Here is a 57289-nt window from a genome sequence, read left to right as displayed (position 1 = left end):
CCCGAAGGGTGCGCATCATACCCTGCCGGGAGCAGAAACAGAAGCCTCCCGTGCAAAGTTCATCACATCAGGCTCGCTTCGCGGATCTGGCGGATCTGGTCGCGGACCTGGGCGGCCTGCTCGAACTCCAGGTCGCGGGCGTGCTGGTACATCTGCTGTTCCAGCGCCTTGAGCCGCGCCGCCAGCTTCGCCGGCTCCAGCGCCGCGTAGTTCTCCGTAGGCTCGGCGACGCGGCGGCCCTTGCCCTTGCCGACCTTGACCAGCTCGGGCGCGTCGCGGGCGCCTTCCATGACGTCCATGATCTCGCGGACGACCGATTGCGGCGTGATGCCGTGCTCGGCGTTGTACTCGACCTGCTTCTGCCGGCGGCGGTCGGTCTCGTCGATCGCCGCCTGCATCGAGCGGGTGATGCGGTCGGCATACAGGATCGCCTTGCCGCGGACGTTGCGCGCAGCGCGACCGATGGTCTGGATCAGCGAGCCGGTCGAGCGCAGGAAGCCCTCCTTGTCGGCATCCAGGATCGCGACCAGCGACACCTCCGGCATGTCCAGACCTTCGCGCAGCAGGTTGATGCCGACCAGCACGTCAAACTTGCCCAGCCGCAGGTCGCGGATGATTTCCACGCGCTCGACGGTCTCGATATCCGAATGCAGGTAGCGCACGCGGATGTCGTGGTCGCCGAGGTACTCGGTCAGGTTCTCCGACATGCGCTTGGTCAGCGTGGTCACCAGCACGCGATCGCCCATCGCCACGCGCGCGTGGATCTCGCTCAGCAGGTCGTCGACCTGGGTGCCGACCGGACGGATCTCGACCGTCGGATCGATCAGCCCGGTTGGCCGGACCACGAGCTCGGTGACCTGCCCTTCCGATTTCTCCAGCTCGTACTTGCCCGGCGTCGCCGACACGAAGATCGTTCGCGGCGAACGGCCTTCCCACTCGTCGAACTTCAACGGGCGGTTGTCCAACGCGGACGGCAGCCGGAACCCGAACTCCACCAGGGTCTCCTTGCGCGAGCGATCGCCCTTGTACATCGCGCCGATCTGCGGAACGGTGACGTGGGACTCGTCGATGACCAGCAGCGCATCCGGCGGCAGGTAGTCGAACAGGCACGGCGGCGCCTCGTTGGGCATGCGCCCTGTCAGGTGCCGCGAGTAGTTCTCGATGCCGTTGCAGTAGCCGACCTCGGCCATCATCTCCAGGTCGAACTGCGTGCGCTGCTGCAGCCGCTGCGCCTCGACCAGCTTGTTGGCCGCGTAAAACTGCTCGAGGCGCTCGGGCAGTTCGGTCTTGATCGCTTCGATGGCGTCCAGCGTCGTGCGCCGCGTGGTCACGTAATGCGACTTCGGATAGATCGTGTAGCGACCAAGGGTTCGCTGGGTCTCACCGGTCAGTGGGTCGAACAGCACCAGCCGCTCGATCTCGCCGTCGAACAGCTCGATCCGCAGCGCCTCGGCATCGGACTCGGCCGGATGCACGTCGATAACTTCGCCGCGCACGCGGTAGGTACCGCGACGCAGCTCGGTATCGTTGCGGGTGTACTGCATCTCGGTCAAGCGGCGGATCAGCTCGCGCTGGTCGATGCGCTCGCCGCGGACCATGTGCAGCACCATCTTGAAGTATTCGTTGGGATCGCCGAGGCCGTAGATCGCCGACACCGTACAGACGATGATGGTGTCGCGACGCTCCAGCAGCGCCTTGGTCGCCGACAGGCGCATCTGCTCGATGTGTTCGTTGACCGAACTGTCCTTGTCGATGAACGTATCCGACGACGGGATATAGGCCTCGGGCTGGTAGTAGTCGTAATAGCTGACGAAGTACTCGACCGCGTTGTGCGGGAAGAACGACTTGAACTCGCCATACAGCTGCGCCGCCAGCGTCTTGTTGGGCGCCATGACCAGGGTCGGCTTCTGCACCTGCTGGATCACGTTGGCGATCGTGTAGGTCTTGCCCGAGCCGGTCACGCCCAGCAGCGTCTGCCGCGCCAGCCCGGACTCGAAACCGTCGATCAGGGCCGCGATCGCCTGCGGCTGCTCGCCCGCCGGCTCGTACGGGGCGGCAAGCTGGAATCCGGCGGATGGCGTGGTGTCGTCGCTGCTCATGGGGGTTTGGCTATCCGGAAGGGTGTACGCGCCAGCGCCGTGGCGGCGCTGTGGCAGGGCTCGCCGCGACGCGACCAGGCAGTGTAGCGGCAAGCCTTGGATGGGGACTGCAACGGGATTTTCCTACCCCCCTGCATGACATCGGCCGATGCCTGCCGGGGTATCCGCGATCACAGACTACCCCCTCGATACCCGGCCATGGAGGGCAGGGAATGACTCGCAGCAGCGCAGGATTCACGCTCATCGAAGCGATCGTGGTGGTCGCCATCCTGGCGATCGTCGCCTCGGTCGGAATCCCTGCGTTCAGCCAGATGCTGGAGCGGCATCGGGTAGTCGCCAGCTCGCATCGGCTGGGCCACGACCTTGCGCTTGCGCGGGCGTCCGCGCTGATGCGTCGACAGCCGGTCATGCTCTGCCCGCTGGGCCCGGAGGGCCGCTGCCAACCGGGGACGGACTGGAGCGGCGGCTGGATCGTGTTCATGGATCGGGATGGTAACGGCCGCCCCGATGATGATGCCGACGTCCTCTGGGTACAGCGTCATCCGGCAGGGCGCAGGTACGTCCCGGTCATTGTCGCGAATCGCCGTTTCCTCCGGTTCCGACATGACGGCACAAGCCCCGGGACCAACCTCACCATCAGCGTGTGCATCCATGCCCGGGTGGCCACGCAACAGATCGTCAGCAATACCGGGCGTGCCCGGCGTTTCGATCCGCCAGATCGCCTTCCCTGCCCTTCATGAGCCCGGAAATGGCGGCGACATCCCAAAGAAAAAGCCTGCATCTTCCGATGCAGGCTTTCCGGTGTCTGGCGCCCGAAGTTGGACTCGAACCAACGACCCCCTGATTAACAGTCAAGTGCTCTAACCGGCTGAGCTATTCGGGCGGGGACCGGTATTCTAATGCTTGCGCCAGCGAGGTCAAGCACCCGGGAGGCCGGAAAGAAGTCTCCCGGCCGCGTCCCGGTTCACCAGCAGGTCATCGGATTGGCTCCGGTCGCACTGACCGCCCGCACGCCCCGCTGGTTGATGGACAGGGTCGCGCAGGCGGTGTCCCGATCGGCCTGCTGCCCCTGCGGGACAGCCTGCAACGTATAGGTATTGGCAGCAGGATCCGCAAGAAACGAGATCTGATAGAACGCCTGCACCTCCTGGCATTGCGCGGGATTGGGCGCACCCACATACGTCAGGTTCGTCGTGTAGTACCGCTCCATGAACTGGGCACGCTCCAACAGGCACGCCGCCGCAGTCGCCCGACGGGTCCTGGTGACATGGTCGTTGTAACTCGGCAGGGCAATCGCAGCCAGGACCGCGATGATCAGCACTACGATCATGATTTCGATCAGCGTGAATCCTCGCTGGACAATCAACGCCCGGACTGCGGGCACTGGCATCTGCTTCATCTGCACCCGCTTCATCAGGACTGGCTTCATCTGGGTTGGCTCCGTCTGCATCAGGCTCACTCCACAACCACTTCGCGCCAGGACACACGACCGGACGTCCTGTTGTCGCGGGTCCGGATCTGCCCCCGGCCGCCGGACGACCCACCAGCCACGGCAAGGTCGCGCAACAGGTTCGGCAAGGTCGGCATGCCCACACCCAGATCCACCGAACCGATCAGCAAAGATTCGTCGCCCGAGGTCAACTTGTCGTTGGTAAAGCTGCCATCGCCGTCGACGTCAAAGTATCCCTCTGACAGACTCGTCCCGGTGAATGCATCCAATGCGTTGATGTAACCACGTCCGTCGGATTGACAGGCATCAGCGGTCGGAATGATGCTCGCGGCCACCAGAACACGGTTGATGACCTGGGCTTCGGTGACGATGCGTTCGCCAATCGCGCTCTGGTTCGGCGGCTCCAGCAGGTCGATATACCAGCCACGTACGAGTTCGTTGGCTGTCGTTCTCAAGGGCAATGGCGCATGACCCTGGAAAGAACGCACCGGCCGCGAACTGAAGTTGCCGGCCACCACCGTCTGACGTTGGATCAGGCTGCTCCGCTGCACAACGACGCCATCATCGCGGATTCCATACAGACCCTGCGTCGTCCGGTTGGCGACGTCGTCAGTGGTAACGAACCGACCAGTACCGAAGAACACCCACGTCGTGAAATTCGAGGGATGCAGAGCTACCGTCAAGCGCCCACTGATCGGTTGGCGGATGCCCGCGCTATCGGTCGCCACGAACATCGGATTGCCGCTGTTTGCGACAGCCCAACTACTGGGCGCACCCGCGGTGTTGAACTTCCAGACATTGCCGAGGGTATCGCCAGCATAGATGTATTCGACGACGCCATCGCCATTGGCATCCCAACCCACGGGCGCCGAAAGACCATTGGGAGACGTCGCCGACCCAGCACCTGTACTGATCTCGCGAACCAGATCGCCCGAGACGAGGTCGTAGACCAGCAGCACGGAACGATTGTTGGTGCTGTTGACGCCATTACCGACGATCAATGCATTGAACGTACCGCCCGTGGCGGTCGGCAATTTGGCGATGATGGGCTCACCCTGCACCAACCCCATGTTGCCACCGGGCGTTTCATTGCGCTCCCAGAGCACATTGTCGACACCGAACGTGGCCGGATTGGTGACATCCAACGCGTACAAGCCCTTGCCGCCCTTGCCCAATGTTCCGACCAGTATGTTGCGATCGGTCGTCTGCTTGCGCGTCGAGACCACCACTGGCCCATCGACGAAATAGCGATGCGAGTAATCCGGACGGCTCAATGTCTCCAATGCCCCCCAGTTGACGATATTCGGGATGTAGGCGAACAGTTCCCTGCCATTGGTCGCATTGACCGCGTGCAGCATGCCGTCGTTGGCGCCGACATAGACGGTCCCAGTGTCCTCCACATAAGCAGGCGACGACGACACGATGTCTCCGAGCAGAGAATTCCTGTTCCTCAAGGTTCCGCCAGTCTGGCTCATCTCCAGATTGCGCGCACCCGCAATATAGGCCGCATTGTTGACTCCGGTGACTGCCGGCGACGAAATCCTGGTCAACGCCGCCAACTGTGTCGTTGTGGCCTGTGATGGAAACAGGCGACCCACGGTGCCGTTATAGGTAATCACCTTCCGGCCCGTCGCCGGAATACCCGTCGAGGCGCGCCAACTGGGCTCTCCGGCAATCACGTTCTCTACCACGCGCGGCGACGTGGAAACGACGCGTTCCACGAACGGATAGGACGCCAGTTCACCAGACCACACGCTGGACACGTAATTCGCCTGGAAGATGCGCGTCCCCGTATCAAGCGACGTGGAGTTTGCGGCGACGTTCGAGAAAGAACCGGTGCGTTCCACGATCGTCGAAAGCGCCGCTTTCAGACCTGTCGAGAACTCCGATGGATTGGATGCCGACAGGAACGTTCCTCGCGAGTTGACAGCCGCATGCAGCAGATCGTCGATGCGATCGGCGTCTTCGGCATTGGTCGGATCCGGCCATTGCGAATAGTTGGCCGGCACGTCATCAACACTGGTAAAACCCGTGTTTCCACTCAATCCGATCGAAATCCCAAACGTCACCATGTGCTGCCAGAACGCGGGATTCTTGGTCGTCGTCGGGACGATATTGCTCAAGCCACTCGTGCCCGCGCGCAGGTCCGTCTTCCAGTAATACATCGCGACGTCCGCGAGCGTATTGGAAAAGTTGTCGCGATAAGGAGCAGACGCAGAGTACTGATAGGTACTGCCAGTCGTTCCGTGTGTGATAGTAACGCCGCTGGCGTTATCCGTATTTCCGATGTTGAAGTTATCGTCGCTGTTCCAGTAACCATCCGTGGTCAAGATCGTGAAATTCTGGCGGCATGCGAGTTGACCGACCCCTGATTGCGGCCCATAAGGTCCATCGGAAGCACTACTGCTGAAATAATCACCGGCACTTTGGAGCGCGCTACGCAAAGGCGTTCCGTTATAGCCGATGGTACTTTGCAGTCGCGTGTACCACTTCGTCCGGTTGTCATAGGTATTTGAGCCATCGACGACGTCGGAGAACAGGCCATTGTTGTACTGCACCGGAATCGGGACGGCCTGTCTGGGCCAGTTGCCGGTGACCGTCGCGCCATTGCGCTGCCAGATTGTCCGGTAGCCCACCCGGACATCGCTACCCAACTCGCTGAAGGCTTCACTGGCACCGGCTTTCGCAGACTTCATGCGCGTGCGATGGTACGAGAACCAGGTCGCAAAGTTCTGCCGCTCATCTGCAGCGCTGCGCCCGGTTGGCGTCGTCGCCTGGCAGTTTCGCCACCCACTGCCACTGAACGTCGTGGCGCAGCCCAGCGCGCCGTCGACGGTTTCGTAAGACATCGACACGGTCACAGCACCAGTGAAAGCAGTCTGCGCGTACAGCCTTGCATACCAGGTTCCGGCCGATGGCGACGGGACGGAGATCTCTTCGGCATTGCCATTGTTCTGCGATCGGTGGGTGTAGCTGCCGGTAGTCACTGTCGCGTTGTTGTAACGTACGAACAGGTCCGCACCACGATTCGTTCCGCTGACTGAACCGCCCGAGCTGGTGATCACCAGATTCCGCGCATTCGCCGGCACTGTGAACGACCATGCCGTCAGCGCAGGACGGTAACTGTTCGAGGAAATGGATCCGGTTCCCGAATTGCCAAGCGTTTCCGTGTAGCTGCTACTCGGCGAGCTACCTGCACTGTATGTCAACCACTCACTACGGATCACCCGACCATCTGCCAGGATCTGATAGCGATAGAAATTCGCCTGATCGGCCAGATAGGCCGCATTCGTATTGGCCCGGTCCTTGGGCACATAGAAGGTCTGCACACCTCCGCAGACCTGGGTTCCGCCTACCAACATCTCTCCTGACGTAGCATTATTGTTCTTGTTGTAACTCCGACAACTGCTACTGTCGGCCAGATCGATCGTGCCGCCACTCGCAAGGTTGAAATCGCCGTAGACGGCACCGTAAGAAGTACCGCCTGTCATCGGCGAACCGTTGGCCGCGATCCATGGCTGATAGTTGGTTGCCGGATTGTAGTAGACCGCATTGTGCACGTAACTGCGATTGTCCCACTCTGTACCAATGCTACTGTCCGGCATGGCGTCGAACGCCATCGAACCCGAGTCATCGAGGATGAAGAGGATGTTGGGCGGAACACGCGCACCCGTCGTCAACGGATCGGTGGGAATGTCGATGGCCGCGGTTGCGGGCAATGCCAGCAACACGGATAGCAACGACAGGCAGAACGCGAGCATACGTTCGCGAAGCTTGCGTTGCGGCGGAATGGACCTGGACCTGGTGGACATGACGTGACTCCGTCAGCGCATGACGTAGTTGGATTGCAGGATCACCGGCGCGCGGTCGGCTTGGACGCTGCGTGCGGTAATGCGATACGACGGCCGCATGCACAGATTGGGAACCGGGACCATCCGGTCGCATCCCGGCCACGACGGTGCGAGCCCCATGAACTCGACGATGAAAGACGAGGCCGGCAGCAAGGCGGCCTGCGCTTCGGTGGACCGAGTCCCGGCCCGCCACCCGGTAACGAAGGCGGTATCCAGCCAGCGCTCCGTGCTGCCGGCTGCAGGCGTCGCGCAGACGCCATTGGCACAACCACTGGCGGGTGGCGTGGGGCCCGTCGCAGCCACCAGCTCTCCTTCGCGCAATGCCGATTCGGCCGACTGGAAGCTGAGGCTGCGATCGTAGAGATTCGCCGTCATGCGCTCTTCCAGCAGGGTCGTGCGCAGCACCGCGACGCCCAGCAGGGTCATCACCAGCAGCAGTACCAGCACGACCAGCAGCGAGACACCCTGCTCGTTCCTGCGCGCAGAGGACAGATTCATGCGTTCCGACTCCTCAGGCTGACGGTATGCACCAAGGTGCGCGACAGGGGATTGCCATTGGTTCCACGCGCGTTCTCTGCATTGACCGTCACCGTGACCCGGACGGCGACCACATCACCCCAGCGACCCCCGACGCCGGCCTGATTGACATAGTTGGAATCGCCTGTCCGCAGATACTGGAAGCTCAGCCCGGTCACGCCGTCCACCATTTCCTGGTTGGTCATGCCCTGCCCATTGGCATTCGTCCTGGACAGATACAGCGAACTACCGCCGCGCCCGTTCAGGCCCACAAACCAGCGTGAGGCGTTCAACCTGGAGATCATCGAATTCGGCGTGTAGGAGAATGCCTGCGCCCCGCAACCGGCAGGCAACCCGAGGTTGCCGGTGCAGTTGCCGGGCGTCCCCGTAACCGGGTGTGTCACCAACGTGCCCGCCACCGTGCCCTGGAAGGCCGAAGCCTGCCTTGCATTGCAGACCAGCAACAGGTTCCCGCTCTGCAGGCCATGCGCGGCGGTATTGAGCACGAAGGTCGTCCCGTTGTGCGATGTCACCGTCGCCACGGAGGTATCGGCCGACAGCAACTGGATCGCCTCAGTGCCTGCAAGCCGGCTACCGGCAGCCGTGCCTTCGTCGGTCGCGAGCGGGGCGACCCCCAGCAATGTGTTCCACCAGGGATTGGTCAGCTCGCCAGCAGCATCCTCGGCAGAATTCAGATTGGTCCACCAGCGCGTGGCGGACCCGTTGATGACATTGGACAGCGGCACATGGTGGCCACAGGGATTTCCGCCTGCTTCACGCAGGTCGTGCGCCATCAGCTCAAACGCAAAGCGCATGTTTTCCTGGATGCGCCCAACGCCTTCGGTGGTCGTGAAAGTCTGCCGGTTCGACGAAAAGATGCCGATGGCCGCCACCATGACCATGGTACCGAGCAGCAGCGAGATCATCAGTTCGACAAGGCTGAAGCCGCCGACACGCCGGAATGAAGCCTTCATAGCCTTGCCCTCGTCACCAACTGGCTCTGCGCGGCACCGGCCGCCACCGCACCGCCATCTGCGGCGGTCTCCGACGCGCGACTGTCATCCCAGCGGATCGTGACCTGGCACTCGGCAGCCCCTGCCGCGCATTCGATTCTTCCGCAGGCGTCCGGACCGAGCGCGTTCTTCAGGTCCGTGATCCACCGATTGATATCGTTGGTCGCCAGGTTCCCGCCAGCTGCTCCCGTAGGCAAGGTGCATTCGAGTGCTGCCATGTTGTAACCGCCGGCCAATGCCTGCGTCCGATTTCCCCGCATCGCATCCAGCGCTGCGTAGCTCTGGATGACCGCCTGACTTCGGCCCAGCGAACTGCCGCTGTTGCGCAATGCTGTCGCCTGCATCGCAGCGATCCCCAGCAGGCCGATAGCCAGCACCAGGACGGACACCATCACCTCGATCAGGCTGGTTCCGCGCTGCATCTGCTTGTCATCAAGCGCCTGGCGACGCCCGCGATTACGATTCAAATGACTGGTCATGGCCCTCATCCCGCGTTGCACTGGCCATTGCCGTTGCGGCGCGCGACCGCCGCCCTGCCCCCCACCAGCAGACTGACGACACGCTGGTTCTCGACGGGAAGCGTGGTGGCAATGCACAGGGTGAAATTGGCATCGGCATCGGCCATGCCATTGGCCAGGAACCTGACCGTGTTCGTGCTGCCGAACAACACCACCGGCTGCTTGATCGCAAAGCTCCGCACCACAGCGCCATTGGCGATGACGACCCATTGCATCTGGCCCGCCGGCGCAGCGCCACAGGTCGCACCATCCGCCGTCTGACACAGCGTCACGGCCTGGCTGCGACGCAAGGCTTCGCTCCTGGCGAATTGCAGGCTGGAGACGAGCTCCTCGGTCTGCGAGCCGAGCCGGTTGCCATTGACGACCGAGGTGAAGCTGGGCGTGGCAATCGCGAGTACGACGGCCATCACCGCCACCGTCACCATCAACTCGATCAACGTGTAGCCACGCACAGGCGCTGCCATGCCGCCTCGACCGCGCCAAAGGCAAACCCGCCTCATGATCTGTATCCCCTGCTACCCATGGCCGCACAGTAGAGAGCCGTGCAGGCAGATCCAAGCATGGCCCGATGAGCGGTGCGGTCCCTTGCATGAGTGGCGGCATTGCCGGCCGTGGCAGGCAACGAGCATGATGTGCACATCCTTCCGGCTCAGACTTCGATGCAGGCAAAGCCACCCGCCACCACGCCACTGGACGCGCTCCATCAGCCTTCAGTCCTGATCTGGACGGTCCTGGCGGGCGAGGGCCTGGCCGTCGTGCTGGCGCTGGCGCCGGGCGTTTCCGGCGACCGGCTGATCCATTTCGGCCTGGCCTCGCTCGCGATCCAGTGGGTCATGCTGAGCACCTTGGCCTCGCTGTACCTGATCAGGGCACCGTTGTCGCGGCTGCCGCAGAAGACCGTGCTGTACATCGCACTCCTGCTTCTGTTGCTGATGACCCTGCTGGTGCACGGCCTCGCCGGCTGGTTGATGGCGGGCCCAGCTGACGCGCCCTCATCGCAATGGTCCCAAACCCTGCTGCGGGCGGCAGGCATTGCCCTGACGGTCGGCCTGCTGGGGCTTGCCGCCTTCCAGAACCATCTGCGCGCGCAGCAGTTCGCGGTCCAGGCCAAGCACGCCGAACTGGAATCGCTGAAGGCCAGGACCCACCCGCATTTCCTGTTCAACACGCTCAACACCGGTGCCGCGCTGATCCATGCCAAGCCGGAGGCAGCCGAACACCTGCTGCTGGATCTGGCGGATCTGTTCCGGGCAGCGCTGACCGGGCCGGAGCACATCACGCTGGCCTCGGAGATCGACCTGGTGCAGCGCTATCTGTCGATCGAGCAGCTCAGGCTCGGCGATCGCCTGCGGACCCACTGGGAGCGACCAGACCCGTTACCCGACATCACCGTGCCCGCCCTGTGCGTGCAGCCGCTCGTGGAGAATGCGGTCCGCCATGGTGTCGAGCGCATCGTCGAAGGCGGCGACATCGAGATCCTGATCGCGGTCGACGCCGACAACGTCATGATCACGATCCGCAACGACATGCCGGCGGCCGGATCCCCGAGACAGACGTCCGGGCACGGCATCGGCATGGCCTCGGTGTCACATCGCATTGCCGAGCTGACCGCGGGTGCAGGCTCCCTGACAACGGGACAGCAGGCCGGCCGCCACGTCGCAACGCTGACGATCCCGTTATACCGCTGATGCGCGGCAGGTCCCGGTTTTCCGGTGCCCTGCCGCTGGCTCAGACCACGACGTCGTAGCAGGGCTTGTAGGCGCCCGAAATCTTCATGCGCCGCTGTTCGACGAAGGCCTGCAGCAATGCGTCCAGGGCGCGCATGATGTCGGTATCGCCGCTGATCTGGAACGGGCCGAACTGCTCGATCCTGCGCATGCCGTCTTCCTTGACGTTGCCGGCGACGATGCCGGAGAACGCGCGACGCAGGTCGGCCGCCAGTTCGTGAGGCTTGCGACCATGGTGCAGGTCGAGTGCGGCCATCGCTTCATGCGTCGGCTGGAACGGCTGCTGGAACGACAACGGCACTTCGAGTGCCCAGTTGAAGAAGAACGAATCCTTGTGCGCGATCCGGTGCTCGCGGACCTTGCGGATGCCGGCGGTCATGTGCCGCGCGACCTTGTCGGGCTCGCCGATGATGATCTCGTAGCGCGCGGCCGCAGCTTCGCCCAGGGTCAGGCGGATGAACTGGTCGATCTGCTCGAAATACGCAGCCGACGCGACCGGGCCGGTCAGGATGAACGGGAACGGCAGCTTCGCGTTCTCTTCGCGCAGCAGGATGCCGAGCAGATACAGGATCTCCTCGGCCGTGCCGACGCCACCGGGAAACACGATGATGCCGTGCCCCAGCCGGACGAAGGCCTCGAGGCGCTTCTCGATGTCCGGCATGATCACCAAGTGATTGACGATCGGATTCGGCGACTCCGCGGCGATGATGCCGGGCTCGGTGATGCCGATGTAGCGCGTGCGGCGCTTGCGCTGCTTGGCGTGCGCGATCGTCGCGCCTTTCATCGGTCCCTTCATCGCGCCCGGGCCGCAGCCGGTGCAGATATCGTGACCGCGCAGGCCCAGCTCGTAGCCGACCAGCTTGGTGTATTCGTATTCGTCGCGGCCGATCGAATGTCCGCCCCAGCAGACGACCAGGTTCGGATCCGACGGCTGCAACAGGCGACCGTTACGCAGCAGGCCGAACACCGCATTGGTCAGCCCCGCGGACGACTCCAGGTCTTCGGCATATTCGGGTCCCAGTTCGATCGCGGTATAGGCCAGGTCGCGCACGACGGCGAACAGGAGTTCGGCGACGCCGCGGATGATCTCGCCATCGACAAAGGCCATGGCCGGCGCGTTCGACAGTTCGATCTTGATGCCACGGTCCTGCTGCTGGACCTGGATGTCGAAATCCGGATACAGCTCCTGCGCCGCGCGCGGATCGTCGGAGGCGCTGCCACTGGTCAGCACCGCCAGCGCGCAACGGCGCAGCAGGTCGTGCATGCCGCCACTGGAGGCATCCTTCAGGCGCGCCACTTCGTCGCGCGACAGGATGTCGAGCCCGCCCTTCGGGTAGATCCGGGCGTTCACCACCGGCAGCGCCCTCGCTGCCGTCTTGCCTGTTGTCTCGGTCATGTATCCCTTCCTCTTTGAAGCGCGACTTTAGCGCACCCATGTCCGCAAAAGGAAACGGCCGGGTTTCCCCGGCCGCTTCGCATATTACGTCCGATCACCCGGATCAGAACTTGTAGCGGAAGCCCAACTGCAGCGACCAGCGCGATTCCCAATCCGTCCAGACCGGGGCGGCGACATTGCCGAAGTTGTAGATGTACTGGTTGGTCGCAGCATCCACGCCCTGGAAATTGACCGCGACGCGATCACCATAGGGAGAGTTGTACTGGATACGACCCCAATCCTTGTTGATCAGATTGCCGACGTTCATGACGTCCAGCCAGATTTCCGACTTGTGCCCGCTGAAGAAGCCAGGCAACTCCTGGCTGATGCGCAGATCGAACTGGTTCACCCAAGGATTGCGCATGCCGTTGCGCGGCACCACTGCACCCTTGTACTTGTCCAGTCCGTTGCTATTGACCCAGTCGAAGAAGGCCTGCTCCATTGCGGCGCCGCCGGTGAACAACACCTCGCCCGCGCCACCTGGAATATAGAGCAGGTCGTTGGTGTAACCGTCGCCATTCATGTCGTTGGCGAAGCGCCAGCTGTGCGGGGCGCCCGAGCGGCCCTCGTAGAAGACGGACAGGATCGTCGCGTAATCGCCGAAGAAGGCTTTACGGAATTGCAGGCTACCGGTGAAGCGATCACGAATCTCGTAGTTCGACCTGGCCGCCTCATCCGAATTCGGATCGAAGATCGCCTTGTTGGACCAGTTGGAGATCGCGCGCGAGCTGGTCAGCGGGTTGACCTCGGTCGCATTCGTGTAGGTGTAGTTCAGCGACCAGCCCCAGGTGTCGACAAGCGGCTTGTTCAACCCGAAAGTGAACTGCGCACTGCGGCCATTGTCGGTATTTTTCAGCAGCAGCACACCGTCCCCGGCCCAGCCCGTGACGTTCTCGTAGCCCGGGATCGTATCTGCCAAGGCCGCCACACCGAGACTGCCATTGGCGCGCGCAGGATTAGGCCGAGCGGAAGTATTCGGCGGCGCATAAACATTGGTGGTGTAGAAGGTGCGTCCGTCGTTCTGAGTGTCGACGTAAGTCGGAGTTCCCAGATCGAGACGCTCGAAGTGCAATCCCTTGTTGACCCTGGTGTACAGCAGTTCGGCGGACGCGACGATCCCATGCCATGGCAGCTCGGTATCGAATGCCAGATTGGCCTTCCACACCGACGGCTGCTCGAAATCCTTGTCCATCAGGTTGACCATCATGCCGTAGCCGCTGGCGGGATTCGGCTTGGGCATGTTGTCCACGTCATCCAATACCACCGGCAGCCAGCCATCTGCAGTATTCCGGTCGTTGTAGCCAATCAGGCCGAAACCGGTGTTCTGGTACGAGTTGCCCACCCAGACGTTTGCCGCCGCGCCCTGGAACAGGCCCAGACCGCCACGCAGTTGCGTCGGACGCTCGCTGTCGAAGGTATAGTTGAATCCGAAACGCGGCTGGATCAGTGCGCCCTCCAACTTCTCGCGGTTGTCGTAACCGTAGTACTGCTGCACCAACTGGTTGTGCACCGGCACGTCATCCATGCTCGGCTTGTCGACGCGCAGGCCGAACAGCAGGGTCAGGTTGTAATTCACTGCCCAGCTGTCCTGCACGAATACGCCGGTATTGGCATGCTTGTAGCGCATTGCAACCGAATCCAGGTTGCTGCCCGGGATCGGAGCATTGAGGTCATACACCGAATACTGGCCGTTGCGGAACGCGTCCAGACCGGCGAACACATAGGTTCCCCAGATATTCTGCGCGTACATGTTGTAGACGTCGTTGCGCTCCCAGTCGAAGCCGAACTTCAGTGTGTGGTCACCGACGTACCAGGTGCCGGCAGCGAATACGTTGTCGGTGGTGGTATTGATCTGGTTGCCATGGCGGAATTCGTCCGTACCAAAGTTCAGGTAGGGCGGGGCCACGCCGGTATCGCCGAAGGTGACGACAACCTGCGGCAGACGCGAATACACCGTGCTCAGCGAATCGTAGGTGCGGCGACCGACCTTCAGCTCGGTGGAAAAGTTGTCATTCCAGTCGCTGAACAATTGCACGACCGACGTTTCGACTTTCTTGGTGACATCGTACCAACGGCTGTTCAGACCCAACGCCGGACCGAAGGTCCCGACGTTATGGCTGTTGTAGTTCATGCTGTTACTGGAACCAGAGAGATTGGGCTCGATCTGCTCAAGCTTGGAGAACCGTGCCGACAGACGGTGATCATCAGTGATGTTCCAGTCGATCTTGGCGGCGTATTCCTCGACTTCGTTCTTGATGCTGTCGGGCGACTCCATGCTGCCGATGTCCACGCCATACACGTCACGTGCGATCTGCTGAGCCTCCGTGATCTGCGCGGGCGAAATATTGACGATCGTGTTGGCACCAGAACCGATCGGCCCATACGACGCAGCAGCACGGTCGCGAGTGAACTTCTCGTAGTTGACGAAGAAGAACAGCTTGTCCTTGATCAGCGGGCCGCCAAAGGTGGCGCCATAGGTCTGCTCGCTCTTGAAGCCGGTGAAGTCCGCACCGGATACCGGATGCTCACCCCACCAGTCGCCATCCCGGTAGGCGCCATACAGCGAACCATGGAACTCGTTGGTGCCGGACTTGGTGACCGCATCGATCACGGCACCCGTCGCGCCGGTAATGGTGGTGTCATAGTTGGACACGTCGACGTTGATCGCCTCGATGGCGTCCATCGACACCGGCTGGCGCATGGTCGGGAAGTTGTTCGATTCGAGACCAAAGGTATCGCTGGTGTTGATGCCGTCGATGCGGATGGCGTTGTAGCGCGGATTCTGACCACCGACGCTGATCTCGCCGCGCGCCTTGTCGCTCTGGGCGATTCGCGGGTCCATCCGGACATAGTCCTGGATGTTGCGGTTGGCGGAAGGCAGCGCCTGGATCTGTTGCTGGGAAATATTGGTGCCGGCGCCCATCTTGGTCGAACTGAACACTTCAGACCCCATGACTCCGACCGCAGTCACGGTTTCCAGCGTGGTCATGTCACCGGTCAGCGCGGCATTGACCGTGCTGACCTGGTTCAACGCCAGATACACGTTGTCCTCCGTCCTGGTGCCTTCACCGGCCTTGGTCACGGTGATCGTGTACGGACCGCCGACGCGCAGGCCGCGCGCGTTGTAGCGGCCGCTGGCATCCGTGGTGGCGCGGCTGACCGTGCCCGACTCGGTATGGGTGATCGTGACTTCAGCGCCGACGACCGGCTGGCCGCTGGCTCCAACGACCTGTCCGCCCACGCCGGACGAGGTGCTCTGGGCAAAGGCGGGGGCGATGGCGAGCGCAGCGATCAGTCCAAGCGAGAGCTTGGAGTATCGGACACGGTGGCGATGGATCATGGTGGTAAGCCTCGATGCAGTTTGGGAATGTGCAAGGTGAAACGAAGAACTGAAGGTCTGGACAGCCGATCTCTCGAATCGACAGCGTTGCGCGTGCGCCAATGCTGACGCCCACAGGCGGCTGTCTTCGCCAATGTGGACGTGCTGTGAAATTCCGGGTGGTTAACGACAGATTAACACGGTAACCGGGTCAGATGACAGCCGAGTGACACCCTCGCGACGGTCTGAAACATGCGCCGTGAAGGTGTTTTAAAGCCGGGCTGAGGAACGCTTCGCAAGCCCCTGATTCAAGGACGTCATACCTGTCCGGGGGCCATGCCCTGCAGGTAGGTGGCGATGCCGTCGAGCAGCATCTGCACCGAAATGGCGACCAGCAGCATGCCCATCAGCCGCTCCATCGCAGTCAGTGCGCGGATGCCGAGCAGGCGGTAGAGGTAGGTCGCCGAGAACAGGATCGCGGCGGTGGCGGTCCAGGCCAGCATCAGCGCCAGGCTCCATTCGCCCAGGCGATCGGGTTCGTTGCTGCCCATCAGCATCACCGCGGCCATGCCCGAGGGACCGGCCACCAGCGGGATCGCCATCGGCACGATGAAGGGCTCGCCGTCCGGGATCTCGCCCATCAGGCCTTCCGGCGGCGGGAAGATCATCCGGATGCCGATCAGGAACAGCACGATACCGCCGGCGATCGATACCGACTCCTGGCGCAGGTGCATGACCTCCAGCGCGTACTTGCCGCCCCACAGGAACACCATCAGCACGCCCAGCGCGATCAACAGCTCGCGGGCCAGCACGATGCGCTGGCGTCGCGGTGGCAACCTGCGCAGCATGCTCAGGAAGATCGGGATGTTGCCCAGCGGATCCAGGATCAGGAACAGCAGCAGGGCGGCAGACAGGATCGTCATGACCGGGCCAGGGCCTCGCTCGCGGTCAGCACCCCGCCGCGATGCACGGCGCCCGCCGGCGACAGCAGGTGCACGCAGGCATCGGCATAGCGCACAGGATCCTTGGCGACGCGGTCTTCGGCTTCGACGAAGGCACGCGCGCGCAACGGCGTGCGCATCGGGCCGGGGGCGATGCCGCTGACGCGGACCGGCGCCTCTCCGAGTTCGGCATGCAGCATCGCGACCAGTGCAGCCAATCCGGCCTGGGCGACACCGTAAGCCCCCCAGTAGGCCTGGCCCGCGCGTTCAGCTTCATCGATGGCGAAGACCACGGCACTGTCGTCCGCGCGTCGCAGCAGCGGCAGGCAGGCCTGGGTCAGCCACCAGCGTGCGGTCAGATTGACGTGCAGGCTGCGCGCGAACTCGGCCGGGTCGGTATGTTCGAGCGGCGTGAGCCCACGGAAATGCGCCGCGCAATGCAGCAGCCCGTCGAGCCGGCCGAAGGCGTCGTCGATCCGCTGCGCGAGCTCGGCATGGTCGTCGGCCGACGCGCCCTCGAGATCCATCGGATACAGCAGCGACTCCCCGCCCTCGGTAGAGATCGCATCATGCAGGCGATTGAGCCTGGGTACCTTGCGTCCGAGCAGCACGACGGTCGCACCGGCGCGCGCCACCGCCAGCGACGCGGCGTGGCCGAGGCCCCCGTGTGCACCGGCGACCAGCACCACGCGGCCCGACAACGGCAGCGTCGCAGCGTCTACAGTGTCCGGCCGCGCGCTCACGCCTTCTGGACCTCCGCGATCATCCGTGCGAGCTCGCCGGACTCATGCAGTTCAAGGGTGATGTCGCAGCCGCCGATCAGTTCGCCATGGATGAACAGCTGCGGGAATGTCGGCCAGTTGGAATAGCGCGGCAGGTTGGCGCGGATCTCCGGATCCTCCAGCACGTTGATGCTGTGGAACGCGGTGGCGCCGGCATCCTTCAGGGCCTGCACGGTGCGGCTGGAGAATCCGCACATGGGGAACTGCGGCGTCCCCTTCATGAACAGGACCACGGGGTGGTTCTCCACCTCGGTCTGGATGCGTTCGAGTACGGCCATTCGGAAACTCCGGCAATGCGCTGCCACGCACGATGGCGGCCGGCAGGCGTGGGGATTGGAAGCAGTGTTGTGTATTGTAAGCCGCGCAAATGCCGCCCAACCGCCGGCCGCCCCACCCCCGCAGCCGGCCCGGCCGGCCTGCCGATGGGCCCACACAGGATGTCCCGCCCCATGCCGATCGATTTCCCCGCCCTCCCCTACGACCGCAGCGCCCTGGAGCCCCATCTGTCGGCGGACACGGTCGAGCAGCATCACGACCGCCACCAGAGGGCGCATGTCGACGAGGTCAACGCCCTGATCGCGGACACGCCGTTCGCGGAATCTTCGTTGGAAGAGATCGTCCGCAAGGCCCAGGGGCGCCTGTTCGACCACGCCGCGCAGGCCTGGAACATCCAGTTCTACTGGCAGGGCCTGAAGCCCGCGTCCGGTGGCGGCGGGGGCACGCCGGGCAAACGCCTGACCGAGGTCATCGCGCGCCAGTTCGGCGACAGCAAGGGCCTGCAGCAGCAGTTCAACACCGCGGCCATGCGCCTGTTCGGCGCCGGCTGGGTCTGGCTGGTGCAGCGCCGTGGCGGGGGCCTGGCGATCATCGCCACGGCCAATGCGTCCACGCCGCTGACCGGCGACGACACCCCGCTACTGGCCTGCAGCCTGTGGGAGCACGCCTGGTACCTGGACTATCGGCATGCCCGGGACAAATACCTGGACGCCTTCTGGCATCTGGTCGACTGGGATGCGGTGGCAGGCCGGCTGCGCGGCTGATCGGGTTGCAGGCAGCCGGCGTATCAGCTCAGGCGAGGTAGGCCGGCTGACGCATTCCGGCCGTCGTCAGCGCTTCCGTTGCGATCGGCGAGACGCCCATCGACGCCACGATCGCCCCATCCCTCACATTCCCGACAGCGCGCCGATCACCGGTGCGACCTGGGCCTTGCGATCGAGCGCGTCGCCGACATCCGCCAGGACATCGGCCAGGGCCATCGGCGCGTCGGCACGCAAGGTGGCGTGGCCGACCTTGCGGCCAAGCCGGGGCTGCTTGCCGTAGTCGTGCCAGTGGCCGCCGGCAACGCCCAGCACGGGCGACGGGTCCGGCATCTCGCCAATCCAGTTCAGCATGCAGGCGTGGCCGATCATCCGGGTCGCGCCCAGCGGCAGGCCGAGCACGGCACGCAGGTGGTTTTCGAACTGCGAGGTCTCGGCGCCTTCGATCGTCCAATGCCCGGAGTTGTGCACGCGCGGCGCGAGTTCATTGGCCAGCAGTTGGCCATCGCGGCAAAACAACTCCAGCGCGAACACGCCGACATAGTCCAGCCGTTCGGCCAATGCACGCGCATAACCGTAGGCGGTTTCGGCCAGGTCTGCGTCGACGGTCGCCGGCGCAAGGCTGGCCGACAGCACGCCATCGACGTGCCAGTTCTCGGTCAGCGGCCAGGTCCGGAACTCGCCATCGCGGGCGCGCACCGACACCACGCTGAGCTCGCGCTCGAACGGCACGAAAGCTTCCAGGATCAGGCCGACACTGGCGGCCTGCGCGCCCAGGGCCGACCAGGCGGCATCGGCGTCGCCAAGACTGCGGATGCGGAACTGGCCCTTGCCGTCATAGCCGAGCCTGCGGGTCTTCAGGATGCACGGCACGCCGACCTGGGCAATCGCGGCATCGAGCTCCTCGCGCGTCGACAACGCCGCGAACTTGGGCACCGGAATGCCGAGTTCACGGAACAGGGTCTTCTCGGCCAGGCGATCCTGGCTGACGCCCAGCGCGCGCGGATTCGGAAACACCGGCACGCGCTCGACCAGCCATTCGGCACTCTCGGCCGGCACGTTCTCGAAATCGAAGGTCGCGACATCGACCCGCGACGCGAAATCCGCCAGCGCGTCCTGGTCGCGGTAATCGCCGACCAGCAGCGGCGCGAACTGGCCCGCGCAGGCATCGTCGGCGGTGTCCATGACCAGGAAGCGCAGGCCCAGCGATGCGCCGGACAAGGCGAGCATGCGGGCCAACTGCCCGCCTCCCAGGATTCCAACCGTCGTCATGGCGTGTCGATCACTTGCGGGGGTCGTCGTTGGCGGCCACGTCGTCGGTCTGCCGCTGGCGGAAGGCATCGAGCGCGGCACCGATGTCAGGATGGGTCGGCGCCAGCAGCGATGCGGCGAACAAGGCGGCGTTGGTCGCGCCCGCGTTGCCGATCGCGAACGTGGCGACCGGGATGCCGCCCGGCATCTGCACGATCGACAGCAGGGAATCCATGCCGTTGAGCGCCTTGCTCTGCACCGGCACGCCCAGCACCGGCACCGCGGTCTTGGCGGCCAGCATGCCCGGCAGGTGCGCGGCGCCACCGGCGCCGGCGATGATCGCGCGCAGGCCGCGCCCGGAGGCCGTGGCGGCATAGTCGAACAGCACGTCGGGCGTGCGGTGCGCTGAGACCACGCGGACCTCGTGCGGTACGCCGAGCGCCTCGAGTTTCAGCGCGGCATGCTGCATGGTCTCCCAGTCGGATCGCGATCCCATCACGATACCGACCAGTGGGCCGACCGCTGGGTTGGATGACGCTGCGGACATGGGTGTTCCCCGGCTTAAACACGTATTCTACGCCTTCCGTTACAAACGATCAGCCCCACGCCATGGATCGCAAACTGCTCGACATCCTCGTCTGCCCCGCCAGCCGCCAGCCGCTGCAGCTCCTCAACAAGGCCGGCCTGGCCGCGCTCAATGGCGCCGTGGCCGGTGGCGGGCTGCGGCGCATCGACGACACCCCGCAGACCGCCGCCCTCGGCGCCGCGCTGGTGACCCAGGACCGCAAGACCGTCTACCGCATCGACGATGGCATCCCGGTGCTGCTGGTCGAGGAAGGCATCGCGACCGCCCAGATCGCGGACTTCCCGAAGGCATGAGCGCCAGCGCGGCCCGCACGTTGTCGCTGCGGTTCGATCCGCCGCTGGCCGCGGTCGCGGCGGATGTCCGCGCGGCACTGGCCGAGGACATCGGCAGCGGCGATGTCACCGCGTCGCTGCTGCCCGACAATGCAGATGTCGCCTACCTGCTGTGCAAGCAGGACGCGGTGGTCTGCGGCCGGCCATGGTTCGATGCCTGCCACCTGGCGCTTGATCCCGAGGTCCGGATCGACTGGCAGGTCGACGAGGGCGAGCGCGTCGCCAAGGGCACCGTGCTGGCCACCCTGACCGGCCGCTCGCGCGCACTGGTCAGCGCCGAGCGTGCCTCGCTGAATTTCATGCAGACCCTCAGCGCCACCGCGACCGTCACCGCCGCCCATGTCGATGCGGTCCGGGGCACGCGCGCGCGCATTCTCGATACCCGCAAGACCCTGCCCGGCCTGCGCCAGGCACAGAAGTACGCGGTACGCGTCGGCGGCGGCGACAACCATCGCATGGGCCTGTTCGATGCGGTGATGCTGAAGGAAAACCACATCCGCGCCGCCGGCTCGCTGACGCATGCGGTGCGGACCGCGCGCACGCGCTACCCGCAGCTGCCGCTGATCGTCGAGGTCGAGACGATTGCCCAGCTCGAGGAGGCGCTGCACAGTGGCTGCACGCGCATCCTGATCGACGACTTCGACGCCGCTACGCGTCGCGACGCCGTCCGCATCGCACACGCCGCGCCGTTCGAAGGCCGCATCCCGCTGGAGGTCTCGGGCGGCGTCGACCTGCAGGGCTTGCGGGCGATCGCCGAGGACGGCGTCGACTGCATCTCGATCGGCGGGCTGACCAAGCACGTGCAGGCCATCGACCTGTCGCTGAAGCTCGGCCGGAAGGCCTGATCGCGGCAGGGGCGGCAGGGTTTGCGCCGCCCCACGAAGATCTTGCATCCCGCCAGCATCGCCGCCACATTGCGCGGATGCCTGACTTTCCTACGATGATCTTCGTGATGATTGCCGGTGCGTTCGCATTCGCCTACTGGAATGCAGCGCGCGCGGCGGCCGAACGTGCCCAGCACCTGGGCCGCGATGCCTGCAGTGCGGCCGGGGTCGTCTGGATCGACCAGACCGTGCATGCCAGCGGCCTGCGGGTCCGCCGCAACGAGGACGGGCGACTGGGCTTCGAGCGGACCTTCCGCTTCGAGTATTCCCACGATGGCGCCGATCGCCATACCGGCAGGCTGGTGCTGCGTGGCGAGCGGCTGGTGTCGTTTGTCGGCCCTGTGCGGGCCGCGCCTGTCAGCCTGAACTGAGCCGGCGGCACTGGCCGGGGGACCATAGGTCCATCGGGGCAAAGGGCACTAGGCGTGACGCGACGTCGCGATCTTCGATGACAGACCTGGATGCGGTGCGGGGCCAGGCGCCCGGAGCGTCGCTCGCGGCTTACTTGACCACGCGCAGATGCGCGCCACGCCGCGGTGGCGCACCCGGACCATCGTCCGGCGGTTCGTCCTGCGGCGCGCCATTGAGGGCATCGATGTCGTCGACCGGCGACGACACATCCTCGTCGGCCGAATCGGCGCCCATGTCCTCCGGCAGGGCCATGCCCTGCCCGGTCTCGCGCGCGTAGATCGCCAGCACGGCGGGAATGGGCACGATCACGACCTGACTGACGCCACCGAAACGGGCGGTGAAACTGACGTTGTCGTTGTCGAGTTCAAGCCGGGCGACCGCGCGGTCGGCGATGTTGAGCACCACCCGCCCGTCCTTGACGGTATGCGGCGGCACGCGCACGCCGGGGGATTGCGCATCGACCAGGATGTGCGGGGTCATGCCGTTATCGGCGATCCACTCGTACAGCGCCCGCAACAGGTACGGGCGATGACTGGTCATTCGGCTTGAGGACTCGCTCATGCCGCTAGTTTACGCCAGTGGCGCCGGCCCGCCAGCCGCTGCGGTCGGCACTGGACCGCACGCAGCGCATCGGGGTCGCATCGAGGTCAGTCGGGCAGGACGCGAAGCAGCTTTTCCTGCGGGGTCAGGCTGCGCACGAATCCGGGATTGCGGAAGATGCGGTTGCCATAGTCCTCGATCGCCTTGCCATCCTTGGGCAGCGGGATGTCGAGCGCCTGCAGGCGCCAGATGATCGGCGCCATCGCGCAGTCGGCCAGGCTCATTTCCGGATTCAGGAAGAACTTGCTGGCCTTGAACAGCGGGACGGACGCGGTCAGCAGTTCCTTCAACCGCTTGCGGGCGGCATCGGCCTGGGGCTTGGTGCCCAGCTGGATCGCCTGCACCTGCGGCACCCAGTCGTGCTCGATGCGCAGCATGGCAAGGCGCAGGCGCGCACGCGACAGCGGATCGACCGGCATCAGCGGCGGATGCGGGTAGCGCTCGTCGAGGTATTCGCTGACCACGCTGGCCGCGTACAGCACCAGGTCGCGCTCGACCAGGGTCGGCACAGAGTGGTAGGGGTTCAGATCGATCAAATCCTCGGGAGGATTCTGCGGGTCGACTGCGATGAAGTCGTAGGTGACGCCCTTGGCGGCAAGGACGAGGCGCACACGGTGGCACAGGACATCGTCCACGGAGGAAAACAGTGTCAACGCGTTACGCATACGCACGCTTGTTGCCATCATCTGCAGGTCTCCCACGACCGGTTACCGTCGGTCGCTTCGGCGCCGCCTACCCCTCGCAGGCGGTCGCCACGGTCCTCGCCTTCTTCCCTGTCGATCCCGTGGACCTGTCGACGACAGGTCCCAAGGTACGACAAAGGCAACGCAACCTACGCTCCCCGGCTGGCCGATCGCTGGCCCGGCTTCAGTGCACGTCCTTCCAGTACTCGTTCTTCATCATCCAGGCGAGGAAGGTGAAGAATGACAGGAACAGGATCACCCACACACCGATGCCCTGGCGCTTGGGACCGATCGGCTCGCTGGCATACGCCAGGAAGGCCGACAGGTCGCGGGCGGTCTGGTCGAACTCACGTGCGGACTGGGTCCCGGCATGCGCGATCTGCAGGCCAGTGACGTGCGGCGTACCGGTCTCGTCAGGCTCGCCGTAGATCGGGCTCTGCAGTCCCTGCATTTCCCACAACGGATTGGGCATCGATGCGTTGGGGAAGAACGTGTTGTTCCAGCCCAGCGTCGACTTGTCGTCCAAGTAGAACGACTTCAGGAAGGTGTACACCCAGTCCGGTCCGCCGAGCTTGCTGCGCACGACCAGCGACAGGTCCGGCGGCGGCTTGCCGAACCAGGTCTCCGCGTGCACGGCCGGCATCGTCGAGCCGATCTGCTCGCCGAACTTGGCGCCGGTGAAGTTCAGGTTCTGCATCACCTGCTCTTCGGTCAGGCCGAGGTCGTCGGCCATCCGCGAATAACGCAGGTACTTCAGCGAGTGGCAGCCCGAGCAGTAGTTCATGAACAGCTGCGCGCCACGCTGCAACGACGCCTTGTCGGACAGGTCGATGCCCGACTGCTGCAACGGGGCACCCGGCTCCGCGGCGATGGCGGTAAACGAAAGCAGCAACCCGCTGGCAAACGCAGCGATGCGGGTCTTGAAGGTCTTAGTCATGCGTCGTCACCCGGTCGGGCACAGGCTTGGTCTTGTCGATCTTCGTCCAGACCGGCATGGTCAGGAAGAACAGGAAGTAGTACGCGGTCAGGAAGCGGCCGATGATGGTCTCGACCGGGTCGGTACCCGGGCCGGCGCCGATCTTGCCCAGCCAGATGAAGCAGATGGCGAAGATCGCCAGCAGGAGCTTCGACAGCAGTCCACGGTAACGGTAGGACTTGACCTTGGCGCGGTCCAGCCACGGCACGAAGAACAGGATCACGATCGCACCGCCCATCACCATCACGCCACCGAGCTTGTCGGGGATCACGCGCAACATCGCGTAATACGGCGTGTAGTACCACACCGGCTTGATGTGCTCCGGGGTCACCAGCGGGTTGGCCTCGACGAAGTTGTCGTGCTCGAGGAACCAGCCGCCGAACTCCGGCGCGAAGAAGATGATGAAGGCACCGGCGATCAGCAGGAAGCCGACGTAGAAGGTGTCCTTGACCGTGTAGTACGGGTGGAACGGGATGCCGTCGGACGGCGCCTTCTCGGACCAGCGGTTGCCCTTCGGGCCCTTCTTGATCTCGACGCCATCGGGGTTGTTGGAGCCCACTTCGTGCAGCGCACCCAGGTGCAGCACGACCAGCAGCAACAGCACCAGCGGCAACGCGATGACGTGCAGCGCGAAGAAGCGGTTCAGCGTGGCATCGCCGGGCAGGTAGTCGCCCATGATCCACTCGGTGAGTCCGTTGCCGATCACCGGGATCGCACCGAACAGCGAGATGATCACCTTGGCGCCCCAGAACGACATCTGGCCCCACGGCAGCACGTAGCCCAGGAAGGCCTCGGCCATCAGCACCAGGTAGATCAGCATGCCCAGGATCCACACCAGCTCGCGCGGCTTCTGGTAGCTGCCGTACATCAGTCCACGGAACATGTGGATGTAGACGACGATGAAGAACAGCGATGCACCGGTGGAGTGCATGTAGCGGATCAGCCAGCCCCACTCCACATCGCGCATGATGTATTCGACCGATGCGAAGGCTTCCGCCGCGCTCGGCTTGAAGTGCATCGTCAGGAAGATGCCGGTGACGATCTGGTTGACCAGCACCACCATCGACAGCACACCGAAGATGTACCAGATGTTGAAGTTCTTCGGCGCGTAGTACTCGGTCATGTGCTTGCGGTACATCGGCATCAACGCCGGCGCACGCTCATGGACCCAGTTGTTCACGGTCGTCGCGACACTGGTCGCGGTCCGCACGATTGCATTCGACATGGCTTAAGCCCCTCCCTTGCCGGCCGAGGGATCAACCCCGATCACCAGGGTGTTGTCATCGGCGTAGTAGTGCGGCGGGACCAGCAGGTTGATCGGCGCAGGGACGCCCTGGTAGACGCGGCCGGCCATGTCGAACTTCGACTTGTGGCAGGGGCAGAAGTAGCCGCCCTTCCAGTCAGGATCGAACGGGGCGGGCCGGATCTCGGCCACCATCTCGGGCGAGCAGCCCAGGTGGGTGCACAGGCCGACCAGCACCGAGATGTCGGTCTTCAGTGAGCGCAGCTCCGGATTGGCTTCGCGGACATAGGCCGGCTGCTGGTCCAGGTTTTCGGACATCGGGTCGCGCAGATGGCTGTCCAGCGTCGGCAGCGCTTCCAGGATCGCCTTGGAGCGCTTGACGATCCAGATCGGCTGGCCGCGCCATTCGGCGATCAGGCGCTGGCCTTCCTGCAGGGCGCTGATGTCGACCGTGACCGGTGCACCCGCCAACTGGGCCCGCGCACTGGGATTCCAGGACTTGATGAACGGCACGGCTGCGCCGGCTACGCCCACTGCGCCGACCACCGCGGTGGTCGCGGTCAGGAACCGTCGCCGGCCGGAACTGCTTGGCCCCTCCTCGTGGACGGGGTCGATCACCGCTTCATTGGACATCCGGCACTCCGCAAATCTTTCGGTAGCTAATGGTGTGGCTGCCGCGTACCACTTCCCGCGAGGGGAGCGGCCGCAAAGACGACAAAGTGTAGCGGAACGCTGAATCCGCCGACAATGTCCATGCACGCGGAAGACGCAACCACACCATGAAACAAGGAGTTGCGGCGCGAACGACCGGGATCGCACGGCCGACGCGGGCGCGATGCGCGGATACGCATTCACGTCATTGCGCGCGGGATGGCCTCGCCCCGCGCAGGCCAAGGCGGTCGCCCGGGGGCGGCCTGCGTTCGTCTGCCTTAGTGGTGCCGCCTCGGCTCAGGTGCCCCGACCCGATCAGCGCCAGCGCGCCAAGGCGCTAGTTGGACGCGACGTGGCCGCGATAGCGCTCGGCGAGCACCGCCACGCGCTGCACGTAGCGCTGGGTCTCGCTGTAGGGCGGCACGCCCTTGTGCCGGTCGACCGCGCCTTCGCCCGCGTTGTAGCCCGCGGCCGCCAGGGTCAGGTCGCCCTTGAAGCGCTTCAGCAGCCAGGCCAGGTACTCGACGCCGCCATTGATGTTCTGACCCGGGTCGAAAGCGTTGATGACTCCGAACCGGCGTGCGGTGGCCGGCATCAGCTGCATCAGGCCCTGGGCACCGGCGCGCGATAGCGCGTTGGGATTGTAGGCCGACTCGGCGTGCATGATCGCCCGCACCACGGCCTCTTCGACGCCGTGCCTGCGCGCCGCGTCGCGGATCTCGGTCTGGTAGGCGCTGGTATTGAGGCGGATCGAGCCGAAATTGACCCCCGGCAGGCTGCCGCAGGCGAAGCAGGTCTCGAAGAAGCTGTACTGGATCGTGCGCACCGCGGTCGCGCCGGAGTTCCCCGCCGGCCGCGCGCTGGTGTAGTGGCGCACGCCATCCTTGACGTAGGAGTAGACCTGCCCCTGCTGCAGCCTGCGGGTGCCCTGCTGCGTCGCGGTGGCCGGTCGCGGCATCGCGGCGGCAGGTGCCGGCGCGGCGACCGTGGAGGCCGAGGCGCCCATGAAGGTCGCCGGGGCATTGTTGTTGACGCCCGCAGGGGCACCGGCGTCGCTGCCACGCGCGACGCTGCGGGCCGGTGCCGGCGCAGCGGCCTGCGCCGCCGGACGCCGGCTGGGGGTATAGGTGCTGACCGCCGCGCACTTGGCACCGGGGATCCGCTTGCTGACATAGCTGCGCGCACCGTCATCGCCATCGCAGCGATAGACCGTGCCTGCCCGTGCCGGGCCGGCCACGAGGGCCACCAGCAGGCAGATGCTTCCCAATCCCCCCAACACGCGCTTCATCGCCGCCACTATCCTCTGATCCTGCCGACAGCCCTTGCGGACGGCCAGCCTGTTGATTATCGAACGCAAGCCGGCGCCAAAACCAGACAAGCTCCGCCAACCCGGCCCCATATCCGCGCATTCCGTTCAGCCCCGCCCCTCCCTGTCGGCCTCCATGCCCCGCCCGGCTCGCCCGGGCCAGTGGACCGCTTGCCACTGGGTCACTTGCCACTGGACCGCTTGCCAGCGCGTGGATCGCCCTGCGGTTAAACTGCCGCCCCACTCAGCCATCCGGCCCGGACTCACCGCCGTGCCCCCGGAAACGCCATGATCGAACTCCACGTCCTGACCGGCGGCACGCCGTCCGCGAGCCCGTCCCTGTCTCCCGTCGAGGCCGCGCCGGCCTCCGCCCCCGCGGCGCAGCAGGACACGTCGGCCGTACCGATCCGCGGAAAGCTGTTCATCCAGACCCACGGCTGCCAGATGAACGAGTACGACTCGGCGCGCATGGCCGACGTGCTGGCCGCCAGCGACGGCCTGGAGCTGACGCCGCATGTCGAGGAAGCCGACGTGGTCCTGGTCAACACCTGCTCGATCCGCGAGAAGGCGCAGGAGAAGGTCTTCAGCCAGCTCGGCCGCTGGCGCCTGCTCAAGGAAAGCAGGCTCAAGGCGGGCGGACGTCCGGTCATCATCGGTGTCGGCGGCTGCGTGGCGTCGCAGGAAGGCGAAGCCATCGTCAAGCGCGCGCCGTACGTCGACCTGGTGTTCGGCCCGCAGACCCTGCACCGCCTGCCCGAGCTGATCCGCGCCAAGCGCGAGAGCGGCAAGCCCCAGGTCGACATCAGCTTCCCGGAGATCGAGAAGTTCGACCGCATGCCCGAACCTCGCGCCGAAGGCGCCAGCGCGTTCGTGTCGATCATGGAAGGCTGCAGCAAGTACTGCAGCTTCTGCGTGGTGCCCTATACCCGTGGCGAGGAAGTCAGCCGTCCGTTCGAGGATGTGCTGGTGGAAGTGGCGCAACTGGCCGCGCAGGGCGTACGCGAGGTCAACCTGCTGGGCCAGAACGTCAACGCCTACCGTGGCCCCTATGGCGAAGGCGACGATCTGCAGCATGCCGACCTCGGCCTGCTGATCCGCGCGATCGCGCAGATCGAGGGGATCGGTCGCATCCGCTTCACGACCTCGCATCCGCTGGAATTCAGCGATTCGCTGGTCGAGGCCTATCGCGACGTGCCGCAGCTGGCCAACTACCTGCACCTTCCGGTCCAGGCCGGCAGCGACCGCATCCTTGCGGCGATGAAGCGCGGCTACACCGCGCTCGAATTCAAGCAGAAGATCCGCAAGCTGCGCGCGGTGCGCCCGGACATCTCGATCAGCTCGGATTTCATCGTCGGCTTCCCCGGCGAGACCGATGCCGATTTCGAGAAGACCATGAAGCTGATCGAGGACGTCGGCTTCGACCAGAGCTTCTCGTTCATCTATTCGCGGCGCCCCGGCACGCCGGCCGCCGATCTCGAGGACAACACCAGCGACGCCGACAAGCACGCGCGGCTGTCGCGGCTGCAGGCGCACATCAATGCGCATGCAGCGTCGCTGTCGCAGGCGATGGTCGGCAGCGTGCAGCGCGTGCTGGTCGAAGGCCCGTCGCGCAAGGATCCCAACGAGCTGACCGGCAAGACCGAGAACATGCGCTCGGTGAATTTCGCCGGCCATCCGCGGTTGCGGGGACAGTTCGTCGATGTGCTGATCACCGAGGCGATGAGCAATTCGCTGCGTGGCCGCGTGCTCCTCGACGCTGCGTCCTCGGCGACGGCAGACACATCGCTCCTCACGGCGAACCAGGCGATCGCATGAGCCGGGTCGCATGAGCCGATCGGGCAGCCTGTGGTCGCGACATGCGCTGGCGCTATGGTTCAGCGGCCTGGGCGCGCTCGGCCTGCTGCGGTTCTGGTTGAAGCTGCAGCGCAGCGGCAACGCCGCGCTGACCGTGGACGGCTGGCTGTGGCTCGGCGGCGGCCTGGCCTGCCTGCTGGTCGCGGCGATCGCCGTGCTTCGCAGCGCGCGCAATCCGCGCAGCGCAGGGTACTGACGATCGTCCCATCGCGTACCCGCCGCACGATCCACGTCGCGATGCCGGCCACCGGCATCGACGGGGCGATGTCCGCAACATTTCCTTGCCACTTTCCGCGCTAACCTTCGCCCATGACTGCCATGCCCCATCAGGATTTCATCCTCGAGCCCGCTGACACCGAGCGACTGGCCAACCTCGCCGGCCCGTTCGACGGCCATCTGCGCCAGATCGAACTGCGCCTGGGCGTGGAGATCGCCAATCGCGGCAACGTGTTCCGGGTCAGCGGTCGCGACCGCCGCGTCGTCGAGCAGACCGAGAAGCTGCTGCGTGCGCTGTACGCCGAAGCCGAGACCGAGACTTTCGACAGCCAGGCGATCAATCTGCGCCTGAGCCAGTCCAGCGTGACCCAGGCAGCGGAGTCCGGTGACAGCTACACGCCGCAGGACGTTGCCGTCCGCGTCAAGCGCGGCACGATCCGCGGCCGCGGCGCCAACCAGGCCAAGTACCTGCACCAGATCACCACCCACGACATCAATTTCGGCGTGGGCCCGGCCGGTACCGGCAAGACGTTCCTGGCCGTGGCGATGGCGGTCGAGGCGCTCAACGAATCCAAGGTGCAGCGACTGATCCTGGTGCGCCCCGCTGTCGAGGCCGGCGAGAAGCTCGGCTTCCTGCCCGGCGACCTGACCCAGAAGGTCGACCCCTACCTGCGACCGCTGTACGACGCGCTGTACGAGATGCTGGGCGTCGAGAAGGTGGCCCGGCTGCTGGAGAAGAACGTCATCGAGATCGCGCCGCTGGCCTACATGCGCGGACGCACGCTCAACGATGCCTTCGTGATTCTCGACGAGGCCCAGAACACCACAATCGAACAGATGAAGATGTTCCTGACCCGGCTAGGCTTCGGCAGCACGGCCGTCGTGACGGGCGACCTGACCCAAATCGACCTGCCCAAGCACATGAAGTCCGGCCTGCGCGATGCGCTGGATGTGCTGCATGGCGTGGATGGTGTCAGCTTCACGTTCTTCGAGGCGCGCGACGTGGTCCGCCACCCGCTGGTGGCCCGGATCGTCACCGCCTACGAACGGCGCGACGCCCAGGACGCGGCCAGCGGCCCGGCGTAGGATGACGTCCATGACACAGGGTCCCGTCCGTCTCGATGTCGCCGTCGGTTACGCCATCCCCCGCAAGGGCCTGCCAGCGGCGGTGAGTTTCCGCCGCTGGGTGGACGCGGCGCTGCACAACCGCATCCGCGAAGCCGACCTGGCGATCCGCATCGTCGGCAGCAAGGAAGGCCGCGCCCTGAACCGGCATTACCGCGGCAGGGACTATGCGACCAACGTGCTGAGCTTCCCCGCCGAGGTCCCGGAAGGCCTGCCCGAAGGCGTGCACTTCCCGCTGCTGGGCGACCTGGTGATCTGCGCGCCGGTGGTCGCCCGTGAGGCCAAGGAGCAGAAGAAGGCGCTCAACGCCCACTACGCGCACCTGACCGTGCATGGCGTGCTGCACCTGCTGGGCTGGGATCACGAGGACGACAAGGAAGCCGATGCCATGGAACAGCTCGAACGCGAGATCCTGGCCGGCCTGGGCGTCGGCGACCCCTACGCGGAAGGTTGATGGCGCAGGCGGCACCTGCCCGGTCTCTCGCCGTCGGCCCTGTCTTCAGCCCCCGTCCGATACGGCTTGCAGCCCCCGCCCACAGCCGCGCCCCGCATGCGGGACGCGCAGATCCGTCGCGGTCACGCTAGACTTGCCGCTGCCGCCCCCACGGGCATAGATGAATCAACAACTTACTGCAATGTCCGAGGACGACAGTAGTAGCGGTGCCCCTGAAACCGCTGAAAAACGACGCAGCTGGCTGGAACGCCTGAGCTCTGCGATCTCCGGAGAACCCAGCACCCGCGACGATCTGGTCGAGTTGCTGCGCGACACCCACGCCGACGGCCTGATCGCCGCCGATACGCTGCGGATGATGGAGGGCGCGATCGCGGTCTCCGACATGACCGTGGGCGACGTGATGGTGCCCCGCGCCCAGATGATCGCGCTGTCCGCCGACGCCCGCTTCCTGGACCTGATGAAGCAGGTGGTCGAGTCCGGCCATTCGCGTTTCCCGGTGCATGGCGAGGACAAGGACGAGATCCTGGGCATCCTGCTGGCCAAGGACCTGTTGCGCGGCGTGGTCGCCGACAATGGTCCGGGCTCGATCCATGCGCTGGTGCGGCCGGCGGTGCTGATCCCCGAGTCCAAGAAGCTCAACGTGCTGCTGCGCGAGTTCCGCCAGTCGCGCAACCACATGGCCATCGTCATCGACGAGTACGGCGGCGTGGCCGGGCTGGTGACGATCGAGGACGTGCTGGAAGAGATCGTCGGCGAGATCGACGACGAGCATGATGACGCCGAGGATCCCAACGCGCTGATCGCCGCGCAGGCCGACGGCCAGTACATGGTCGATGCGCTGACGCCGATTGCCGACTTCAACGAGCGCTTCGGCGCCGATTTCGAAGACGACGAGTACGACACCATCGGTGGCCTGCTGACCGCGGCGATCGGGCACCTGCCCGAGATCGGCGACGAGCTGACGCTGGGCCGGTTCTCGTTCCGGGTCACTCGTGCCGATGCCCGCCGCCTGCATGCGCTGCAGGTCAGCGTGCACGCAGACCCCTGATGTCCAGGTGGCTGAGGTCGGGCGCGCCGTCGCGAGGGATCGCAATCAATGCGCTGTGCCGTCGCGCCCACGCCCATGCCGCCCGCCGTACCTGGAGCCTGCCCGCTTGATCCGCACACGCCATGCCCTCGCCCGCACCCTGGTGCTGGCCTGCTTGCTGCTGACGTCCGCACTGGGGTCGGCACTCGCCTGGTCGCAGCCGCGCATCGGCGTGGCGACCATGCAGCCGGGCGAGATCTTCTTCGAGCGTTTCGGCCACAACGCGATCGTCGTCGACGATCCCGGCCAGCCCGAAGCGCTGTCCTACAACTTCGGTTTTTTCGACCCTGAAGCACCCGACTTCATCAGCGGCTTCATCCGCGGCCACATGCAGTACAACCTGGTCGCGCTGCCCCTGTCACAGGACCTGGCCTACTACCGCGAGATGGGTCGCGGCGTATCGATCCAGTGGCTGGACCTCAGCGATGCCGAGGCGCAGTCGCTGGCGGCGGCGCTGGCCGAGAACGCCCGGCCCGAGAACGCGCGCTACCGCTACGACTACTTCACCGACAACTGCTCGACGCGCGTGCGCGACGCGCTCGATACCGCGCTGTCGGGCCTGCTGCGCAGCCAGTTGGAAGGCCGCTCGCGCGGCAACACCTATCGCGGCGACGCCGTGCGCCTGGCCTCACCGGCCGCGTGGATGTGGCTGGGTTTCGATCTCGGTCTCGGACCCAGCGCCGACCAGCCACACTCGTTGTGGCAGGACGCCTTCGTACCGATGCGGCTCGCCGACGCCCTGGCCCACCTGCAACGCGCCGACGGCCGTCCGCTGGTCGCCGAGACCGTCGAGGTGCTGCCACACCGCCTGCCCGCAGAACCGCAGGACACCCCGCGCGCCTGGTGGCCATGGCTGCTCGCCGGCCTGGTCCTGGCCGGCGGCCTGTGGGCCCTCGGGCAACGCCATCGCCACCGCGTCGCCCAGCTCGCACTGCCCTTCTGGTGCGCCTCTGGCCTGCTGGGCCTGTTGATCGGCTTCATCTGGCTGGGCACGGAGCACCGCTTCGGTTGGGCCAACCAGAACCTGCTGCTGCTGAGCCCGCTGTGCCTGCTGCTGCTGCCGGGCGGCTGGCGGATCGCCCGGGGTCGCGACGGTGGACGCTGGTTCCGCGTCGTACTGGCCGCGATCGCCCTCGGCACGGTGGCCGCATGGTTCCTGCACTGGTTGCCGGTGCTGCCCCAGCGCAACGTGCACTGGATCGCGCTGCTGTCGCCGCTGCACGCGATGCTGTGGTGGCTGCTGCGCAAGCCCCGCCCCTAGCCTCGCAACCGGCGCGATGGGCGCACGCAGGCGCCCGTCGCCCGTATGCAAGCCCTGCTCCGCGCCGGTGCGATACGCGCGGCGTTTGCGAGCGACGGCGCCCTCACCCTGTGGGAATTGCGCGCATGCCGCCCGCGAACGCGCGCCGCGCTTGCCGCGCCGCGCTGCCGGGTGCAGGATGCGCGCCATGGATGCCTCCCCACCTCGCGCGGTTCCCGATTGTGTCGTCAACTGCGCCGTCTATCGCCGCAACGGCGTCCGTGAAGACATCTCGCTGGAAGCGATCAGCGACGTGCTCGCCGTCGACGACGGCAGTTTTGTCTGGATCGGCCTGTACGAGCCCGGCGACGATGTGCTCGACATCCTGCAGGCGGAGTTCGGCCTGCACGACCTGGCCATCGAGGACGCCAGCAACGCCCACCAGCGCCCCAAGATCGAACCCTACGGCGATTCGCTGTTCGTCGTGGCCAGCACCGCGCAGGTCGTCGAGGAGCGCATCGCCTATGGCGAGACGCATATCTTCCTGGGCACGCGCTACCTGGTGACCGTACGCCATGGCGCCTCGCTGTCCTATGCCGGCGCGCGCGCACGGGTGGAACGCGAACCAGAACTGCTGGCACTGGGGCCGTCGTACGCGCTGTATGCGGTACTCGACGCCATCGTCGACAACTACCTGCCGATCGTCGACGAGTTCAAGGCCACGCTGAGCGCGCTGGAGAAGGACATCGTCAGCGAGACCTTCGAGCGGCGCACCGTCACCCGGCTGTACGACCTCAAGCGCGAACTGACCTACATGCGCGTCGCAGTGACCCCGATGCAGGACGTGCTGTCGCAACTGGTGCGCAGCAGCAGCCCGCTGATTTCGCCGGACGTGCGCTTCTACTTCCGCGACGTGCTCGATCATTCCTCGCGCATCAACGAATCGATCGACGCGTTGCGCGACATCCTCGGCACCGCGCTCAGCGTCAACCAGTCGCTGGTCACGCTGGCCCAGGGCGAGGTGGTCAAGCGCCTGGCCGGCTGGGCCGCGCTGCTGGCGGCGCCGACCCTGATCACCAGCTGGTACGGCATGAATTTCGAGCACATGCCCGAACTGGCCGGCCCCTACAGTTATGGCGTGCTGATCGGCGGCGTGCTGCTCGTGGTCGGCGGGCTGTATGTTTACCTGAAGAAGATCCGCTGGCTTTGACCGCTTCCGGGGCCACCGCCAGGGCACACGCAACACGGCTACGACCAAAGTCTTAGCCTGAAAACCGCGTAAATCCGGGGCCTCGCATTGACCTCTCCTGGTACAGGCGCGACTCTTCCCATCAGTCACTGGAGGGCGTCAGATGAAAGGTACTTTATCCAAGGTCGCATGGGCCGCGTTGGCCGTGCTCGGCGCTTTCTGTCTGCGCACCGTCGCCCTGCGGCGGGGCGAGCAGATCAATGCATTGTGGATCGTGGTCGCGGCGGTATCGATCTATCTGGTCGCCTATCGTTATTACAGCCTGTACATCGCGAAAAACGTGATGAAGCTGGACCCGACACGGGCCACGCCGGCGCATATCAACAATGACGGCCTGGACTATGTCCCGACCAACAAGAACGTGCTGTTCGGGCACCACTTCGCCGCGATCGCGGGCGCAGGTCCTCTGGTCGGGCCGGTGCTGGCCGCGCAGATGGGCTACCTGCCCGGCATGCTGTGGCTGATCGCCGGCGTGGTCCTGGCCGGTGCGGTGCAGGACTTCATGGTGCTGTTCATTTCCAGCCGTCGCAACGGCCGCTCGCTGGGCGACCTGGTGCGCGAGGAAATGGGCCCCGTGGCCGGCACCATCGCCCTGTTCGGTGCCTTCCTGATCATGGTCATCATCCTCGCGGTGCTGGCGATGATCGTGGTCAAGGCGCTGGCGGAAAGCCCCTGGGGCATGTTCACGGTGATGGCGACGATGCCGCTGGCCATCTTCATGGGCATCTACATGCGCTATATCCGGCCCGGAAAGATCGGCGAAATCTCGGTGGTCGGCATCGTGCTGCTGATCGCGGCCATCTGGTTCGGCGGCAAGGTCGGCGCCCATGAGTACTGGGGTCCCGCATTCACCTTCACCGGCACCCAGATCACCTGGATGCTGATCGGTTACGGCTTCGTCGCCGCCACCCTGCCGGTGTGGCTGCTGCTGGCTCCGCGTGACTACCTGTCGACGTTCCTGAAGATCGGTGTGATCGTCGCGCTGGCGATCGGCATCGTCATCGCCAGCCCCGACGTCACCACGCTGAAGATGCCGGCGCTGACCCAGTTCACCAATGGCGACGGCCCGGTCTGGAAGGGCGGTCTGTTCCCGTTCCTGTTCATCACCATCGCCTGCGGCGCGGTCTCGGGCTTCCATGCCCTGATCTCCTCGGGCACCACACCCAAGCTGCTGGCCAATGAAACCCATGCCCGCTACATCGGTTACGGCGGCATGCTGATGGAGTCGTTCGTGGCGATCATGGCGCTGGTCGCGGCATCGATCATCGAGCCCGGCGTCTACTTCGCGATGAACAGCCCGGCGGCCGTCATCGGCACCGATGCGGTCAATGCCGCGTCGGTGATCAGCCAGTGGGGCTTCCACATCACGCCCGACCAGCTTGAGCAGACGGCCCGGGATATCGGCGAGCACTCCATCCTGTCGCGCGCCGGTGGCGCTCCGACGCTGGCGGTAGGCATCGCGGTGATCCTGCACGATGCCCTGCCCGGCGGCGACGGCATGATGGCGTTCTGGTACCACTTCGCGATCCTGTTCGAAGCGCTGTTCATCCTGACTGCGGTCGATGCAGGCACGCGTGCGGGTCGCTTCATGCTGCAGGACCTGCTCGGCAACTTCATCCCGGTGCTGCGCCGGACGGACTCGTGGACCGCCAATGTCATCGGCACTGCGGGCTGCGTCGCGCTGTGGGGTTACTTCCTGTACCAGGGCGTCGTCGATCCATTGGGCGGCATCAACACCTTGTGGCCGCTGTTCGGCATCGCCAACCAGATGCTGGCCGGCATCGCGCTGCTGCTGTGCACGGTGGTCCTGTTCAAGATGAAGCGTGACCGCTATGCCTGGGTGACCATCGTGCCCACGGTGTGGCTGCTGATCTGCACGACCTATGCCGGACTGATCAAGATCTTCGATCCCAAGCCGGCGATCGGTTTCCTCGCGCAGGCCCGTCACTACCAGACCGCGATCGCCAACGGCGAGCTACTGGGCGCGGCCAAGACGGCCGGACAGATGAAGCAGGTCGTCATCAACGGTTACGTCAATGCCGGACTCACCGCGCTGTTCCTGTTCGTGGTGTTCAGCGTGCTGCTGTATGCGGTCAAGGCCATCCTGAAGGCACGCCGCAGCGCCGAGCGCACCGATCGCGAGACGCCGTACGTGGCGTTGACCGAAGAGCAGCAGAAAGCCTGGCTGTAATGCAGCCAGGCCTGGTCGAGTCGATTTCGAGGGAGATGCACTGATGGGCACTCAACTGGTTCCACTCGAACACTTCGCCACGCACAAGCGTGTGTGGCGGAGGCTGGTGCAGACGGCGAGGCTGTGTTGCGGGGTTCCGGACTACGACAATTACGTCCGGCACATTCTCGAGAAGCACCCGGATCGCGAGCCGATGGACTACAAGACGTTCTTCCGGGAGCGCCAGGAAGCCCGCTTCGGCGGGCGCAGCGGATTCCGCTGCTGCTGAGAGAAAAACGCGCCTCAGGGCGCGTTTTTTTATTCCCCTCCGCATTGGGGAGATCGAAGACCTGCCGGATTTCTCATGCGTGATGGCCGAAGCCGGATCGTCGGTGTTGGATTTGCAGCAGCGTGCCGGGCTGCGGCTGATCTTCCCTCGGTCAGGGCATCCTGCCCTGACTCGGGCGCATGCCATCCATGGCGTGCTTGGCGCAGCCTCCGCCCGACCCGCCACTGCCTCGTGCGTCAGGATTTTGGTGCCGCTACGCTTTTGACGCATGCCCTCGCCGTCGAAGACGCAGGCCCATCCGACACCAGTGCGTCGCCTCGCCGGGGATTACGGAGAGCGGGCCATGGATGGCCCGCGGCGGCGAGTCAGCCATGGGTGAGCAGGGGCTGCTTGCGCGGCACTGCCGCGCAGCCCATGCGAACGCCCGGCGTGCTGCGCCGGGCCGGACCGGGCCGCACAGCGGCACGGGCTGACCGAGCCGAGGAGCAGTTCCCGGACGGGGCGATGCAGCCTCAGAAACCGATGCCGTTTCCGCTTTTGCTGGTGCGTGAGAGGAGGAAAGGCCTCAAAGCCGGATCACTGATGTCGGATCCGCAGCAGCGAGTCAGCCATAGGTGCGCAGCAGCTGCTTGCACGAGTCTGCCGCGCAGCAATTCCCGGCCGGAGCGACGCAGATTCAGGAACGAACGCTGCTCCGCAGAAGACTCAGGCGCCTGCCATCGCGCGCAGCACCTGCCCCGTGATGTAAGCCAGCAACGTCCCGCTGGCGTAACCCAGCGTGCCCAACAAAGCTCCCACTGGCGCCAGCGAGGGATGGAACACCGAGGCCACGACCGGCGCCGAGGCCGGCCCGCCGATGTTGCTCTGCGAGCCCATCGCGAAATAGAAGAATGGCACGCGCAGCAGCTTGCCCAGCCCCCACAGCAGCGCGATGTGCACCAGGATCCAGATCAGGCCCAGCAAGAACAGCCAAGGCCGGTCGGCCAGCGCAAAAATGTCCATCTGCATGCCGATGCAGGCAATCAGCACATACAGCAGCAGCGTGCCCACCTTCGACGCACCGGCTCCATCGAGCGTGCGCGCACGCGTGAAGCTCAGGCCGAGGCCAATCATCGTCGACAACACCACCACCCAGACGAAAGGCTCGTGCAGGCTCACCTGCCGCGCCCATGGCACGTGCGCACCGAACCACGCCGATGCCGGCCCCGCGATCGCATGCGACAGCCCGACCACACCGAAAGCGATGCCGACGATGATCACAAGATCGGCCAACGTCGCCACACGCTCGTGCTCGGCCTGGTAACTCGCCAAGCGCAGCTTGAGATCCTCGATCGCGCGGGTGTCGGCCCCGCTGCGGGCATCGATCGCCGCCGCACGGCCGGCCAGGAAGATCAGCATCGCCATCCACACATAACCCACGCCCACATCGACCACGACGAACTGGCCGAACGTGGTTTCATCGACCGCGAAGACTTCCTTCATCGCGACCATGTTCGCACCGCCACCGATCCAGCTGCCGGCCAGCGCCGCCATGCCGGCCCAGGTATCACCCGCCACGGTCTGCGGATGGATCAGGCCCATCAGCCAGAATGCGACGAAGGCGCCGATCATCACCGTCAGCGATGCGCCCAGATACATCAACAGGATTTTCGGCCCCAACCGCAGCACGGCCCGCAGGTCGATGGTCAGTGTCAGCAGCACCAGCGCCGCAGGCAACAACACGCGACTCGCCACCGGGTTGTACAGCGCGCTGCCGGTGCCATCGATGAGGCCGATGGTGTTGTAGATGCCCGGGATGAAATAGCACAGCAGCAAGGCCGGCACATAGGAGTAGAACGTCTTCCACGGCCCACTGGGGCGCGATGCGGTCCAGAAGATCGCGGCGAGCGTCGCCGCGATCAGGCCGAACAGGACGATGTCATTGGTGATCAGCGCGGGCGCTGCGGACGCATTGGGATCGACAGCCACCTGCACTCACTCCAGAACCCCGCCCCGACAGCAGCGGCCGCAACGGCGGAGGTCGCGGCCAAGGCCCGCTCCGCGATCCGGAGACGGTCAGCGGCGCATCGTGACATAGCCAAGACAGACCGCAAGTGCCTCGCGGCGCGGGCTCAGGCCCCCGCCATCCAGCGCAGGGTCTGGCCGATGAAATAGGCGATGACGGTGCCGGTGGCATAACCCACCGTGCCCAGCAGTACGCCGACCGGCGCCAGGCTCGGATGGAAGGCGGCGGCAATGACCGGTGCCGACGCCGCGGCCCCAATGTTCCCCATCGAGCCCACGCCGAAATAGAACAGCGGCGCCTTGATCGCACGCGCGGCGAACCAGATCACCAGCACGTGCACACTCATCCAGATCACGCCGATCAGCAGCAGCTCCGGGCGATTGGCCAGCTTCAGGAAATCCATCTGCATGCCGATGCAGGCGATCAGGAAATACAGGAACACCGTGCCGACCTTCGAAGCGCCGGCGTTCTCGAGCCGGCGCACGCGGGTGAAGCTCAATAGCAGGCCGCCCAGCGTCGACAGCACCACGATCCAGACGAATGGCGCGTCCAGACTGAACCGGCTGGACCAGGCCGCATTGGCCTTGAACCAGGCCGACGCCGGCTCCGAAACCGCGTGTGCCAGGCCGACGATGCCGAAGGCCCAGGCGATGATGACCATCAGGTCCGACAACGTCGGGATGCGCGCATTCGCCGCCTCGTAGTCGGCGATACGCTGCTTCATCTCATCCAGCGCGGTGGTGTCGGCGCCGGAACGCAGGTCGATCTGCTGCGCGCGGTTGGCCAGGAACAGCAACGTCGCCATCAGCACGCTGGCCAGGGCCACGTCGACGACCGCGAACTGCCCGAACAGCGTCGCGTCGACCTCATAGATCTCACGGATCGCGACCATGTTGGCGCCGCCGCCAATCCAGCTGCCCGACAACGCCGCCATGCCCTTCCAGGTATCGCCGGCCACGGCGGCCGGCCAGAACCATTCCATCAACTGGAACGACACTACCGCGCCCAGGAACACACCGAACGTGCCTGCGGCGAACACGAACAGCAGGCGCGGGCCGAGCCGCAGGATGCCCTTGAGGTCCACCGACAGCGTCAGCAGTACCAGTGCCGCCGGCAGCAGGATGCGGCTGGCGATCGGGTTGTACAGGGTGCTGTTCTCGCCGTCGATCAGGCCGATGGTGTTGTACAGCGCCGGCACGAAGTAGCACAGCAGCAGGGCCGGTACCCAGGCGAAGAACTTCTTCCAGAACGGTGTCGGCCCGCTCGCCAACCAGAAGATCAATCCCAGTGTCGCCGCGATCAGTCCGAAGACGACGACATCGTTGTCGATCATTGCCAGGGTGGGGTGTGCCGATTCGATCGCCATGCGTGCTCCATTGGATGCGCCTTCCAGAAGACGCGGGGGATCGCATCCGGCGACGTCTCGTCATCGCCGGATGCGTCCATGTTGATGCCTGCACAAAGAAAAACCGGCCTCGGCCGGTTCTTCCCTGCATGCCCTGGATCACTGGCCAGTGTGCTGTTTCAACCAGGCATTGACCGTATCGTGCCACAAGATGCTGTTGTCGGGCTTCAAGACCCAGTGATTCTCGTCCGGGAAATACAGCAGCTTCGACTCGATGCCCTGTCGCTGCAGCGCAGTGAATGCCGACAGGCTCTGATCGATCGGGACACGGAAATCGTTCTGCCCGGCGACGATCAGCGTCGGCACCTTCCACTTGGCGATGTGGCGCGCGGGGTTGTGCTTCTCGTAGGCTTGCGGGTTCTCGGCGACGGTGCCACCGTTCTCCCATTCGGAGAACCACAGCTCCTCGGTCACCAATCCCATCGACCGCGTGTCGAACACACCGTTGTGGGTCACCAGGCATTTCCACGGCGAGTTGCCGGCCCTGTCGAACCAGTTGCCGGCAATCCAGTTGGTCATGTAGCCGCCGTAGCTGGCGCCAAGCGCGCAGGCGCGATCGCCGTCGAGGAAGGCATACTGTTTCAGCGCGGCGTCCCAACCCTTCTGCAGGTCGACCAGCGGCTTGCCGCCCCAGTCGCCGCTGATCGCATCGGTGAAGGCCTGGCCATACCCGGTGGATCCGTGGAAATCGATCATCACCACTGCGAACCCCTGCCCCGCATAGGTCTGCGGATTCCAGCGCGTGCTCCAGCTGTTGCCGAAGCTGCCCTGTGGCCCACCATGGATCAGGAAGGCCACCGGATACTTGACGCCCTCACGATAGCCCGCAGGCTTGACCACATAGGCGTGCACGGTGTCGTTGCCGGCGCCCTTGAAGGTGAACTGCTCGAAGACGCCGAACTGCAGTTCCGGCATGCGTTCTCCGTCCGTCGGCGTGATCTGGCGCAGGTTGGAGGCCGCGGTCGACGTCACGTACAGCACGTTGCCGCTGTCGAGCGTATTGCGCGTCAGTGCCAGCGTATCGCCCGCCAGCGCGAAGGCCGACACCGTGCCATCGCCGACCAGCCGGGTGACTTCACCGCTGGCGACGTCGACGCGGAACAGCGGGTATTCGCCGGTATCCTGCGCCGCCACGTACAGGGACTTGCCATCGGCCGACACGGCCACGCTGCTGGGAGAACGATCCCAGCGCGGTGCGATCTCGCGGACTCGGCCGCTGCCCAGGTCCATGGCCATCAGGGCGAAACGATCGGCCTCGAAGCCGGGGCGCTTCATCGCGCGGTAGAACAGCGTGCCGCCATCGCGACTGAATACCGGACCGGCATCCCAGGCGGGATTGGCCTGTGTCAGATTGACCGGCGTGCCGCCTGCGACCGGCAGCCGGTACAGGTCGAAATTGGTCGACCACGGTTCGGTCCTGCCGGCGATGCGCACGCTGGCGACGACGGACTGGCCGTCGGGAGCCCAGGCGTAGTCGCCGGCATCGCCGAACGGCTTGGACGGGATGTCGCCATCGAGCGCAGCACTGAGCGCTCTAGCTTCGGTGACGGGCTTGGCGGCTGCCGCCGACCCGTCGCCAAGATCGGCAAGAAACAGGCGGCTGCGTCGACCGTCATTCCAGGTGTCCCAATGGCGCACGAACAACTGCTCATAGAGCACGCCGCTGGTCTTGCGCGCCTTGGTGGCGTCGAGCCGACTCTGCGTGCAGGCGAAGTCGGCGCCACACTCGGCAAACGTCTCGGCGCTGAAGGCCACCCGCTTGCCGTCGGGCGACAGCTGGTAACTGCCGACATCCAGCGCGAACGCGGTCAGTTGCCGCGGCTCGCCGCCGTCGGTCGCGATGACGTACAACTGCTGGGAATCGCGCTTGCCGCTGAGGAAGTAAACGCTGCGGCCATCGGGCGAAAACACCGGCGAGGTGACGTTCCAGCCCGCCGGGGTCAGGCGTTTGGGCGGCCCCAGGTCGCGGGTCAGCAGGTTGCGGATGTAGAGCGCGGTCTCGGCCTTGCCGTCGGCGCCGACCGAGCGTTGCGCCAGCACGACGTAGCGGCCGTCGGGCGACAGCGTCGGCGACGAGACCCGGTCCAGCTTGACCAGATCGCGGACGTCGAGCCCGCGGACGGCGGTGCTGCCCGTGTTGGCGCCGGCAGCCGCGGGGCCACCCTCCGGAGCGCCCTCCAGGTTGCGGGCATGGCCGGACACCGGCAGGGCGGCGAGCAGGCACAGGGGAAGCAAGACGTTTCGCAGGGACATGGGGCGACTCCGGACGGTAAGCCCGCATGGTAGGCCGTGGGCAGGCGACTGCAAAGTTGCGCTGCAACCAGGCCGGGTGCGCACGCAAGCGCTGCGCCTATACTTGCGCTTTCGTCAATACGGAGCATCGCCTTGGGCACCGTCAATCCCGCTCATGTCGACACCGGGGATTTCCTCGGTCACCCCAAGGGCGTCTTCGTCTGCTTCTTCACCGAGATGTGGGAGCGCTTTTCCTTCTACGGCATGAAGGCGCTGCTGCTGCTGTACATCCTGAAATACCATCTGTTCGGCGACGATGCGGGCTACGACCTGCTCGGTGCCTATGGCGGCCTGGTGTATGCGGTGCCGGTGATCGGCGGCCTGCTGGCGGATCGCTACCTGGGCATGCGCAAGGCGGTGGTGCTCGGCGGCGTGCTGCTGGTGCTCGGTCACCTGGGCATGGCCTACGAAGGCGAACAGGCGCGGATCGTCGATGGCGTCATCGTCCGCGACGAGGGCGCGCTGCAGGTGTTCTACCTGTCGCTGGCGCTCATCATCATGGGCGTCGGCTTCCTGAAACCCAACATCTCGACGATCGTCGGCAAGTTGTACGCGCCGGAAGACCCGCGCCGCGATTCCGGCTTCACGCTGTTCTACGCCGGCATCAATGTCGGCGCGCTGTTCTCGAGCCTGGTCTGTGCCTTTCTTGGCGAAACCTATGGCTGGAAGTACGGCTTCGGCGCCGCAGGCATCGGCATGGTCGCCGGCCTGATCGTGTTCATCTGGGGCCAGAAGTACCTGTATGGCCATGCCGAACCGAACGATCCTGCCAAGCTGCGCGAGCGCGTCGGCCCGCTGACGCGCGAATGGTGGATCTACATCGGCAGCTTCGCCGGTGCGCTGGTCGTCTGGCAGCTGATCCAGCGGACCTGGACCGTGCACGGTGCGATGCACATCATCGCGATCGCATTGCTGGCATGGTTCGTCTGGTTCCTGGTGCGCCACTGCAACAAGGTCGAGCGCGAACAGATGCTGGCGCTGGTGGTGCTGATCATCGGCGTGCTGATCTTCTTCACCCTCTACGAGCAGACCTACGGCTCCTGGGTCACGTTCACCGACCGGCTGTTGACCAAGGACCTGTTCGGCAGCGTCCCAGGCAACTACACGCCGGGCGTGCCTTGGGCGATCTTCGCACTTGCCATCAGCCCGGTGCTGATGGTGGTCGCACTGCGTGCCAGCGATCGTGGTCATGCCGGACTGGCGAAGGCTGCCGTGGTCGCGCTGGTGGTCGCCCTGGCGATCGCGCTGGTCCATGACGTGGTGCTGGTGCCGCAGACCGCGGGCTCGCTGACCTTCCTCGGCGCGTTCTTCATCGTGGTGCTCGCGCCGGTGTTCTCGTGGCTGTGGCCATGGCTGGAACGCCGTGGACGCAATCCGAGCAAGCCCGCGAAGATGGCGATCGGACTGATCTTCGCGGGGCTAGCGTTCGTGCCGCTGATCCTGGCCGCACAGGCCGCCGGACACGGCGTCTTGGCCAGCGTCTGGTGGCTGGTGCTGGCGTACTTCCTGCTCGAGGTCGGCGAGATGTGCCTGTCGCCGATCGGCCTGTCGGCGGTGACCCAGTTGTCGGTCGCGCGCGTGGTCGGCCTGATGATGGGCGCGTTCTGGCTTGCCACCGCGTACTCGGAAGTGCTCGCGGCGCAGTTCGGCAAGCTAACGTCGATGGACGTGCTGGAAGGCGAAACCCTGGACATGGCGGTCGCCGCGGCCAAATACGGCGAGATGTTCCAGTTGCTGCTGTGGATCGGCCTGGGTTCGGGCGTGGCCTACTTCGTGCTCGCGCCGCTGGTGCGTCGCTGGATGCATGGGGTGCGCTGACGCCGGACAAATCCGGACGCTGCATTGAAAGCCCGCTTCGGCGGGCTTTTTCTTTGCTGCAGCGAGCGCTGCTTGCGGCACTGAACCGCGGGACGCAACGCCCGGTCGCAGCTCAGGCCGCGCGGGCGGGACTCAATTCATCGAGTATACGTTCGAGCTGATCGCGCCAGTCCGGCAATACGACTCCGCCCACGTCCGCCAGCCGCGAGACATCCAGGCACGAATAGGCGGGACGCCGCGCAGGTGTCGGAAACGCCTCCGTGGTGATCGGGATCACCCGCGGTTGCCGTGGCAGCAATCCGCGCGCGTGCGCCGATTCCATGATCGCCGACGCGAAGCCATGCCAACTGGTCTGGCCGGACGCGGTCAGGTGCCAGATGCCCGATGGCAGACGCGCGCTCGCCAGCACATCGCGCGTAGCGTCGGCGATCAACGCCGCCGGCGTCGGCGTTCCGAACTGGTCTGCGACGACGCGCAGTTCATCGCGGTCGGCAGCCAGACGCAGCATCGTCAGCAGGAAATTGCGCCCATGCGATGCATAGACCCATGCGGTCCGGAAGATCAGGTGGCGCGCACCGGAGGCCTGGATCGCCAGTTCGCCGGCCCGCTTGCTGGCGCCGTAGACGCCGAGCGGATCGGTGGCATCGTCCTCGCGATAGGGCCGGTTTCCGCCGCCGTTGAACACATAATCGGTCGAATAATGCACCAGCAGCGCATCGCGCCTGGCGCAGGCCTCGGCCAACGCCTGCGGCGATTCCGCGTTGGCACGATACGCAGCGTCCGGCTCCGTCTCGGCCCGATCCACGGCGGTATAGGCGGCCGCATTGACAACGACATCCGGTGCGATCCGATCGACCAACGAAGCCAGCGACGCTGGCAGGTCGAAATCGGCAACCTCGCACCTCGCTCCGTCCTCCAGCACACCATGACGGGTCGCACGCACCAGCTCGGTGCCGGCCAGGCTGCGTTGTAGTTCGCGCCCGACCTGGCCGTTCGCCCCCAGCAGCAGGGCCTTCAACCCCGGTACACCGGCAAGCGCGCCTCAGGCACGTCCGCAAGGAACGGCGCATGTGCGTCCTTGGCGGACAGCGATGGCGCGCGCACCGGCCAATCGATCGCCAAGGTCGCATCGTCCCAACGAATGCCGGTGTCGGCCGAGGCATCGTAGGTCGCCGTACAGAGGTAGCTGAACAACGCGTGCTCGCTCAGCACGACGAACCCATGCGCGAAGCCTTCCGGAATCCAGAAATGGCGCTTGTTCTCCGCACTCAGCAACACGGCCGTCCAACGCCCGAAATGCGGGGAACCCCGGCGGATGTCGACAGCGACATCCCAGACCTCGCCTTCGAGCACCGACACGTATTTGCCCTGCGGGTTCGGCCACTGGTAGTGCAGGCCTCGCAGCACGTCACGCGAGGAACGCGACACGTTGCCCTGGACAAAGGTTGGCGAAAGGCCGTGCGCAGCCAGCTTGCCCTGGTTGAACGATTCATAGAAAAAACCACGGTCGTCGCCGAATACACGCGGCTCGATGACGACGCATCCAGGAAGATCGGTTTCAATCACTTTCACGGCACATATCCGCGTTCAGCCAGGCCGAGCAGGTACTGGCCATATCCGTTCTTGATCAGCGGTCGCGCCAGCACTTCAAGCTGTGCGGCATCGATCCAGCCATTGTTCCAGGCGATCTCTTCCGGGCAACAGACCCGCAGTCCCTGCCGCGCTTCGATCGTCTCGATGTAGTTCGAAGCCTCCAGCAACGACTGGTGCGTGCCGGTATCCAGCCATGCATAGCCGCGGCCGAGTTGCTCGAGATGCAGCTCCCCCTGCTGCAGATACAGCTGGTTCAGGTCGGTGATCTCGAGCTCACCGCGGTGCGAGGGCTTCAGCGTCGCAGCCAGCTCGCTGGCGCGTCCGTCGTAGAAATACAGACCGGTCACCGCATAGTTGGAACGCGGCTTGACCGGTTTTTCCTCAAGGCCCACGACCTTGCCCGCCGCATCGAACTCGGCGACGCCATAGCGCTCTGGATCGCTGACCCAATATCCGAACACGGTCGCCCCCTGTTCACGCGCATCGGCGCGCTTGAGCATCGTCGTCAGGCCGGGACCATGGAAGATGTTGTCACCCAGCACGAGGCAACTCGGGGCGCCGGCCAGATAGTCGCGCCCGATCAGGAAGGCCTGCGCCAATCCGTCCGGGCTGGGCTGCGCCGCGTATTCGATGCGCATGCCCCACTGCGATCCGTCGCCCAGCAGGCCACGGAACAGGGCCTGCTCATGCGGCGTGTTGATCATCAGCACATCGCGGATCCCGGCCAGCATCAGCACGCTGAGCGGGTAATAGATCATCGGCTTGTCGTAGACCGGCAGTAATTGCTTGCTGATCGCCTGGGTGATCGGGTACAGCCGCGTGCCAGACCCGCCGGCCAGGATGATGCCCTTGCGTGCCGTCATGCCGCGCCCCCGATCCGCTCCAGGCGATAACTGCCGTCCAGCACCCGCTGCACCCAGTCCTGATGATCGAGATACCAGTCGATGGTCTCTGCGATCCCCTGCTCGAAGCTGTAACGCGGCTCCCAGCCCAGTTCGTCGCGCAGCTTCGAGGCATCGATCGCATACCGGCGATCGTGTCCGGGGCGATCTGCGACATGGGCGATCTGCGAGACGCGCGGCTTGCCGTCCTCGCGCGGCCGGCGCTGGTCGAGCAGCGCGCAGATCGCCTGCACGACCTCGATGTTCTGCTTTTCCGAATTGCCGCCGACGTTGTACGTCTCGCCGACGCGTCCATTGGCAAGCACCGTCCGGATCGCTTCGCAATGATCGGTCACGAACAGCCAGTCGCGCACCTGCTTGCCATCGCCATAGACCGGCAGCGGTTCACCGGCCAGCGCCTTGGCGATCACCAGCGGAATGAGCTTTTCCGGAAAGTGGTAAGGACCGTAGTTGTTGGAGCAGTTGGTGGTCAGGACCGGCAACCCATAGGTGTGGTGGAACGCACGCACCAGGTGGTCCGACGCCGCCTTCGACGCGGAATACGGCGAGTTCGGTGCGTAAGGCGTCTGCTCGGTGAACTTGCCGGTGTCGCCCAGCGTTCCGTAGACCTCGTCGGTGGACACATGCAGGAACCGGAACGCGTCACGATCGCCGGCAGGCAGACCGCGCCAGTAGTCGCGCGCGCATTCGAGCAACGACAGCGTGCCTACGACATTGGTCTGCACGAAGGCGCCTGGCCCGTCGATCGAACGGTCGACATGGCTTTCCGCGGCGAAGTTGATGATTGCGTCGGGCCGGTGCGCGTCGAGCAGGCGCCTGACCAGGGCCGCATCGCCGATATCGCCGTGCACGAAGACATGGTTGGCATCGCCCTCAAGCGACGCCAGCGTGTCGACATTGCCGGCATAGGTCAGCGCATCCAGGTTGACCACCTTGACGCCATCGGCGACGGCGCCCAGCACGAAATTACCACCAATAAAACCGGCACCACCGGTGACCAGCCAGGTCGGCATCAGGAGCTCCCTCTCTTTCGGATTTGTTGACCAGCGCAACGACTGGGACACGACTCAGAACGGGATGTCGTCGTCCGAGAAGTCGTCCATCGGCGCAGGCTGCTGCGACGGCGCCGGTCGACGCTGCGCGGGCGGGTCCTGGCGCTGCGGACGGGCCATGCGGTCTCCGCCGCTGCCTGCGCTCGCACCACCGCCGCCACCTTCGCCACGGCCACCGAGCATCTGCATCTCGTCGGCGATGATGTCGGTCGAATACTTCTCGACCCCATCCTGGCCGGTGTACTTGTCATAGCGGATCGAGCCCTCGACATAGACCGAGCTGCCCTTGCGCAGGTATTCGCCGGCGATCTCGCCGAGCTTGCCGAAGAACACCACGCGGTGCCATTCGGTGCGCTCCTGCTGGTTGCCGTCCTTGTCCTTGCGGACGCTGGTGGTGGCAAGACTGATGCGGGTGATCGCCATGCCGCCCTGGGTGTACTTCACATCCGGGTCGTTGCCGAGATTGCCGACCAGGATCACCTTGTTGATGCCACGTGCCATGGGATACGTTCCTTGGAGTTTCGCCGGGATCCGACGAGCAATAGTGGATTATAGCCTCCCTGTCGCGGGCATCCGGCACAAGCCTCATCGCCCGGTCAGGTTTCCCCGCGACCGGCGACGCTGTTCGTATAATTGGCTTCCGGCCCCCCGGATCCCCCGCCCCAAACCCTCGAGTGTCATGCCCGGTCCAGACCTGTCCGCGATCCAATCCCTCGCCGCCGCCGACATGGGGGCCGTGGATGCATTGATCCGGCGCCGCCTGGCCTCGGACGTGGTGCTGATCAACCAGATCGCCGAGCACATCGTCTCCGCTGGCGGCAAGCGCCTGCGGCCGATGCTGGTGGTGCTGGCCGGGCAAGCCTGCGCCGCCACCGGGCCGGAACACCACCAACTGGCGGCGATCATCGAATTCATCCATACCTCGACCCTGCTCCACGACGACGTGGTCGACGAATCCGACTTGCGCCGCGGGCGCAGCACCGCCAACGCGCTGTGGGGCAATGCCCCCAGCGTGCTGGTCGGGGATTTCCTGTATTCACGCAGCTTCCAGTTGATGGTCGAACTCGACCGCATGGAAGTCATGCGCATCCTCGCCGACACCACCAACCGGATCGCCGAGGGCGAAGTGCTGCAGTTGCTGCACGTACGCAACCCCGACACCGACGAGACGGCCTACCTGAACGTCATCGAGCGCAAGACGGCCGTCCTGTTCGCCGCCGGCACCCAGCTGGGCGCTCTGGCTTCGGGCGCCGACGAGGCCACCCAGCGCCGGCTCTACGACTACGGCATGCAGCTGGGCTACGCGTTCCAGATCGCCGACGACGTCCTCGATTACAGCGCCGACGCCAGCGAGCTCGGCAAGAACCTGGGCGACGACCTCGCCGAAGGCAAGGCGACGCTGCCGCTGATCCATGCGATCAGCCAGTCCGACGAGGCCACCCGGCAACGCCTGCGGGCGATCATCGAAACCGGCGACCATGCCGCGATGCCCGAGGTGCTGGCCGCCATCCATGCCGCCGGCAGCCTGGACTACAGCCGCCAGCGCGCATTCGACTACGCCCGCGCGGCCGAAGAGGCATTGCAGGGCCTGCCGGACAACCCGGCGATGGACGCATTGCGCGGCCTGGCCCGCTACGCGGTCGAGCGCAGCCACTGACGGCATGCCCCATAGCCCGCAGGAGCGCGCATGAACGTCCACGAACGTCCATGAGCATGAACACGGCGCCCACCGGCCGCATCCGGACCCTGCCACCTCAGCCGCCCGAAACCCCCATCCCCGGGATCTGCGCGATCAGGTCCGGGTCGAAACCCGCCAGTTGCGCGAAATGCCGGCCCCGCTCGGCGTAATCACGATACGCACCAAAACTCGGCGCCCCGGGCGACAGCAGGACCACGCCATCGCCCTCCAGCACCTCACGGGCCAGCGCGATCGCCGTCGGTAGGTCGGCGGCTGACGCCAACCGGAATCCAGGCGCCCCGTCCTGCGCCGCCAGCAACGCATGGATGCGCGGGCCGTTCTGCCCCATCGTGACAATCAGTGCCGGCGGCGCCTCGCCCATCCGCGCCGCGAAATCCGCCCAGTCCAACCCGCGGTCATGCCCGCCGACCAGCAGCGCGATCTTGCGGCCGGCAAAGACCTCCAGCGCCGCCAGACTGGCGTGCGGCGTGGTGCTGATCGAATCGTTGACCCAGGTCAGGCCCTCGCGTACGCCAAGGGTCTGCAGGCGATGCGGCAGCGGCACGAACCCGACCGCCGCCGGCGCCATCGCGCGCGCGTCCAGCCCCAATGCATCGATCGCGGTCAGCACCGCACACAGGTTGCTGCGGTTGTGCCGTCCGGGCACCGGCACCGCGCGCCCATCCAGGATCCAGTCGTCGCCGTGGTACAGCGCGTCTCCGCGCAGGTGCCAGCCATCCTCGCGCCCGTACCAGCAGATGCGGCTGTCCGGCAGCGACAGGCCCGCGAGCAAGGGATGCTGCGCGTTGAGCACCGCGATGCGCGGACGCGCCGCCGTCAGCAGCGCGAGCTTGTCGTCGATGTAGCGTTGTTCGCTGCCATGCCAGTCCAGGTGTTCGGGGAACACGTTGGTGACCACCGCGATCTCGGGGTGCACGCCGCTGGCAGCGACATCGCCGGTCTGGTAGCTCGACAACTCGATCGCCCAGAACTCGGCCTCCGCGTCGGCCAGCTCGAGCAGCGGCTGGCCGATGTTCCCTGTCAGGGCCGTGCGATGTCCGCCGGCGCGCAGCAGGTGCGCCAGCAGCGCGGTGGTCGTGCTTTTGCCCTTGGTCCCGGTGACGCAGATCGTGCGGGCATCGGCATGGGCGGAAAACCACAACGCGGTACCGCCGAGGAAACGCGTGCCGCGTGCCGCCGCAGCGACCGCCTCCTCGCGATACGGGCTGATGCCCGGCGACTTGATGACGATGTCGAACGCCGCCAGCAGGTCGCCATCGACCCGGGTCTGCGCCGTCAACAGCGGATCGGCGATGGACGCGATCTCGTCGGCCTCGGCCGGCGAGCAGAACACGGTCAACGGCAGCGGCGCGGCCAGCCCCGGGTCATGACGGATCGCGCGATAGGCGGCGCGCCCTTCGCGCCCCCAGCCCCACAGCGCGACCCGCTGGCCGTCAAGCCTGGAAAATCGCATGCAGCCGATCCCAGAGGGGGGCCGGGATGCCGTGCTCGACATCCGGGACCAGCAGGCAGGCGATCTCCAGTTCGGCGCTGTCGAGCTGCGGACGGATCTCGCGCGCGAAGCGATCGACGATCGCGTCCTCGCGCCACTCCGGACGTTCGGCCAGGGCCGCCATCGCCGCACGCGACTCGCGGCCTTCGCCGACGCATTCGAAGGGCTTGTGGTCCTGGTATTCCAGCAGGCCGTCGTAGCCGGCGGTCTGCGCCGGATCGTCGAGCAGGTTGCGGCCGAAGATCCGCACCAGCCGTGGTTTGGGCATGAACGGCGCCAGGGCCAGGAACACGAAATGGCACTTCGGGCAGATCCCGCACCAGCGGTTCACCGGACGCTCGCCGAGCAGATGGAAATTGCGGTTGCAGCTGGAGAAATGCGCGTCGTAGTGATCGCCCCGGGCGAACTGCCGCGCGACAGCCAACTCGCTGAGCGGGCGCAGCAGCGAGTAGTAATGCAGGTCGGCGGCGACATGCGAGCGCACATGCGCGGCGAAGGCCTGCTCGAACGCCCAGCCTTTCGACCACTGGTGGTTCACCTCGCCGGTTCCTTCGATCAGGCTGCCGTAGCTGGCCGAACGCTCGTTGGAGAACACCACCTGGTCGACGCCGAGCACGACCGCGGCAAACACCAGGATCGCCGAATTCACCGCGGTGACCGGGATATGTCCGTTCCAGGCGCCGTCGCGGTTGTAGTCGAACAACTGCGAAGCCAACTGGCGTCCGATGTTCAGCGTTGGCAAGCCGGTGCGCTCGGCGCAGGCCTTGATCAGCTGCGATCCGCCAATCCAGCTGACGGTTTGCTCGACGCCGATCGAGCGCAGCGCTTCGATCGACACCAGCGAATCCTTGCCGCCGCCGATCGCGACCAGCGCATGCCGGCGCAGGCCCAGCACGGCGGCCGCATCGGATGTCGTCGCCACGCCCGCGGGGAAGCGCACGTGGCCCTGCAGCGTCAGGCCATTGCGATAGGCAAACTCGCCCAAGCCATTGACGTAGACCATCTCCAGCAACGCGGCGGTGGCCTCGTCGATGGCATCGCCGTCGATGACGATCGCAGGCGGAATCGCCGCCTTGTAGTAGCTGACGCCCGCGATCAGGTGCAGCAGGCGCAGGGCCTGCTCGACGGCCTGTTGCCGCGACGCGTCGAGCACGAAGGGCGCGCCGGGGATGGTCACGGTTTCGGTGAGTTCCGCACCGTCGTCGAAGGCGTACACCAGGCGCGCGATGCCGCTGTCCGCGTCGAACGCACAGCGGACGAAACGGAACGCGCGGATACTGGATTTATCGAAATTGCTCATGCGAAACCCGTGGTGACAGTGCTCGCCTGCGCGCCGCCCGCTTGCTGGTCGGCAGCGTCCGCGATGTCGTCCGTGTCGATGACATCCTCGGCCGGCAGCTCGCGCAGGTTGTAGGTGTTGGCCATGACCATGCCGTAGGCACCAGCGTCGGCGACCAGCACGATGTCGTCGCAGCGGGTGTCGGCCGGCAGCAGCCGGCGCTGGCCCAGCACGTCGCCGGATTCGCAGATCGGGCCGACGATGTCGCAAACCGTGTCGGCCGTCGCGTCGAAGCGGCTCAGGTTGTGGATGCCGTGCCAGGCGTCGTACAGCGTCGGCCGCATCAAGGCGTTCATGCCGGCATCCAGGCCGACCCGGCGGATGCCCTGCTTGTCGACGACCTGGGTCACGCGCAGCAGCAGTACGCCCGACTCGGCGACCATGAACCGTCCCGGCTCGATCGCCAACCGGTAGCGCGGCCAGGCCTGCTTGATCTCGGCCAGGCCGGTGGCCCAGGCCGCCAGATCGAACGGGGCGTCGTCGGGCTTGTAAGGAATGGTTAGGCCGCCGCCGATGTCGATGGTGTCCACCGAACCGATGTCGTCGGCGATCGCAGCCAGCTCGGCGTAGACCTCGCGCCAGTGCCTGGGCTGGTCGATGCCGCTGCCCAGGTGCGCGTGGATGCCGGTGACGCGCAGGTCCAGCGTCCGCGCCGCCTCGACGAAGGCATCGACCGATGCCACCGGCAGGCCGAACTTGGACGCCGCACCACCGGTGACGACCTTGGCGTGATGGCCATCGCCGCGGCCGAGGTCGATCCGCAGCCAGACATGCCGGCCGCGGAACGTCTCCGGCCAGTTGCGCAGCAACTCGACGTTGTCGACGGTCACGGTGACGCCGCGCGCGAAGGCCGCCTCGTACTCGCGGCGCGGCGCGAAGCTCGGCGTGAACAGCACGCGGGTTGGATCCAGGTCAGGCAATGTCGCGAACACATGCGCGATCTCGCCCTGCGACACGCATTCCAGCCCGAAACCCTCGGCGGCCAGCGCGCGCAGGATTTCCCGATGCGGATTGGCCTTGATCGCGAAGTAGCGCTGGTCGATCGCCGCGATATCGCGCAGCGACCGCGCACGCGCCCGCACCGTGGGCAGGTGGTACACGTAACGCGGCGTCTCGGCTTCGGCCAGCTGCAGCAGACGCCCGCGCGCGTGTTGCCACCATGCCGGTGCGCGCTCGGGCTTGCCGTGCGCGATCTCGTGCCAGCTCGGGCCGAACACGCTGGCGTCGTCGACCGGCATCGCGCCGCTGTCGATCAGCTCGGCATGCAGCACCGGCAGCAGGCCGTCGGCATCGGCTTCATCGATGACGAAGGTCAGGTTGAGGTCGTTCGACGACTGCGAGATCAGGTGCACGCGTTCCTTGCCGAACGTCGCCCAGACGTCGGACAGCTTGTGCAGCAGCGAACGCATGCCGCGGCCGACCAGGGTGATCGCCGCGCACGGCGCGATGACCTTGACCCGGCAGACCTGCGCGAGGTCTTCCGACAGGCGTGCCAGCACGTCGGTGCTGACCAGGTTCTCGCTGGGATCCAGCGAGACGGTGATGTTGGTCTCGGCCGAGCCGATCAGGTCCACCGACAGCCCGTGGTGGCGGAAGCGTTCGAAGATGTCGGCCAGGAAGCCGACCGACTGCCACATGCCGACGGTCTCCATCGACACCAGCACGATGCCGTTGCGCCGGCTGATCGCCTTGACGCCGGGCACCGTGGCCGCGTCGCCATCGATGCGCGTGCCGGGCAGATGCGGACGCTCGGTATCGAGGATCGACATCGGCACGCCGGCCACGCGGCACGGCCCCAGCGAACGCGGGTGCAGGACCTTGGCCCCGGTGGTCGCGATTTCCTGCGCCTCGGCGTAATCGAGCCGCGTCAGCAGGCGTGCATCGGGCACGTCGCGCGGGTTGGCGCTGAACATGCCGGGCACGTCGGTCCAGATCTCGACGCCCTGGGCGCGAAGCAACGCGCCGAACAACGCCGCCGACGTATCCGAGCCGCCCCGGCCGAGCACGGCGGTGCCACCATCGGGATGGCGCGCGATGAAGCCCTGGGTGATCAGCAGCCGCGTGGGCTGGGCCTCGAAACGCTCGCGCCAGCCGTCATCGGACTCGCGTCGGCACGACACCGACAACCGCCGCGACCAGTCGCTCTGGTTGGGCAGCTCAAGCGCGTCCAGCCAATCGCGGGCGTCGCACCAGCCGAAGTCGTGCCCCTGGCTGCGCAGGTAGGCCGCGCCCAAGGTCGACGACAGCAGCTCGCCCTGTGCAAGCACTTCGGCCTGCCAGTCCAGCGCCAGCGAGGCAGCGCGCGGATCGTCGAGCAGGGCCTGCAATGCGCCCAGGCGCTCGCCCAGCACCGCATCGGCATCCAGCTCAAGCGCCATCGCGAATTCGCGATGGCGCGCCACCAGCGCGGCGACGCGCGCCGAGCCATCGCCATCGCCGGCCGCGATCGCGGTCAACTCATTGGTTACACCTGAAAGCGCCGACACCACCACCAGCACGCGCCGACCGTCGTCGCCTGCCCGTTTGTCCGCCAGTTGGCCAATCGTGTTCCAGCGATGGCGTTGCGACACCGAAGTGCCGCCGAACTTGAGCACGACCCAGGGCGTACCGGTCAGGGAAGGAGACATGGCGGAAGAAAAGGATCCAGGAAACGAAGGAAAGGAACGGAGCAGCGCGGCCGGAACGGTTAAGATCACGGCCCCGCCAGGACGGCAGGCATGAACGTCCAATCTTAGAGCATCCCGCCTCCGAACGTGGCCCCCGGCGCGTGTCGTGCACGCCATCGCGCGCCCTGCATAGCACACCGGCGCCAGACCCGAAGGCCGCCGTCCGCAAGCGATTGCGATCGGTGCGGATGCCCTGCCCGGACGCCCCCACTGCAACGCCCTCCCCCAGGATCCAAGATGACCGCACGCCGCTTCCTGCAACTCGATGTCTTCGCCGATCGCCCCGGCGCCGGAAACCCCCTGGCCGTCGTGCTCGATGCGCAGGGACTGGACGACGGTGCGATGCAGGCGATCGCCCGCTGGACGCGACTGCCCGAGACGACCTTCGTGTTCGCGTCCGACTCGCCGACGGCGACGCATGCCATCCGCATGTTCAGCCCGCGCCGCGAGGTCCCGTTCGCCGGGCATCCCAGCGTCGGCACTGCGCATGCCGTGCTGGAGTCAGGACTGGCCGTGCCACACGACGGCCTGCTGGTGCAGTCGGGCATCGCCGGCGAACTGCCGCTGCGGGTCTCGGGCGAAGGCGCGCAGCGCACGATCGCGGTACGCACGCCGCGCGCCAGCATCGTCGAGATCGGCCAGCCCGGGGATCCCCGGCTCGTCGCAGCGCTGGCCGGATTGTCGCTGGGTGCATTGCCGCCGGTGCTGATGGACGGCGGCCGCCGCTGGTGGCTGGTCGAGATCGAGAGCGAGGCCGCCCTGCGCGCGGCGACGCCGGACTGGAACGCGATCGGCGAACTGGCGCAGCAGACCGGCAGCATGGGCGTCTGCGTCTTCGCCCGCAGCCCGGATCCGGTCTACCACCTGGCCGTCCGCGCCTGGGTCGGTGCGACCGGACATTTCGAGGACGCCGCCTCCGGTGCAGCCAACGCGACGCTGGCTGCGTGGCTGGCATCGCAGGGCGCACTGCCCGGCAACGACGGCCGCTACCGCATCAGCCAGGGCCGGGAAGTCGGCCATGACGCCATCATCGAACTGCAGGTCGACCACGACGGCGACGTCTGGTCCGGCGGCCGCGTGCAGACGGTGATCCGCGGCACGATCGACTGGACCACGCCACGCGCATAACGGTCATCCCGCCGGCCATCGCTGCGAGCGCGAGCGCCCGGCCATGCAAGGCCGGGCCGGCGTCTCCGGAGCTAACCAGGCCACGTGATGGAAGGTCGCGTCATGGATGGCAGCAGTGGCCCAATCTCGTCGCCGCGCCGGTCGTCATTGCGTCGGAACCGGCGGGACCCGCACACCCGCTACTTCGCTTCCGTTTCCGCGTCATATACCGCCTTCCCGTCCACCCAGGTTGACCGCACCACCAGGTCATCCAGCGCGGATGGCGCGATCGCCAGCGGATCCGCGTCGAGGATCACGAAATCGGCACGCAGGCCGACCGCCAGTCGCCCGACCCGGGCCTCGTCGCGATTGGCCCAGGCCGCGTCGGCGGTGAATCCACGCAGGGCTTCCGCCGGCGTCAGCACCTGGTCCGGCAGCCAACCGCCCGCCGGCTGGCCCTCGCCATCCTGACGCGTGACCGCGGCCCGCAGCCCCAGCCGGGGATCGGGCGATTCCACCGGGAAATCCGAACCCAGCGCCAACGCGACGCCCTGCTCCGCGAAACGCCGCCAGGCATAGGCACCCGCGATGCGCACCGGACCCACGCGGTCCTGCGCCCAGGGC

Annotated in this window: 49 protein-coding genes, 2 tRNA genes and 1 pseudogene (2 of these 52 only partly in view); 18 read left to right on the top strand and 34 right to left on the bottom strand. The window is 65.8% G+C overall.

The features are described from left to right. Positions 1–2: transfer RNA gene (locus ACYX7E_RS08765), tRNA-Val, on the bottom strand; it reaches 73 nt to the left of the window's first position. 60 nt (positions 3–62) lie between these two features. Beyond that, positions 63–2099: an excinuclease ABC subunit UvrB gene (gene uvrB, locus ACYX7E_RS08760; protein ID WP_462080185.1), complete on the bottom strand. Its 2037-nt coding sequence runs from the start codon at positions 2097–2099 to the stop codon at positions 63–65. A 212-nt stretch (positions 2100–2311) separates the two neighbouring features. Here uvrB and ACYX7E_RS08755 point away from each other — a divergent pair, with 212 nt between their 5' ends. After that, positions 2312–2839: a GspH/FimT family pseudopilin gene (locus ACYX7E_RS08755; protein ID WP_462080184.1), complete on the top strand. Its 528-nt coding sequence runs from the start codon at positions 2312–2314 to the stop codon at positions 2837–2839. A 66-nt stretch (positions 2840–2905) separates the two neighbouring features. Here ACYX7E_RS08755 and ACYX7E_RS08750 read toward each other — a convergent pair. The 7 genes from ACYX7E_RS08750 to ACYX7E_RS08720 form a co-directional block, all read right to left on the bottom strand. Continuing rightward, positions 2906–2982: transfer RNA gene (locus ACYX7E_RS08750), tRNA-Asn, on the bottom strand. 81 nt (positions 2983–3063) lie between these two features. Next, entirely contained in the window at positions 3064–3528 is a 465-nt protein-coding gene (locus tag ACYX7E_RS08745) for a type IV pilin protein (RefSeq protein WP_462080183.1), read from the bottom strand. Between the two features lie 26 nt (positions 3529–3554). Continuing rightward, the gene (locus ACYX7E_RS08740) at positions 3555–7361 is read right to left on the bottom strand and encodes a PilC/PilY family type IV pilus protein (RefSeq protein WP_462080182.1); all 3807 of its coding nucleotides are present in this window, start codon (positions 7359–7361) and stop codon (positions 3555–3557) included. Between the two features lie 12 nt (positions 7362–7373). Then, the gene (locus ACYX7E_RS08735; protein ID WP_462080181.1) at positions 7374–7898 is read right to left on the bottom strand and encodes a pilus assembly PilX family protein; all 525 of its coding nucleotides are present in this window, start codon (positions 7896–7898) and stop codon (positions 7374–7376) included. Next, positions 7895–8890 carry a PilW family protein gene (locus ACYX7E_RS08730; RefSeq protein WP_462080180.1) on the bottom strand — a complete coding sequence of 332 codons (996 nt, stop codon included), beginning with the start codon at positions 8888–8890 and terminating at the stop codon, positions 7895–7897. Before ACYX7E_RS08730 ends, ACYX7E_RS08735 begins: the two co-directional genes overlap by 4 nt. Next, complete coding sequence (gene pilV, locus ACYX7E_RS08725) at positions 8887–9408, bottom strand: type IV pilus modification protein PilV (protein WP_462080179.1); 522 nt, start codon at positions 9406–9408, stop codon at positions 8887–8889. Before pilV ends, ACYX7E_RS08730 begins: the two co-directional genes overlap by 4 nt. Positions 9409–9413: 5 nt before the next feature. Next, positions 9414–9911 carry a GspH/FimT family pseudopilin gene (locus tag ACYX7E_RS08720; protein WP_462080178.1) on the bottom strand — a complete coding sequence of 166 codons (498 nt, stop codon included), beginning with the start codon at positions 9909–9911 and terminating at the stop codon, positions 9414–9416. Between the two features lie 195 nt (positions 9912–10106). Between ACYX7E_RS08720 and ACYX7E_RS08715 the strand changes: the two genes are divergently transcribed. After that, positions 10107–11135, top strand: a complete 1029-nt coding sequence (locus ACYX7E_RS08715) for a sensor histidine kinase (RefSeq protein ID WP_462080177.1) — start codon at positions 10107–10109, stop codon at positions 11133–11135. 40 nt (positions 11136–11175) lie between these two features. Here the strand turns inward: ACYX7E_RS08715 and ppnN are convergent, their stop codons facing one another. The 5 genes from ppnN to grxD all read right to left on the bottom strand — a co-directional run bounded on the left by ppnN (position 11176) and on the right by grxD (position 17929). Further along, complete coding sequence (gene ppnN / locus ACYX7E_RS08710) at positions 11176–12570, bottom strand: nucleotide 5'-monophosphate nucleosidase PpnN (protein ID WP_462080176.1); 1395 nt, start codon at positions 12568–12570, stop codon at positions 11176–11178. Positions 12571–12673: 103 nt separating this feature from the next. After that, positions 12674–15949: a TonB-dependent receptor gene (locus ACYX7E_RS08705; RefSeq protein ID WP_462080175.1), complete on the bottom strand. Its 3276-nt coding sequence runs from the start codon at positions 15947–15949 to the stop codon at positions 12674–12676. A gap of 296 nt (positions 15950–16245) precedes the next feature. Continuing rightward, positions 16246–16851, bottom strand: a complete 606-nt coding sequence (locus tag ACYX7E_RS08700; RefSeq protein ID WP_462080174.1) for a YhgN family NAAT transporter — start codon at positions 16849–16851, stop codon at positions 16246–16248. After that, positions 16848–17612: an SDR family NAD(P)-dependent oxidoreductase gene (locus tag ACYX7E_RS08695; RefSeq protein ID WP_462080173.1), complete on the bottom strand. Its 765-nt coding sequence runs from the start codon at positions 17610–17612 to the stop codon at positions 16848–16850. The genes ACYX7E_RS08700 and ACYX7E_RS08695 overlap by 4 nt, the downstream gene beginning before the upstream one ends. Next, on the bottom strand, positions 17609–17929 hold the full coding sequence (gene grxD, locus ACYX7E_RS08690; protein ID WP_462080172.1) for a Grx4 family monothiol glutaredoxin: 321 nt from the start codon (positions 17927–17929) through the stop codon (positions 17609–17611). The genes ACYX7E_RS08695 and grxD overlap by 4 nt, the downstream gene beginning before the upstream one ends. 171 nt (positions 17930–18100) lie before the next feature. Between grxD and ACYX7E_RS08685 the strand changes: the two genes are divergently transcribed. After that, complete coding sequence (locus tag ACYX7E_RS08685; protein WP_462080171.1) at positions 18101–18691, top strand: superoxide dismutase; 591 nt, start codon at positions 18101–18103, stop codon at positions 18689–18691. A 123-nt stretch (positions 18692–18814) separates the two neighbouring features. Here ACYX7E_RS08685 and ACYX7E_RS08680 read toward each other — a convergent pair whose 3' ends face one another. After that, the gene (locus tag ACYX7E_RS08680) at positions 18815–19960 is read right to left on the bottom strand and encodes a 5-(carboxyamino)imidazole ribonucleotide synthase (protein WP_462080170.1); all 1146 of its coding nucleotides are present in this window, start codon (positions 19958–19960) and stop codon (positions 18815–18817) included. Between the two features lie 10 nt (positions 19961–19970). Next, positions 19971–20486, bottom strand: a complete 516-nt coding sequence (gene purE, locus ACYX7E_RS08675; protein WP_462080169.1) for a 5-(carboxyamino)imidazole ribonucleotide mutase — start codon at positions 20484–20486, stop codon at positions 19971–19973. Positions 20487–20548: 62 nt separating this feature from the next. Here purE and ACYX7E_RS08670 point away from each other — a divergent pair, with 62 nt between their 5' ends. The 3 genes from ACYX7E_RS08670 to ACYX7E_RS08660 all read left to right on the top strand — a co-directional run bounded on the left by ACYX7E_RS08670 (position 20549) and on the right by ACYX7E_RS08660 (position 22112). Next, positions 20549–20818 (top strand): Trm112 family protein, encoded by a 270-nt coding sequence (locus ACYX7E_RS08670; RefSeq protein ID WP_462080168.1) that lies wholly within the window; start codon positions 20549–20551, stop codon positions 20816–20818. Then, positions 20815–21702, top strand: coding sequence for a carboxylating nicotinate-nucleotide diphosphorylase (gene nadC / locus ACYX7E_RS08665; protein ID WP_462080167.1), 888 nt, complete (start codon positions 20815–20817; stop codon positions 21700–21702). Before ACYX7E_RS08670 ends, nadC begins: the two co-directional genes overlap by 4 nt. A gap of 77 nt (positions 21703–21779) precedes the next feature. Further along, a complete protein-coding gene (locus ACYX7E_RS08660) occupies positions 21780–22112 on the top strand; it encodes a DUF3301 domain-containing protein (RefSeq protein WP_462080166.1) in 333 nt (110 codons plus the stop codon). A gap of 130 nt (positions 22113–22242) precedes the next feature. Here ACYX7E_RS08660 and ACYX7E_RS08655 read toward each other — a convergent pair whose 3' ends face one another. From ACYX7E_RS08655 to ACYX7E_RS08630, 6 genes are all read right to left on the bottom strand, one after another. Beyond that, positions 22243–22713 carry a ClpXP protease specificity-enhancing factor gene (locus tag ACYX7E_RS08655; protein WP_462080165.1) on the bottom strand — a complete coding sequence of 157 codons (471 nt, stop codon included), beginning with the start codon at positions 22711–22713 and terminating at the stop codon, positions 22243–22245. A gap of 86 nt (positions 22714–22799) precedes the next feature. Next, positions 22800–23435: a glutathione S-transferase N-terminal domain-containing protein gene (locus ACYX7E_RS08650; protein WP_462080256.1), complete on the bottom strand. Its 636-nt coding sequence runs from the start codon at positions 23433–23435 to the stop codon at positions 22800–22802. A 184-nt stretch (positions 23436–23619) separates the two neighbouring features. Beyond that, positions 23620–24372, bottom strand: a complete 753-nt coding sequence (locus ACYX7E_RS08645) for a cytochrome c1 (protein WP_462080164.1) — start codon at positions 24370–24372, stop codon at positions 23620–23622. Beyond that, on the bottom strand, positions 24365–25636 hold the full coding sequence (locus ACYX7E_RS08640) for a cytochrome b (RefSeq protein WP_462080163.1): 1272 nt from the start codon (positions 25634–25636) through the stop codon (positions 24365–24367). Before ACYX7E_RS08640 ends, ACYX7E_RS08645 begins: the two co-directional genes overlap by 8 nt. Before the next feature lie 3 nt (positions 25637–25639). Then, entirely contained in the window at positions 25640–26287 is a 648-nt protein-coding gene (gene petA, locus ACYX7E_RS08635) for a ubiquinol-cytochrome c reductase iron-sulfur subunit (RefSeq protein WP_462080162.1), read from the bottom strand. A gap of 355 nt (positions 26288–26642) precedes the next feature. Further along, positions 26643–27593, bottom strand: coding sequence for a lytic transglycosylase domain-containing protein (locus ACYX7E_RS08630; RefSeq protein WP_462080161.1), 951 nt, complete (start codon positions 27591–27593; stop codon positions 26643–26645). Between the two features lie 306 nt (positions 27594–27899). On the opposite strand from ACYX7E_RS08630, the gene miaB reads away from it, so the two are divergent. The 9 genes from miaB to ACYX7E_RS08585 all read left to right on the top strand — a co-directional run bounded on the left by miaB (position 27900) and on the right by ACYX7E_RS08585 (position 37295). Beyond that, positions 27900–29426 (top strand): tRNA (N6-isopentenyl adenosine(37)-C2)-methylthiotransferase MiaB, encoded by a 1527-nt coding sequence (miaB, locus tag ACYX7E_RS08625; RefSeq protein ID WP_462080160.1) that lies wholly within the window; start codon positions 27900–27902, stop codon positions 29424–29426. Between the two features lie 10 nt (positions 29427–29436). Beyond that, entirely contained in the window at positions 29437–29661 is a 225-nt protein-coding gene (locus tag ACYX7E_RS08620) for a hypothetical protein (RefSeq protein ID WP_462080159.1), read from the top strand. Positions 29662–29774: 113 nt separating this feature from the next. Further along, positions 29775–30767 carry a PhoH family protein gene (locus ACYX7E_RS08615; protein ID WP_462080158.1) on the top strand — a complete coding sequence of 331 codons (993 nt, stop codon included), beginning with the start codon at positions 29775–29777 and terminating at the stop codon, positions 30765–30767. A gap of 10 nt (positions 30768–30777) precedes the next feature. Continuing rightward, a complete protein-coding gene (gene ybeY / locus ACYX7E_RS08610; RefSeq protein ID WP_462080157.1) occupies positions 30778–31260 on the top strand; it encodes an rRNA maturation RNase YbeY in 483 nt (160 codons plus the stop codon). A gap of 181 nt (positions 31261–31441) precedes the next feature. Further along, positions 31442–32308 carry an HlyC/CorC family transporter gene (locus ACYX7E_RS08605; RefSeq protein WP_462080156.1) on the top strand — a complete coding sequence of 289 codons (867 nt, stop codon included), beginning with the start codon at positions 31442–31444 and terminating at the stop codon, positions 32306–32308. Between the two features lie 139 nt (positions 32309–32447). After that, the gene (locus ACYX7E_RS08600) at positions 32448–33608 is read left to right on the top strand and encodes a lipoprotein N-acyltransferase Lnb domain-containing protein (protein WP_462080255.1); all 1161 of its coding nucleotides are present in this window, start codon (positions 32448–32450) and stop codon (positions 33606–33608) included. Positions 33609–33795: 187 nt separating this feature from the next. Beyond that, complete coding sequence (locus ACYX7E_RS08595; protein WP_462080155.1) at positions 33796–34797, top strand: magnesium and cobalt transport protein CorA; 1002 nt, start codon at positions 33796–33798, stop codon at positions 34795–34797. Between the two features lie 142 nt (positions 34798–34939). Then, positions 34940–37027 carry a carbon starvation CstA family protein gene (locus ACYX7E_RS08590; protein ID WP_462080154.1) on the top strand — a complete coding sequence of 696 codons (2088 nt, stop codon included), beginning with the start codon at positions 34940–34942 and terminating at the stop codon, positions 37025–37027. A gap of 43 nt (positions 37028–37070) precedes the next feature. Next, positions 37071–37295, top strand: a complete 225-nt coding sequence (locus ACYX7E_RS08585) for a YbdD/YjiX family protein (protein WP_462080153.1) — start codon at positions 37071–37073, stop codon at positions 37293–37295. Between the two features lie 705 nt (positions 37296–38000). On the opposite strand, the gene ACYX7E_RS08580 is transcribed toward ACYX7E_RS08585, so the two are convergent. The 3 genes from ACYX7E_RS08580 to ACYX7E_RS08570 form a co-directional block, all read right to left on the bottom strand. Further along, entirely contained in the window at positions 38001–39263 is a 1263-nt protein-coding gene (locus ACYX7E_RS08580; protein ID WP_462080152.1) for a DUF819 family protein, read from the bottom strand. Between the two features lie 143 nt (positions 39264–39406). Further along, positions 39407–40666, bottom strand: a complete 1260-nt coding sequence (locus ACYX7E_RS08575; RefSeq protein ID WP_462080151.1) for a DUF819 family protein — start codon at positions 40664–40666, stop codon at positions 39407–39409. A gap of 138 nt (positions 40667–40804) precedes the next feature. Further along, on the bottom strand, positions 40805–42958 hold the full coding sequence (locus ACYX7E_RS08570) for a dipeptidyl-peptidase 5 (protein ID WP_462080150.1): 2154 nt from the start codon (positions 42956–42958) through the stop codon (positions 40805–40807). Between the two features lie 132 nt (positions 42959–43090). Here ACYX7E_RS08570 and ACYX7E_RS08565 point away from each other — a divergent pair, with 132 nt between their 5' ends. Beyond that, the gene (locus ACYX7E_RS08565; RefSeq protein WP_462080149.1) at positions 43091–44815 is read left to right on the top strand and encodes a peptide MFS transporter; all 1725 of its coding nucleotides are present in this window, start codon (positions 43091–43093) and stop codon (positions 44813–44815) included. A 112-nt stretch (positions 44816–44927) separates the two neighbouring features. On the opposite strand, the gene rfbD is transcribed toward ACYX7E_RS08565, so the two are convergent. The 5 genes from rfbD to ACYX7E_RS08540 are packed head-to-tail and all read right to left on the bottom strand — an operon-like array spanning position 44928 to position 48863. Beyond that, a complete protein-coding gene (rfbD, locus tag ACYX7E_RS08560; RefSeq protein ID WP_462080148.1) occupies positions 44928–45833 on the bottom strand; it encodes a dTDP-4-dehydrorhamnose reductase in 906 nt (301 codons plus the stop codon). Next, entirely contained in the window at positions 45830–46387 is a 558-nt protein-coding gene (gene rfbC, locus ACYX7E_RS08555) for a dTDP-4-dehydrorhamnose 3,5-epimerase (protein ID WP_462080147.1), read from the bottom strand. Before rfbC ends, rfbD begins: the two co-directional genes overlap by 4 nt. Beyond that, positions 46384–47271 (bottom strand): glucose-1-phosphate thymidylyltransferase RfbA, encoded by an 888-nt coding sequence (gene rfbA, locus ACYX7E_RS08550; RefSeq protein WP_462080146.1) that lies wholly within the window; start codon positions 47269–47271, stop codon positions 46384–46386. Before rfbA ends, rfbC begins: the two co-directional genes overlap by 4 nt. Further along, entirely contained in the window at positions 47268–48323 is a 1056-nt protein-coding gene (gene rfbB, locus ACYX7E_RS08545) for a dTDP-glucose 4,6-dehydratase (RefSeq protein ID WP_462080145.1), read from the bottom strand. The genes rfbA and rfbB overlap by 4 nt, the downstream gene beginning before the upstream one ends. Before the next feature lie 54 nt (positions 48324–48377). Further along, positions 48378–48863 (bottom strand): single-stranded DNA-binding protein, encoded by a 486-nt coding sequence (locus tag ACYX7E_RS08540; RefSeq protein WP_462080144.1) that lies wholly within the window; start codon positions 48861–48863, stop codon positions 48378–48380. Positions 48864–49041: 178 nt separating this feature from the next. Here ACYX7E_RS08540 and ACYX7E_RS08535 point away from each other — a divergent pair, with 178 nt between their 5' ends. Beyond that, complete coding sequence (locus ACYX7E_RS08535; protein ID WP_462080143.1) at positions 49042–50019, top strand: polyprenyl synthetase family protein; 978 nt, start codon at positions 49042–49044, stop codon at positions 50017–50019. Between the two features lie 97 nt (positions 50020–50116). Here ACYX7E_RS08535 and murD read toward each other — a convergent pair whose 3' ends face one another. From murD to ACYX7E_RS08520, 3 genes and pseudogenes are all read right to left on the bottom strand, one after another. Then, positions 50117–51514, bottom strand: coding sequence for a UDP-N-acetylmuramoyl-L-alanine--D-glutamate ligase (gene murD, locus ACYX7E_RS08530; protein ID WP_462080142.1), 1398 nt, complete (start codon positions 51512–51514; stop codon positions 50117–50119). Continuing rightward, a complete protein-coding gene (gene murL, locus ACYX7E_RS08525) occupies positions 51495–52853 on the bottom strand; it encodes a UDP-N-acetyl-alpha-D-muramoyl-L-alanyl-L-glutamate epimerase (protein WP_462080141.1) in 1359 nt (452 codons plus the stop codon). The genes murD and murL overlap by 20 nt, the downstream gene beginning before the upstream one ends. A 74-nt stretch (positions 52854–52927) precedes the next feature. After that, positions 52928–55519, bottom strand: a pseudogene (locus ACYX7E_RS08520) (bifunctional aspartate kinase/diaminopimelate decarboxylase); the annotation flags it as partial. 276 nt (positions 55520–55795) lie between these two features. Here ACYX7E_RS08520 and ACYX7E_RS08515 point away from each other — a divergent pair. Beyond that, positions 55796–56686 carry a PhzF family phenazine biosynthesis protein gene (locus ACYX7E_RS08515; RefSeq protein WP_462080140.1) on the top strand — a complete coding sequence of 297 codons (891 nt, stop codon included), beginning with the start codon at positions 55796–55798 and terminating at the stop codon, positions 56684–56686. Between the two features lie 179 nt (positions 56687–56865). Here ACYX7E_RS08515 and ACYX7E_RS08510 read toward each other — a convergent pair whose 3' ends face one another. Beyond that, positions 56866–57289, bottom strand: partial view of an amidohydrolase gene (locus ACYX7E_RS08510; protein WP_462080139.1) — the 3' end only. It continues 1196 nt past the right edge of the window; 424 of the gene's 1620 nt are visible here — the last part of the coding sequence; its start codon lies off the right edge, out of view — the gene reads right to left on this strand; it ends in the stop codon at positions 56866–56868.

Source organism: Luteimonas sp. RIT-PG2_3 (assembly GCF_054902115.1).
Note: the sequence above shows the minus strand (reverse complement) of the source record. Positions and strands in the feature narration are given on the sequence as shown.

Coding starts and splice junctions, on each gene's coding strand:
- uvrB (WP_462080185.1), bottom strand. CDS start 2,099: ATGAGCAGCGACGACACCACGCCATCCGCCGGATTCCAGCTTGCCGCC.
- ACYX7E_RS08755 (WP_462080184.1), top strand. CDS start 2,312: ATGACTCGCAGCAGCGCAGGATTCACGCTCATCGAAGCGATCGTGGTG.
- ACYX7E_RS08745 (WP_462080183.1), bottom strand. CDS start 3,528: ATGAAGCCAGTCCTGATGAAGCGGGTGCAGATGAAGCAGATGCCAGTG.
- ACYX7E_RS08740 (WP_462080182.1), bottom strand. CDS start 7,361: ATGTCCACCAGGTCCAGGTCCATTCCGCCGCAACGCAAGCTTCGCGAA.
- ACYX7E_RS08735 (WP_462080181.1), bottom strand. CDS start 7,898: ATGAATCTGTCCTCTGCGCGCAGGAACGAGCAGGGTGTCTCGCTGCTG.
- ACYX7E_RS08730 (WP_462080180.1), bottom strand. CDS start 8,890: ATGAAGGCTTCATTCCGGCGTGTCGGCGGCTTCAGCCTTGTCGAACTG.
- pilV (WP_462080179.1), bottom strand. CDS start 9,408: ATGACCAGTCATTTGAATCGTAATCGCGGGCGTCGCCAGGCGCTTGAT.
- ACYX7E_RS08720 (WP_462080178.1), bottom strand. CDS start 9,911: ATGGCAGCGCCTGTGCGTGGCTACACGTTGATCGAGTTGATGGTGACG.
- ACYX7E_RS08715 (WP_462080177.1), top strand. CDS start 10,107: ATGCAGGCAAAGCCACCCGCCACCACGCCACTGGACGCGCTCCATCAG.
- ppnN (WP_462080176.1), bottom strand. CDS start 12,570: ATGACCGAGACAACAGGCAAGACGGCAGCGAGGGCGCTGCCGGTGGTG.
- ACYX7E_RS08705 (WP_462080175.1), bottom strand. CDS start 15,949: ATGATCCATCGCCACCGTGTCCGATACTCCAAGCTCTCGCTTGGACTG.
- ACYX7E_RS08700 (WP_462080174.1), bottom strand. CDS start 16,851: ATGACGATCCTGTCTGCCGCCCTGCTGCTGTTCCTGATCCTGGATCCG.
- grxD (WP_462080172.1), bottom strand. CDS start 17,929: ATGGCCGTACTCGAACGCATCCAGACCGAGGTGGAGAACCACCCCGTG.
- ACYX7E_RS08685 (WP_462080171.1), top strand. CDS start 18,101: ATGCCGATCGATTTCCCCGCCCTCCCCTACGACCGCAGCGCCCTGGAG.
- ACYX7E_RS08680 (WP_462080170.1), bottom strand. CDS start 19,960: ATGACGACGGTTGGAATCCTGGGAGGCGGGCAGTTGGCCCGCATGCTC.
- purE (WP_462080169.1), bottom strand. CDS start 20,486: ATGTCCGCAGCGTCATCCAACCCAGCGGTCGGCCCACTGGTCGGTATC.
- ACYX7E_RS08670 (WP_462080168.1), top strand. CDS start 20,549: ATGGATCGCAAACTGCTCGACATCCTCGTCTGCCCCGCCAGCCGCCAG.
- nadC (WP_462080167.1), top strand. CDS start 20,815: ATGAGCGCCAGCGCGGCCCGCACGTTGTCGCTGCGGTTCGATCCGCCG.
- ACYX7E_RS08660 (WP_462080166.1), top strand. CDS start 21,780: ATGCCTGACTTTCCTACGATGATCTTCGTGATGATTGCCGGTGCGTTC.
- ACYX7E_RS08655 (WP_462080165.1), bottom strand. CDS start 22,713: ATGAGCGAGTCCTCAAGCCGAATGACCAGTCATCGCCCGTACCTGTTG.
- ACYX7E_RS08650 (WP_462080256.1), bottom strand. CDS start 23,435: ATGGCAACAAGCGTGCGTATGCGTAACGCGTTGACACTGTTTTCCTCC.
- ACYX7E_RS08645 (WP_462080164.1), bottom strand. CDS start 24,372: ATGACTAAGACCTTCAAGACCCGCATCGCTGCGTTTGCCAGCGGGTTG.
- ACYX7E_RS08640 (WP_462080163.1), bottom strand. CDS start 25,636: ATGTCGAATGCAATCGTGCGGACCGCGACCAGTGTCGCGACGACCGTG.
- petA (WP_462080162.1), bottom strand. CDS start 26,287: ATGTCCAATGAAGCGGTGATCGACCCCGTCCACGAGGAGGGGCCAAGC.
- ACYX7E_RS08630 (WP_462080161.1), bottom strand. CDS start 27,593: ATGAAGCGCGTGTTGGGGGGATTGGGAAGCATCTGCCTGCTGGTGGCC.
- miaB (WP_462080160.1), top strand. CDS start 27,900: ATGATCGAACTCCACGTCCTGACCGGCGGCACGCCGTCCGCGAGCCCG.
- ACYX7E_RS08620 (WP_462080159.1), top strand. CDS start 29,437: ATGAGCCGATCGGGCAGCCTGTGGTCGCGACATGCGCTGGCGCTATGG.
- ACYX7E_RS08615 (WP_462080158.1), top strand. CDS start 29,775: ATGACTGCCATGCCCCATCAGGATTTCATCCTCGAGCCCGCTGACACC.
- ybeY (WP_462080157.1), top strand. CDS start 30,778: ATGACACAGGGTCCCGTCCGTCTCGATGTCGCCGTCGGTTACGCCATC.
- ACYX7E_RS08605 (WP_462080156.1), top strand. CDS start 31,442: ATGTCCGAGGACGACAGTAGTAGCGGTGCCCCTGAAACCGCTGAAAAA.
- ACYX7E_RS08595 (WP_462080155.1), top strand. CDS start 33,796: ATGGATGCCTCCCCACCTCGCGCGGTTCCCGATTGTGTCGTCAACTGC.
- ACYX7E_RS08590 (WP_462080154.1), top strand. CDS start 34,940: ATGAAAGGTACTTTATCCAAGGTCGCATGGGCCGCGTTGGCCGTGCTC.
- ACYX7E_RS08585 (WP_462080153.1), top strand. CDS start 37,071: ATGGGCACTCAACTGGTTCCACTCGAACACTTCGCCACGCACAAGCGT.
- ACYX7E_RS08575 (WP_462080151.1), bottom strand. CDS start 40,666: ATGGCGATCGAATCGGCACACCCCACCCTGGCAATGATCGACAACGAT.
- ACYX7E_RS08570 (WP_462080150.1), bottom strand. CDS start 42,958: ATGTCCCTGCGAAACGTCTTGCTTCCCCTGTGCCTGCTCGCCGCCCTG.
- rfbA (WP_462080146.1), bottom strand. CDS start 47,271: ATGACGGCACGCAAGGGCATCATCCTGGCCGGCGGGTCTGGCACGCGG.
- rfbB (WP_462080145.1), bottom strand. CDS start 48,323: ATGCCGACCTGGCTGGTCACCGGTGGTGCCGGTTTTATTGGTGGTAAT.
- ACYX7E_RS08540 (WP_462080144.1), bottom strand. CDS start 48,863: ATGGCACGTGGCATCAACAAGGTGATCCTGGTCGGCAATCTCGGCAAC.
- ACYX7E_RS08535 (WP_462080143.1), top strand. CDS start 49,042: ATGCCCGGTCCAGACCTGTCCGCGATCCAATCCCTCGCCGCCGCCGAC.
- murD (WP_462080142.1), bottom strand. CDS start 51,514: ATGCGATTTTCCAGGCTTGACGGCCAGCGGGTCGCGCTGTGGGGCTGG.
- murL (WP_462080141.1), bottom strand. CDS start 52,853: ATGAGCAATTTCGATAAATCCAGTATCCGCGCGTTCCGTTTCGTCCGC.
- ACYX7E_RS08515 (WP_462080140.1), top strand. CDS start 55,796: ATGACCGCACGCCGCTTCCTGCAACTCGATGTCTTCGCCGATCGCCCC.